This window comes from Chitinophaga sp. ARDCPP14, assembly GCF_051362515.1.
Taxonomy (GTDB): Bacteria; Bacteroidota; Bacteroidia; order Chitinophagales; family Chitinophagaceae; genus Chitinophaga.
This window is the reverse complement of record NZ_JBKIXB010000003.1, coordinates 288,358-346,028: the sequence shown is the minus strand read 5'-3', so window position 1 is coordinate 346,028 and position 57,671 is coordinate 288,358. Positions and strand designations below refer to the sequence as shown.

At 47.9% G+C, this 57,671-nt stretch carries 44 protein-coding genes (1 of these 44 running past the window's edge); 34 read left to right on the top strand and 10 right to left on the bottom strand.

Annotation, left to right across the window (positions count from 1 at the left end):
* The 3 genes in view from ACLHR0_RS10510 to ACLHR0_RS10500 are tightly spaced (at most 14 nt apart) and all read left to right on the top strand, a layout consistent with a single transcriptional unit that may run on beyond the window.
* A protein-coding gene (locus tag ACLHR0_RS10510) for a GDSL-type esterase/lipase family protein (protein ID WP_429048245.1) crosses the window boundary here: on the top strand, nt 1–638 show its 3' portion. 136 nt of this gene lie to the left of the window's left edge; 638 of the gene's 774 nt are visible here — the last part of the coding sequence; its start codon lies off the left edge, out of view; it ends in the stop codon at nt 636–638.
* An 11-nt stretch (nt 639–649) separates the two neighbouring features.
* Nucleotides 650–1,549: a DUF6929 family protein gene (locus ACLHR0_RS10505; protein ID WP_436486386.1), complete on the top strand. Its 900-nt coding sequence runs from the start codon at nt 650–652 to the stop codon at nt 1,547–1,549.
* Nucleotides 1,550–1,563: 14 nt separating this feature from the next.
* Nucleotides 1,564–1,866 (top strand): hypothetical protein, encoded by a 303-nt coding sequence (locus ACLHR0_RS10500; RefSeq protein ID WP_370910820.1) that lies wholly within the window; start codon nt 1,564–1,566, stop codon nt 1,864–1,866.
* A gap of 43 nt (nt 1,867–1,909) precedes the next feature.
* On the opposite strand, the gene ACLHR0_RS10495 is transcribed toward ACLHR0_RS10500, so the two are convergent.
* Nucleotides 1,910–4,318 carry an FtsX-like permease family protein gene (locus ACLHR0_RS10495; RefSeq protein WP_436486383.1) on the bottom strand — a complete coding sequence of 803 codons (2,409 nt, stop codon included), beginning with the start codon at nt 4,316–4,318 and terminating at the stop codon, nt 1,910–1,912.
* Nucleotides 4,319–4,742: 424 nt separating this feature from the next.
* On the opposite strand from ACLHR0_RS10495, the gene ACLHR0_RS10490 reads away from it, so the two are divergent.
* Genes ACLHR0_RS10490 through ACLHR0_RS10480 form a run of 3 tightly spaced genes read left to right on the top strand, consistent with a single transcriptional unit; the run spans nt 4,743 to nt 11,405 of the window.
* Nucleotides 4,743–8,003: a SusC/RagA family TonB-linked outer membrane protein gene (locus ACLHR0_RS10490; RefSeq protein WP_436486381.1), complete on the top strand. Its 3,261-nt coding sequence runs from the start codon at nt 4,743–4,745 to the stop codon at nt 8,001–8,003.
* Nucleotides 8,004–8,015: 12 nt separating this feature from the next.
* Nucleotides 8,016–9,488, top strand: a complete 1,473-nt coding sequence (locus ACLHR0_RS10485) for a RagB/SusD family nutrient uptake outer membrane protein (protein WP_436486379.1) — start codon at nt 8,016–8,018, stop codon at nt 9,486–9,488.
* Between the two features lie 30 nt (nt 9,489–9,518).
* The gene (locus tag ACLHR0_RS10480) at nt 9,519–11,405 is read left to right on the top strand and encodes a CocE/NonD family hydrolase (RefSeq protein WP_436486377.1); all 1,887 of its coding nucleotides are present in this window, start codon (nt 9,519–9,521) and stop codon (nt 11,403–11,405) included.
* Here ACLHR0_RS10480 and ACLHR0_RS10475 read toward each other — a convergent pair whose 3' ends face one another.
* Nucleotides 11,406–11,822, bottom strand: coding sequence for a hypothetical protein (locus ACLHR0_RS10475; RefSeq protein WP_429048236.1), 417 nt, complete (start codon nt 11,820–11,822; stop codon nt 11,406–11,408).
* Nucleotides 11,823–12,100: 278 nt separating this feature from the next.
* Between ACLHR0_RS10475 and ACLHR0_RS10470 the strand changes: the two genes are divergently transcribed.
* Nucleotides 12,101–12,712 carry a hypothetical protein gene (locus ACLHR0_RS10470; RefSeq protein ID WP_370910826.1) on the top strand — a complete coding sequence of 204 codons (612 nt, stop codon included), beginning with the start codon at nt 12,101–12,103 and terminating at the stop codon, nt 12,710–12,712.
* Nucleotides 12,713–12,715: 3 nt separating this feature from the next.
* On the opposite strand, the gene ACLHR0_RS10465 is transcribed toward ACLHR0_RS10470, so the two are convergent.
* A complete protein-coding gene (locus tag ACLHR0_RS10465; protein WP_429048234.1) occupies nt 12,716–13,186 on the bottom strand; it encodes a MarR family winged helix-turn-helix transcriptional regulator in 471 nt (156 codons plus the stop codon).
* Nucleotides 13,183–13,689, bottom strand: coding sequence for a GNAT family N-acetyltransferase (locus ACLHR0_RS10460; RefSeq protein ID WP_436486375.1), 507 nt, complete (start codon nt 13,687–13,689; stop codon nt 13,183–13,185). The genes ACLHR0_RS10465 and ACLHR0_RS10460 overlap by 4 nt, the downstream gene beginning before the upstream one ends.
* Before the next feature lie 218 nt (nt 13,690–13,907).
* On the opposite strand from ACLHR0_RS10460, the gene ACLHR0_RS10455 reads away from it, so the two are divergent.
* Entirely contained in the window at nt 13,908–14,738 is an 831-nt protein-coding gene (locus tag ACLHR0_RS10455) for an SDR family NAD(P)-dependent oxidoreductase (protein WP_436486373.1), read from the top strand.
* A 58-nt stretch (nt 14,739–14,796) separates the two neighbouring features.
* On the top strand, nt 14,797–15,717 hold the full coding sequence (locus tag ACLHR0_RS10450) for a helix-turn-helix domain-containing protein (protein WP_436486371.1): 921 nt from the start codon (nt 14,797–14,799) through the stop codon (nt 15,715–15,717).
* 330 nt (nt 15,718–16,047) lie between these two features.
* Here the strand turns inward: ACLHR0_RS10450 and ACLHR0_RS10445 are convergent, their stop codons facing one another.
* Nucleotides 16,048–17,913, bottom strand: coding sequence for a helix-turn-helix transcriptional regulator (locus tag ACLHR0_RS10445; RefSeq protein ID WP_436486369.1), 1,866 nt, complete (start codon nt 17,911–17,913; stop codon nt 16,048–16,050).
* A 229-nt stretch (nt 17,914–18,142) separates the two neighbouring features.
* Between ACLHR0_RS10445 and ACLHR0_RS10440 the strand changes: the two genes are divergently transcribed.
* The 5 genes from ACLHR0_RS10440 (at nt 18,143) to ACLHR0_RS10420 (ending at nt 21,254) form a co-directional block, all read left to right on the top strand.
* Nucleotides 18,143–18,466 (top strand): DUF4870 domain-containing protein, encoded by a 324-nt coding sequence (locus ACLHR0_RS10440; RefSeq protein WP_429048224.1) that lies wholly within the window; start codon nt 18,143–18,145, stop codon nt 18,464–18,466.
* A 154-nt stretch (nt 18,467–18,620) separates the two neighbouring features.
* On the top strand, nt 18,621–19,574 hold the full coding sequence (locus ACLHR0_RS10435; RefSeq protein ID WP_436486367.1) for an SPFH domain-containing protein: 954 nt from the start codon (nt 18,621–18,623) through the stop codon (nt 19,572–19,574).
* Nucleotides 19,575–19,593: 19 nt separating this feature from the next.
* On the top strand, nt 19,594–19,839 hold the full coding sequence (locus tag ACLHR0_RS10430; RefSeq protein WP_436486365.1) for a hypothetical protein: 246 nt from the start codon (nt 19,594–19,596) through the stop codon (nt 19,837–19,839).
* Between the two features lie 3 nt (nt 19,840–19,842).
* A complete protein-coding gene (locus tag ACLHR0_RS10425) occupies nt 19,843–20,673 on the top strand; it encodes a hypothetical protein (protein ID WP_436486363.1) in 831 nt (276 codons plus the stop codon).
* Nucleotides 20,674–20,684: 11 nt separating this feature from the next.
* Complete coding sequence (locus ACLHR0_RS10420) at nt 20,685–21,254, top strand: DUF6620 family protein (protein ID WP_429048218.1); 570 nt, start codon at nt 20,685–20,687, stop codon at nt 21,252–21,254.
* A 103-nt stretch (nt 21,255–21,357) separates the two neighbouring features.
* On the opposite strand, the gene ACLHR0_RS10415 is transcribed toward ACLHR0_RS10420, so the two are convergent.
* Nucleotides 21,358–22,659: a vanadium-dependent haloperoxidase gene (locus ACLHR0_RS10415; protein WP_436486361.1), complete on the bottom strand. Its 1,302-nt coding sequence runs from the start codon at nt 22,657–22,659 to the stop codon at nt 21,358–21,360.
* Nucleotides 22,660–22,939: 280 nt separating this feature from the next.
* Between ACLHR0_RS10415 and ACLHR0_RS10410 the strand changes: the two genes are divergently transcribed.
* Entirely contained in the window at nt 22,940–23,536 is a 597-nt protein-coding gene (locus tag ACLHR0_RS10410; protein WP_436486359.1) for a DedA family protein, read from the top strand.
* On the opposite strand, the gene ACLHR0_RS10405 is transcribed toward ACLHR0_RS10410, so the two are convergent.
* A complete protein-coding gene (locus ACLHR0_RS10405; RefSeq protein ID WP_436486357.1) occupies nt 23,533–25,329 on the bottom strand; it encodes an AMP-dependent synthetase/ligase in 1,797 nt (598 codons plus the stop codon). The two genes, ACLHR0_RS10410 and ACLHR0_RS10405, sit on opposite strands and share 4 nt — an antisense overlap.
* Before the next feature lie 239 nt (nt 25,330–25,568).
* On the opposite strand from ACLHR0_RS10405, the gene ACLHR0_RS10400 reads away from it, so the two are divergent.
* From ACLHR0_RS10400 to ACLHR0_RS10360, 9 genes are all read left to right on the top strand, one after another.
* Nucleotides 25,569–26,180 (top strand): RNA polymerase sigma factor, encoded by a 612-nt coding sequence (locus ACLHR0_RS10400; RefSeq protein WP_429064515.1) that lies wholly within the window; start codon nt 25,569–25,571, stop codon nt 26,178–26,180.
* 130 nt (nt 26,181–26,310) lie between these two features.
* On the top strand, nt 26,311–27,390 hold the full coding sequence (locus ACLHR0_RS10395) for a FecR domain-containing protein (RefSeq protein WP_436486354.1): 1,080 nt from the start codon (nt 26,311–26,313) through the stop codon (nt 27,388–27,390).
* Nucleotides 27,391–27,574: 184 nt separating this feature from the next.
* Entirely contained in the window at nt 27,575–31,300 is a 3,726-nt protein-coding gene (locus tag ACLHR0_RS10390; protein WP_436486352.1) for a SusC/RagA family TonB-linked outer membrane protein, read from the top strand.
* 37 nt (nt 31,301–31,337) lie between these two features.
* A complete protein-coding gene (locus tag ACLHR0_RS10385) occupies nt 31,338–32,939 on the top strand; it encodes a SusD/RagB family nutrient-binding outer membrane lipoprotein (protein ID WP_429048206.1) in 1,602 nt (533 codons plus the stop codon).
* Nucleotides 32,940–33,068: 129 nt separating this feature from the next.
* Nucleotides 33,069–33,665, top strand: a complete 597-nt coding sequence (locus ACLHR0_RS10380) for an RNA polymerase sigma factor (RefSeq protein ID WP_429048204.1) — start codon at nt 33,069–33,071, stop codon at nt 33,663–33,665.
* Nucleotides 33,666–33,777: 112 nt separating this feature from the next.
* Nucleotides 33,778–34,998 carry a FecR family protein gene (locus ACLHR0_RS10375; RefSeq protein WP_436486349.1) on the top strand — a complete coding sequence of 407 codons (1,221 nt, stop codon included), beginning with the start codon at nt 33,778–33,780 and terminating at the stop codon, nt 34,996–34,998.
* Nucleotides 34,999–35,264: 266 nt separating this feature from the next.
* Nucleotides 35,265–38,537, top strand: a complete 3,273-nt coding sequence (locus ACLHR0_RS10370) for a TonB-dependent receptor (protein WP_436486347.1) — start codon at nt 35,265–35,267, stop codon at nt 38,535–38,537.
* A 30-nt stretch (nt 38,538–38,567) separates the two neighbouring features.
* The gene (locus ACLHR0_RS10365) at nt 38,568–40,016 is read left to right on the top strand and encodes a RagB/SusD family nutrient uptake outer membrane protein (RefSeq protein ID WP_429064525.1); all 1,449 of its coding nucleotides are present in this window, start codon (nt 38,568–38,570) and stop codon (nt 40,014–40,016) included.
* Nucleotides 40,017–40,047: 31 nt separating this feature from the next.
* The gene (locus ACLHR0_RS10360) at nt 40,048–43,491 is read left to right on the top strand and encodes a carbohydrate-binding protein (protein WP_436486345.1); all 3,444 of its coding nucleotides are present in this window, start codon (nt 40,048–40,050) and stop codon (nt 43,489–43,491) included.
* A 13-nt stretch (nt 43,492–43,504) separates the two neighbouring features.
* On the opposite strand, the gene ACLHR0_RS10355 is transcribed toward ACLHR0_RS10360, so the two are convergent.
* The gene (locus tag ACLHR0_RS10355; RefSeq protein WP_436486343.1) at nt 43,505–43,996 is read right to left on the bottom strand and encodes an anthrone oxygenase family protein; all 492 of its coding nucleotides are present in this window, start codon (nt 43,994–43,996) and stop codon (nt 43,505–43,507) included.
* Between the two features lie 11 nt (nt 43,997–44,007).
* Nucleotides 44,008–44,490, bottom strand: coding sequence for a hypothetical protein (locus ACLHR0_RS10350; protein WP_436486341.1), 483 nt, complete (start codon nt 44,488–44,490; stop codon nt 44,008–44,010).
* A 105-nt stretch (nt 44,491–44,595) separates the two neighbouring features.
* Between ACLHR0_RS10350 and ACLHR0_RS10345 the strand changes: the two genes are divergently transcribed.
* On the top strand, nt 44,596–45,228 hold the full coding sequence (locus ACLHR0_RS10345; protein WP_436486339.1) for a MarR family winged helix-turn-helix transcriptional regulator: 633 nt from the start codon (nt 44,596–44,598) through the stop codon (nt 45,226–45,228).
* 1 nt (nt 45,229) lies between these two features.
* Here ACLHR0_RS10345 and ACLHR0_RS10340 read toward each other — a convergent pair whose 3' ends face one another.
* Nucleotides 45,230–45,964 carry a hypothetical protein gene (locus ACLHR0_RS10340; protein ID WP_436486337.1) on the bottom strand — a complete coding sequence of 245 codons (735 nt, stop codon included), beginning with the start codon at nt 45,962–45,964 and terminating at the stop codon, nt 45,230–45,232.
* 206 nt (nt 45,965–46,170) lie between these two features.
* Here ACLHR0_RS10340 and ACLHR0_RS10335 point away from each other — a divergent pair, with 206 nt between their 5' ends.
* From ACLHR0_RS10335 to ACLHR0_RS10295, 9 genes are all read left to right on the top strand, one after another.
* Nucleotides 46,171–46,578, top strand: a complete 408-nt coding sequence (locus ACLHR0_RS10335) for an L-rhamnose mutarotase (protein ID WP_436486335.1) — start codon at nt 46,171–46,173, stop codon at nt 46,576–46,578.
* Between the two features lie 71 nt (nt 46,579–46,649).
* On the top strand, nt 46,650–47,243 hold the full coding sequence (locus ACLHR0_RS10330) for an RNA polymerase sigma factor (protein WP_370910852.1): 594 nt from the start codon (nt 46,650–46,652) through the stop codon (nt 47,241–47,243).
* Between the two features lie 56 nt (nt 47,244–47,299).
* The gene (locus ACLHR0_RS10325) at nt 47,300–48,499 is read left to right on the top strand and encodes a FecR family protein (protein WP_436486332.1); all 1,200 of its coding nucleotides are present in this window, start codon (nt 47,300–47,302) and stop codon (nt 48,497–48,499) included.
* 199 nt (nt 48,500–48,698) lie between these two features.
* Entirely contained in the window at nt 48,699–52,007 is a 3,309-nt protein-coding gene (locus ACLHR0_RS10320; protein ID WP_436486330.1) for a TonB-dependent receptor, read from the top strand.
* A gap of 11 nt (nt 52,008–52,018) precedes the next feature.
* On the top strand, nt 52,019–53,557 hold the full coding sequence (locus tag ACLHR0_RS10315) for a RagB/SusD family nutrient uptake outer membrane protein (protein ID WP_436486329.1): 1,539 nt from the start codon (nt 52,019–52,021) through the stop codon (nt 53,555–53,557).
* Between the two features lie 11 nt (nt 53,558–53,568).
* Nucleotides 53,569–55,416 carry an alpha-1,3-galactosidase-related protein gene (locus ACLHR0_RS10310; RefSeq protein ID WP_436486327.1) on the top strand — a complete coding sequence of 616 codons (1,848 nt, stop codon included), beginning with the start codon at nt 53,569–53,571 and terminating at the stop codon, nt 55,414–55,416.
* Nucleotides 55,392–56,843: a sialate O-acetylesterase gene (locus ACLHR0_RS10305; protein WP_436486326.1), complete on the top strand. Its 1,452-nt coding sequence runs from the start codon at nt 55,392–55,394 to the stop codon at nt 56,841–56,843. Before ACLHR0_RS10310 ends, ACLHR0_RS10305 begins: the two co-directional genes overlap by 25 nt.
* A gap of 69 nt (nt 56,844–56,912) precedes the next feature.
* Nucleotides 56,913–57,098, top strand: coding sequence for a hypothetical protein (locus ACLHR0_RS10300; RefSeq protein WP_370910858.1), 186 nt, complete (start codon nt 56,913–56,915; stop codon nt 57,096–57,098).
* Between the two features lie 135 nt (nt 57,099–57,233).
* The gene (locus tag ACLHR0_RS10295; protein ID WP_370910859.1) at nt 57,234–57,614 is read left to right on the top strand and encodes a PH domain-containing protein; all 381 of its coding nucleotides are present in this window, start codon (nt 57,234–57,236) and stop codon (nt 57,612–57,614) included.
* Nucleotides 57,615–57,671: the final 57 nt, after the last annotated feature.

The window sequence follows — 57,671 nt, the reverse complement described above, 5'->3', positions numbered from 1 at the left end:
AGGAAGCGCCCCCGGTAAAGGCCTGGGAATGGCTGAAACATGCGATGCCGGACCGGGAGATCCAATACAGCAACCAGGGCGTAAGCGGTTCTACTACGGTCGACTTCCTACCAGCTACCGGTCGTTTATTCAATAACGTGGTAGCCGCGGCAGATGCATTTAAAAACGATCAGCACGCGATCCTCCTGTTCTCTATGGTGCTAGGTACCAACGACAGCGCCATAGAAGGCCCCAACGGGTCACCGGTGTCGCCGGAGCAGTACCGGTTAAATGTAAAAGCCATACTGGACCAGCTGTTCACCAACTATCCCGGCTGTATCATCATTTTGCATCATCCCACCTGGTATAGTGCCAACACACAAAACAGTTCCCGTTACCTCGCAGAAGGACAGGCCCGTTTGCAGTCTTATTTCCCGGTGCTGGACGCTATTGTTGCCAGCTACCGCACCAGCCATCCACACCAGGTATTCACCGGTTATCGCGACGGGTTTAACTATTTTAAGAAGCACCCGGAACTGTTTATCCAGGAGCAGGGAAAAGCAGGCGTTTTCCAGCTGCATCCCAATGCAAAAGGCGCGGAAGTGCTGGGAACCTTCTGGGCACAGGCTATTAAGAAAGTAGTGAGCAGTTTAAAGTAATCACATATAGCATGAAAGGGGTCATCACACTCATCTGCACATTGCTGCTGCCCGATTTTCCTTCTGCCTCCGCAGTGGAATTTCATGACGGCAGGTTGTATCTCATAGGAGATGATGCCACCTGTATCCAGGTGCTGGATAAGGAGTACCAGGTCGTTAAAAGTATTCCCATTCCCGGCATCAGCGGCAAGCGCATTGCAAAAGCGGAAAAGGCCGACTATGAAGCTTCCGCACTGATTAACCTGCATGGTAAAACCTACCTCATGGCCTCCGGCTCCCTGGCAACGGAAAAGCGCCGTCAGCTGATGCTGCTGCCGCTGCCGGATGACGACTCCGCTGCTATGCAGTTTATTCCCTATCCGCCGGATTTTACCACGCAACTGCTCAACAGCGGGATCAATGAACTGAATATAGAAGGGGCCGCCGTGGTAAACAATATGTTGCTGCTGAGTAACCGCGGTAACGACACCTGGCCGCAGAACCAGCTGGTGCTAACGGTCCCCGGCTTCTGGGAACAGGCATCACCGGCGGTTAACGTAGTACCGTTTACGTTACTAACGCCAACGCCTGTATTTACCGGCATATCGGAACTTTGTTACGTGGCGGAAAAGGACCTGTTACTGTGTACCTTTTCTTCCGAAGCCACTGCCAATGCTTACGACGATGGCGCCATCGGCGACAGCTATATTGGCTGGATCAGTAATATCTCCCGGAAATTATCACAAACTACCCTTACGCCGGATGGCATGCTCAATTTAACAGCAGCAGATCCCGCTTTCAAAGGAGAGAAGATAGAAGGTATTTGCCTGGAAAGCATACAGGATAACATCCTCACGCTTCACCTGGTATCCGATAATGATGCCGGCGCCAGCCGGTTGTTTAAAGTAAGTTTTACCATTACTGCAAACTAAATAATCTTACCACTATGGATATACAATTTGATGAACGGACACTTTATGTGAAATATGATGAAGATATTGATAACACTATCTTCTGGGATGATGTAACCTATATTGCCGGATACAAAGTATATGCGTACCCGGGAGAAGCAGCCTTCCTGGTGTTTAAAACAATGGAGGGCGAAACCCTGGAAGTGTCCGATGAAATGAGCGGCTGGCTGGAACTGCTGGGCGGCTTACATACCATCTTTAAATTGCCCGCAGGCTGGGAAGAACAGCTGGCAGACAGTGAACCGGATGGAGACGATATCGTGTTTTATACAAAATAGACAGCAAAGGCCCGTACTTAGACAGTACAGGCCTTTGCCGCAATTATTCTGCCTGCAGGCTGTTCACTGGATTGGCCAGCGCTGCTTTTACCGCCTGGAAACTAACCGTGATCAAGGCAATCAGCAAGGCGCCTCCGCCGGCGACGATAAATACCCACGCATTCAGCGGCACGCGATAAGCGAAGTGCTGTAACCAGCTGCTCATGGCCCACCACGCCACCGGAAATGCAATAACGGCGGCCATTACCACCAATGCCAGGAAATCTTTCGACAACAGTTTTACAATGCCCGTTACGCTGGCCCCCAACACTTTCCGGATACCAATTTCTTTGGTCCGCTGCGCAGCCGTGAAAGAAGCAAGGCCAAATAGCCCAAGACATGCAATGGCAATAGCAAACAAAGCAAAGACCATAAACAGTGATCCCAGTCGTTGTTCCGCCAGGTATTGCCGGTTAAATGCTTCATCCTGGAAAAAGTAATTGAAAGAAAGCGAAGGAACCACCGACTGCCACGTCTTTTCCAGTCTCCCTACAGTAGCAGCCGCATTACGGGTATTCATCTTCACACTGATATAATTCAGCCAGTAAGGATCATAAAAAATGGCCAGCGGCGTTACCCCGCGTTGAAGCGAAGTAAAATGAAAATCTTTATATACGCCGCATACAGTACCCCATCCGTAATCAAATTCATGCCCCAGTGCATCTTCGGGTTTCTTCCAGCCAAAGAAGGGGAGGGCCGCTTCATTGATCATGATATCGCCGCTTTTCTGGCTGGTGTCCGGCGTCATGTTAACTAACCTGCCTGCCAGCAACCGGATATTATATGTACGGAAAAATTCATTGTCGGCCGACAGCAGCCTGGTGTCGGTTTGCTTTGTCTGGTCGCCTTTCAGCCGGAAAAGGTTATTGCCAAACTCCTGGCCGGGCACATTACCGGAGGCGCTTACTGAAATCACGTCTGCCTGTCCCCGGAATTTTTCGAGGAGCGTTTTAATATTGGCAGTGGCATCTTTCCCGGTAACGGGAATCACCAGTACCTGCGACTGGTCAATGCCCAGATCGAAGCTCTTCATAAATTGCAGCTGCCGGTGCACCACGATGGTGGCCACAATGAGCAGGATGGAAATAGCAAACTGGGTTACCACCAGCACATTGCGCAGCGAATGCGTTTTCTTTTGCGCACCATACCGTTGTATAATACGCATGGGGTTAAATCCTGAAAGTATAATAGCCGGATAGATGCCGGCCAGTATGCCGATGCCCACACTGATGCCAAGACCCGCGCCAATGAGCGATGGCCGGAACAACTGTGACACCGTAAAAGTTTTATCTGCAATATGATTGAAAGAAGGCAGCAGCACGACTATTAAAACAGCCGTAAGCACAAATGCCATTACGCTCATCATCAGCGCTTCAATCATAAACTGCAGCATCAGCTGGGAGCGGTTGGCGCCAATCACCTTTCTTACGCCCACTTCCTTAGCCCTGCTGCTGGCGGTGGCAGTAGCCAGGTTAATGAAATTGATGCCGGCGATCAGCAGGATGAATAACGCTACGAAAGACAATACCCGCACATATAATACATCGCTGTTTTTACTGAGCTCATACCGGAGGTTTGAATGCAGGTGAATAGTAGTAAGCGGCTGGATGAAATGCGTATATACCTGGTTGTTAGCCTTTATTTCATCGCCCACATACTGGTAGGCGATGTTCCTGATCTGCTTTTCAAAGGCTTCCCATTGCACGCCGGGTCTTAATTTAAAGAAGGTATGCGTCATGGTGCCGTGCCAGTTTTCCATGTTACGCCGGAACCATTGTTCGTTGCGGACACTTACCGTGGAAATAACAAAATCCGGCCGGAAATAAGTATTGGTGGGCACATTTTTTAGCACACCCGTTACCCGGTAGTTCTTTTCGTTGATGGTTAATATTTTATTGAGATAGGTACTGACATTATTTTCTTTCCCGAAATATTTTTCCGCTTTTTCCTCCGTGAGCATAATACCATCCGCATTGTTCATCGCGGTGCGGGCATCACCTGCCAGCAAAGGATAGGGGAGCACTTCCAGCAGGGTACTGTCGGCAAAGTAGATGCCTTTCTCATTGAATTTTTTCTGCGCACCGCTGTTGCTGCTCACCGCTGTATTGCTGCCGTATTCAAAGATCCTTGTGGCGGTTGTTACCTGCGGATATACCAGCAGTGCCTGTCGCAGGAAACCTGATGTTTGGGCAAAGGCAATCACATCATTGGTTTGGGTTTTTACTTCCATGCCGGCGCGGTACACCTGTTCGTGCCCCGGTATCCAGCGGTCGTAGCTGTATTCATCAGTTACATACAACGTAATAAAGAAACAACCGGTAAGCCCCAGCGTGAGACCGGTGAGGTTTAACAGGCCATGTGTGAGATGCTTGCGGAAATTCCGCCACGCGATTTTAAATTGGTTGCCGAACATAGAAGAATGTTGAGGCTATTTCCGCGCTAAGAAAATGCCAATCTTCTGGTTATTGGTTATCAACACGTAATGTAATAACAACTACCATTACGTTGTCCGTTTTTACGGGAGAAGTGTTCATTTCCGGACAGGCAATGTTTTCCCTTTTCCCCGGGTTAAATGAGTTAAATTGATAAGGGCAATCCGCAACACGATAAATTTATCTACCGCAAAATAACTGCAGGGATATTAGTCTATTGATTTGGTAGACTAAAAACTTGTTGTTACTTTTAACGCTGTAAACTGAAAATCTAATATCGCATCACCGGCCAATGAATGGTCCGCTGTTTTATAAACCGGCCCTGGTAAATCAACAGGTATCTGAAACGGTGCCTGTATGGCTGCAGGCATGGCAACAACCTGCACAGGGCCTCAAAAATCACCTATGGACTCTTTTTACTTTCGTTCTTTAAAAGAAAAATGGAGAAGCACACTTCTGCTGCTCACGTTATTAACTCCCTTATACCTGGCTGCACAGGAAAAGCGTACAGGCGTTACCGGTACCGTGCAAAATGAAAAGCACGAAGCGCTGCCGGGCGTATCTGTCACCGCCAAAAATGAAGCCTCAGGTGCTACGGTATCCACGCAAACCAATGCCGGCGGTACCTTTCGTTTTCCTGACCTGGTGGTTGGCGCCCCTTACAGCTTCCGGTTTACCTCTATCGGTTATGAGCCTGCGCAGCTGGGCAGCATTACTTTGCGGGAGAACCAGCCGGTGGCAGTTGTCCTGAAAGAATCCAGTTCCTCGCTTAACCAGGTGGTAGTAGTAGGATACGGCGTGCAACGCCGGAGGGAAATCACGGGCGCCGTAGCCTCTGTGCGGGCTGCCGATCTGAAGGACCAGCCGGTAACCAGCTTTGAACAGGCCATTGCCGGTAAAGTAGCAGGGGTACAGGTATTACAGAATACCGGCGCGCCGGGAGGCAGCATCAGCGTACGTATCCGCGGACTGAACTCCATCTCCGCAGGCATCGACCCGCTGTATGTGATCGATGGTATTCCATTGTCGAACGACCTGAAAAACTTACAGGGAGCTACGGACATGGTAAACATCACCGGGCAGGCATCTTTTCAAAAATCCCCTGATCCGCTCAGCACTTTAAACAGCGATGATATTGCGTCTATAGACATTCTCAAAGATGCCTCCTCCGCCGCCATTTACGGCTCCCGCGCTTCCAACGGCGTAGTGCTCATCACCACCAAAAAAGGAAAAACAAATGGTCCTCCTTCCTTTGGATACAGCATGTACGCCGGTTTTCAACAGGTGAGTAAAAAAATAAAGCTGATGGATGCCTATCAGTGGTCCAGGTTCAGCTTCGATGCCAAGAACAACGCTTACCTGGATTTTAAACCTTCCGGCAGCATCACGGATGATAACGCCACAAGGGGCGGTTCCAATTACCAGATCGCACCGGAAATACTGCCTTACCTCGCAGGTAACCCCGGCCTCACCAACACCGACTGGCAGGATGCCCTGTTCAGAACAGCGCCCATTCAAAACCATACCCTGTCGGCCTCCGGCGGCAACGATAAATTCCAGTATTACATTTCCGGCAACTACCTCGATCAGCAGGGGATCATCCTGGGCTCCGGCTATAAACGGTATGGACTGAGAGCCAATCTCACTGCGGAACTTACTTCCCGTTTAAAGATAGGCGTTACCGTTAACCCTACCTTTGATCATTATGACCTCATCAACAGCGAAGGCCCCTGGACCTTTGACGGTATCCTCAGCAACGCGCTCAAAGCCTCGCCGGTATTCCCCGTGTATAATCCCGATGGATCACTGGCCACCAACCGGCAGAACGTGTGGGCTTATGGCTACTCCGGTGGTGAAAACCCGGTAGCGCTGGCAACAAAGATCAAAGATAAACTGGATCACGTGCGTAACCTGGGCAGCGCCTGGGGAGAATATGAAATCATCAAAGGACTGAAGTTTAAAACCTTCTTCGGAACAGATATCAATCACTTTAGCAGGAATTATTTCCGGCCTTCCGTACTGGGAAGCTACCGGCCTATTCAACAGGCGGCGCCTACCATCCCCAAAGGATCGGCACAAACGGCGTTATCTGTAAACTGGCTCTGGGAAAATACATTGAACTACCAGTTCAATATCAACGGCAAACACCGGTTTGATGTGCTGGCAGGATATACTTCCCAGAAGAATACCACCAAAGCCAACGAAACCTATGGTACCGGCTTTCCTAACGACGCCGTACAAACGTTAAATGCCGCCACCATCACCAGCGGTACCTCCACGGAATCGCAGTGGTCGTTGCTTTCCTACCTGGGAAGGGTTAACTATAACTACGACGATAAATACTTTGTGTCGGCCAGCATCCGCAGCGACGGATCTTCCCGTTTCGGCGCCAACAACAAGTGGGGCTACTTCCCCGCAGTATCAGGCGGTTGGCTCATCAGCAACGAATCTTTCTTTAAAATAAAAGCCATCTCCGAACTGAAGGCCAGGGTAAGCTATGGTACTTCCGGTAACTTCCAGATTGCCAACTACGCAGCATACGATCTGCTGGCTTCCAACGGTTATGTATTAGGCAACGGAAGCGGCACCGCGGTAAATGGCGTGGGACTGGCGCAACCAGCCAACCCCGACCTCACCTGGGAAAAAACGGTGCAGCTCAACGCCGGCCTGGATATCGGTTTGCTTTCCAACAGAATTTACCTGAGCGCCGATTACTATCGCGCCACAACTTCCAACCTGCTGCTGGAAGTACCGGTACCACTGAGTTCCGGATTTGGTAAAGCGTTGAAGAACATTGGTAAGGTGCGCAACTCCGGTGTGGAATTCAGTCTCACTACCCGCAACTTCACCGGTGCTTTTACCTGGAACACCAGCTTTAATATTGCGGCAAATAAAAATGAAGTACTGCAACTCGGCGCTAATAATGCACCCATCATCTCCGACGGTGGTAACGGTACCATCTCACAGTTGTACATCACCAAAGTGGGTGCGCCCATTGGCAGTTTTTATGGTTATGTAAATGGCGGCGTATTCAAAAACCAGGCGGAAATAGACGCTTATCCGCATTATGCAAGCACCAAACCCGGCGATCGCAGGTTTGTTGACGTAACAGACGATAAGAAAATTGATGCGTCCGACAGAACAGATATTGGTAGCTACTTTCCGAAATTTATATGGGGACTCACCAACGAATTCCGCTATAAAGGTTTTGATCTCACCGTATCATTACAGGCTTCACAGGGTAATAAAGTGATGAACCTGCAACGTCGTTTCCTGTATAACAGTGAAGGAAATGCCAACCAGATGATCGAAGAAACCGGTTACTGGGAATCACCCACAGATCCCGGTGATGGCAATTCCATGCGGCCCAACAGGGTTACCACCGGCAACAGCACGCAGCCGAGTTCCTTCTTCGTGGAAGATGGTTCGTATGTGCGTTTACGTAATTTAACGATTGGTTATACGTTCAACCAGCGACTGTTTAATAATAAGATCCAGGGCCTGCGGGTGTACCTGTCGGGGCAAAACATTTATACCTGGACGGACTACACCGGTTATAACCCCGAAGTGAATGCACGGCCCGATGCGCCTTTGTCGCAAGGGGAGGACTACGGTACCTATCCGTTGCCCAGAACATTCACCGCAGGTATTAATCTTTCATTTTAAAAACAGGAACTTATGCAGTTAAATATTATAAAAGCAATAGCAGGCTTGTCGCTGGTAACGGTCATCACTTCCTGCAGTAAAAATTTCATCAACCTGCCGCCGGTATCCAATCAAACCACGGCTACCTTCTTTAAAACCACCGGCGATTTCCAGCAGGGTGTAAACGCTATCTATGATGGATTGCAGAACACGCGCAGCTATGGTAAGTCGGCCTACTACCTGATGGAAGTAAGAAGCGATAACACCGATATCCTTGACCGCGGCGCATTAGGCGGCGTGGCTTCACAGATCGACCTGTTCACCGAAACCACTACCAATCCATTTCTGACCGATGTATACGCAGGCGCCTATCTCACGATATCCCGTGCTAACGCAGTACTGGACCAGATAGATGCTGCCGCTATCCCGGATTCGGCCAAAAAACAATTCAGGGGCGAAGCCCTTTTCCTGCGGGCATTTGTGTACTTCGACCTGGTGCGTTTGTATGGCAAAGTACCGCTCGTAACAAGGGTGGAAACCACTACCGAGTCGCTGAATGATAAGCGGAATGACGTTGCGGAAGTGTATGCGCAAATTGAGAAAGACCTGCAATCCGCCGCCACCCTGCTTCCTGCCGTGTATACTAACGTGAACGACTATGGGAGAGTAACCGCCGGTAGTGCCAATGGTTTGCTGGGGAAAGTATATGTTACGGAGAAGAAATGGAATGATGCCACCACCGTGCTTAAAAACGTGAACGGATATACGCTGTTGCCGGATTACGCAGCCTTGTATAACCCGGCTGCCGGTATCAACGCGGAAGTGTTGTTTACCATCCGTTTTAAAAAAGGATTGAATCCCTCTGAAGGCAACTACTACTTCACCGACATGGTGCCGTTTTCTTTCTATTATAACGGTGTCGCCTATGGGGGATCTAACAACAACCGCCCCACACATGATATTGTGTCGGCTTATGAAGCCGGCGACAAAAGGCTGATCGCCTCACTGGATACCGTTTCATATAAGAATGCCACTACTACGCAACCCGGTAATTATGTAAAGAAATATTTAGATGCTCCCGGTGCTACCGGTGATGGCGGCAGCAGTTTCCCGGTATTGCGATATGCCGATATCCTGTTGCTCCAGGCAGAGGCATTGAACGAACAGGGGTATAGCGCTGCTACCGGCGCCAACAGCGCTTTTGGCTTTCTTAACCAGGTAAGGCGCCGCGCCGGACTGGGCGATAAAACACCCGCAGACCTGCCCAACCAGGCCAGTTTCCGGGATGCGGTTTTTGCTGAGAGAAGGGTAGAACTGGCCTTTGAGAATAACCGCTGGTTTGACCTGGTCCGTTATTCAAAAGGACTGGCCATTATGCAGGCACACCTGAAAAACGAGTATAATCTTACTACGCCGGCGCTTACGCCAGCCAGGCTATTATTTCCTATACCACAAAGCGAAATAGATATACATAACGATCCAGCCAATTTCCCTCAGAATCCTTGACGGTAGATGGTTTGAATTAAAAAGAGCAGGATGAAGCGATTTGTTTTTATGTTGCTGGGAGCATTTGCCGTGCTCCCGGCCGGGGCTCAGCATGCCGGAGACTCCGTATGGGTAAAGGAACATTATTATAAAGAAGAGCGGCAGATCCGCATGCGCGATGGCGTACATCTTTTCACCGCTATTTATATTCCAAAAGACAGCAGTGAAAAGCATCCTGTTTTGATCACGCGTACACCTTATTCTGCCGCGCCTTATGGAGTGGCGTTTACGCCTAATCTCTGGAATACTTACTGGAAAAGCTATGCGGAAGAAAAGTATATCATCGTGATCCAGGATGTACGCGGCCGCTGGATGAGTGAAGGACAGTTTAAAGATATCCGCCCTTTTATCCCGGGGAAGAAGGGGCGCGAAATTGATGAAGCCAGCGATACATACGATACCATCGACTGGCTGCTGGAAAATGTACCGGGCAACAATGGCAAGGTAGGCGCCCTGGGTATTTCGTATCCCGGCTTTTATACTACTATGGCGGCATTGAGCGGGCACCCGGCATTGAAGGCGGTGAGTCCGCAGGCGCCGGTGACCGACTGGTTCCACGGCGATGATTTTCATCACAACGGCGCTTTTTTCCTGATGGATTGCTTTGGTTTTTATACCAAAGGCTTTGGCTATCCGCATCCGTCGCCCGTATCTACAGCGCCTGTGCAGGCGTTGAAGCTGCCCTGCGCTGATAACTACAGCACTTTTCTGAAGATAGGGACCATCAGGAATTTTACCCGGCTAACCGGCGATAGTCTTGCTTTCTGGAAAGAACTCATCGCGCACCCGCAATACGACGGGTGGTGGAAGGAACGCGACCCGCGGAATTATGTAGCGCAGATAAAGCCGGCAGTGCTGGTGGTAGGCGGATTATTTGATGCAGAAGATTGTTATGGCGCCTGGAATTTATATAAGGCGATAGAGCAACAAAACCCGGCCACCCATTTCAATAAGCTGGTGATGGGACCCTGGTATCATGGGCAGTGGGCCGGCAATGATGGTACGCGCCTGGGGCATGTTCAGTTTGGAAGTAATACGGCAACCTGGTACCAGGAGCAGATAGAAGTGCCTTTCTTTAATTATTATCTCAAAGGAAAAGGAAATCTGTCAGATCTCGCAGAAGCGAATATCTTTTTCAGCGGGGAAAACAAATGGCATCAGTTCAGCAAATGGCCGCCGGTGGCAACGGAAAAGGAGATTTTTTTACGGCAGAGTGGTGGGCTGTCGTGGGATAAAGGTGGTACCGGCTTTAGCGAGTATGTGAGTGATCCGGCGCATCCGGTACCCTATACGCAGGACGTGCATTACATCCGTACAAGGGATTATATGACCGATGACCAGCGTTTTGCGTCGCGCCGTGCGGACGTGCTGACTTTTGAAACCGATACGCTTACGGACAACCTGACTATTGGAGGTCCTGTAACCGTTGATCTTCGTGTAAGCATAACCGGTAGTGATGCGGATTTTGTGGTAAAAGTGATAGATGTGTTCCCGGATGATTTCCGCTATGCGGATACGCCGCCGCCAAATAAAACCCGTGATGCCGGCGGGCCTTATCCGCTGGGTGGTTACCAGATGCTGGTACGGGGGGATATATTCCGCGGCCGTTTCCGGGAGAGTTTTGAGAAGCCCGTGCCTTTTATTCCGGGCAAAGTAACGCAGGTGAAGTTCCAGCTGCCGGATGTAGCGCATACTTTTCAGAAAGGCCACCGGCTGATGATCCAGGTGCAAAGCAGCTGGTTTCCTTTAGCCGACCGTAATCCGCAGCAGTTCATCAATATTTATGAAGCAACAGAAAAGGATTTTATAAAGGAAACCATCCGTATTTATCATGATGAGGCGCATCCTTCCGGCATTATATTGCCGGTGCTGAAATGACTATATGCGGCGGAAGTAGATTTCAAGTTTCATCTGCCGTTTTTTATTTTTAAAGATTTCTTCATCTTCCCGGAAGATGACCAGTTCCTCGGGGTTCATGGTCCGGATTTTAAAGGTGATGCCATAGCCGCCGCCTTCCTGGAGCGTGAGTTCTTTGGTGCGACGGTCAAGCGTATAGGCCTCGTATCGCTGGCCGCCGTCTTCCAGCATGCCGTTATCTTTAAAAACCATTACGTCGTTAGGACTGAAACTGGAATCTGTTTTATCAAAAGTTTTTTTGCCGTCTTCTACGCAGCTCATCACCGATTTTACGGGTTGCCAGCGGCCGGTGATTTTCCCGTTTGTTTGGTTGGGCTTTGCATTGCTGCAGGCCATGGAGAGAAAACAGCTCACTATAAGCGAGTATATACTATTCATATTCCGTATCTTTAAATATCAACAAATTGTTCCCCATGCGTATAGATCGCTCTACGGCAATGGCGGTGTTTACAATTACTAAGGTGTTGACAGTTGTGGGATTCGTGCTCTTAATGAAGAGTAAATATGGTCAAAAGAGGCGCTTCTCTGTAGCATCGTTTTGAAGGCCCGAAATGCATTGTCCGTACTTTTACACCTCAAAGGTAGTGTAATATAAAATTGGCACAAGTTTTTTACCCGAATACTTACATTATTATTTTACAGTAAATTTTAAGGTTATGGCAGATAACATTGCGGCGCCATTTATTCCGGCGCAGTATACGGGCGAGGCTACCACAACTGCTGAGGTAAAAACACTGGTTCATGAAGCGGCCGCGCAGGAGTTCTTTAAAACGGCGGTTGCGCGGCTGCTGGATGTAAATCATTGGGCTACACTGAGCGGCAGTATGTCGTCGGGGTTCCAGTTGACGGATCTGGCCGGGAAACCGGCGGAGGGCAGTGCGGAAACAGGGATGTATATACGGATTGATATTCCCGGACCAGGCACCAATGCAGGGAAGGGGTTCGACTGGGTAAAGATTGAGCAGAAGGAGCATGTGGTGCTTAATGAGCACCAGGAAGTGTTTTTTATCAGGGCCCGTCCGTCGGAGCACCCTATCCAGAAAAGTGCGGGCATTGCGCATTTTCTGCGCAAGGAAGCCAGCAGTTCCTTTGTGTTGGTACGTAACGGTGCGGAAATAACTGCCACTGTTTACGGACGTAATGAGGTGCCGAATACACAAACCAATGACCTGGGCGATAAGCTCCGTAATGCAGTGGTAGGCGCCACCGGCGCCATTGGTATATCAAAGTTGCAGTGGAAAGCCCTGGTGAACGGCTTACTGGCGTAAGCTTTACAGTTGCTGTACCCTGTCAAAAAAACTAAACGATTTCATTTGTTGCTCTACCTCCTCAATGGCCTTCATCAGGTTATTTTTTGTATCTGTCAGCGCAGTAAGGGCCACCACCATCTTATTCCATACGGGTTGCATATCAGTAATAAGCGCTTTTCCTTTTTCCGTAAGCAGGATAAGCCGCTTCCGTTCATCTGTTTTGTCTTTTTTTGAGCGGATCAGCTTTTGCTTTTCCAGTTCCTTTAACAGGCTGATAGTAGAAGGGTGGGAGTACCCGATTTCCACGGCTATTTCTACCACGCTGAGCACCGGTTTCAGGTGCAGCGTATAGATAACGGGGAACCACTTGGGCTCAAAGTCGATCCCGTTGGCCTTATAAATCTGTAGCCCGTCTTTCCGCAACTGATCACTGAGTCGCTGTAACCTGGTAGAAATAGCCAGTATCCCTGATTCATCAATTACATTTGTCATGCTGCTCCGTCATTAATGTGTAAGTGATAAAATACATTGTCTGCATTCATCAGGGGAAAATACGATGGTAAATCCGTTTTTTTTATTTCTTTAAAGTGATTGCGTTCATAGAAGCGGCGGGCCGCAGCGAGTTTGTCGACCGTGCCCAGGTACAGATCCGTTATCTGCACGGACTTACTATAGGCAACCAGTTCCTCCAGCAGTTGCTGTGCAATGCCATATTCCTTCCCGCGGAACTCCTTTTTTACAAACATTTTCCGGATGGCCCCTGCGCGGTGCCCGATGCTTATCAGGGCAATAGTGCCGGCCAGTTCTTCCTGTATAAATCCTCCCCAGAATCCGCCGCCGGTGCGGTGGTAGTTCGTGTCAATGTCCTGCAGGTCCGGCTGGTCTTCCAGCGTAACAGGCACATTGAACTCCTTTTGCTGGATAGGCAGGATGATGTCAATTATTTCCTGGCAATATTTGTTGTGAATTGGTCTTATAACAGGTGCTGTACTCATTTGTATTAATTTATAGTACAAAACTACGTAGTTGACTACATAAATAAAAATATTTTTTATCCGGTGTGTAAACGGGACGTGTAGCTGCACCTTAAGGGTAATCATATCAAATCCGCAATTAGACTACAAAAGTCCTCAATTAGGCTACGTACGGCCAGCGGCATCACCTGAACTTTGCTTCATCAAAAATTTAAAGATCAATAAAAATGAGAAACGACATGAATAGTAAAGTTTGGTTCATCACCGGTGCTTCGCGTGGTTTTGGACGCATTTGGGCAGAAGCAGCACTGGAGCGTGGCGATAAAGTGGCTGCAACGGCACGTAACATCGACAGCCTAGCCGGACTCAAAGAAAAATATGGCGAACAGGTATTAACCCTTGCATTGGACGTGACGAAGCCTGGTCAGGCCAAATCAGCCATAGACGAGGCGCATGCATATTTCGGGAGATTGGATATTGTGCTGAATAATGCCGGTTATTCGCTGGTAGGCACTATTGAAGAAGCGAGTGCGGAAGATATCAAGGCGATGTATGAAACCAACGTTTTTGGGGCCGTTGCAGTTATCCAGGCGGCATTACCGCTGCTCCGGCAGCAAGGTGGCGGACATATCCTTGGTACTTCCAGCAACCTGGGGCATGTGGTACTGCCGGTAATCGGATACTACTGCTCAACAAAATGGGCCTTTGAGGCCATCCATGAAAGTCTTGCTGCTGAAGTCAAGGATTTTGGGATCAAAGTGACCATTATTGAACCAGGCGCTTATGCTACAGAATTTGGCAGCCAGGAGTCGCTGAAATTCGCTGCCGGCATGGACATCTATGCGGACTTTAAAAACCAGTTTTTCGGAAAATTAAGAGACCTGGAAAGAGGGGATCCGAATGCCACGCCACAAGCGCTCTTTCAGGTGGTGGATACTGAAAACCCGCCATTGCGGTTCCACCTGGGCAGTCACAACCTGCCGTGGGTACGTTCGGCTTATGAGGAACGCCTGGCGCTTTGGGAAAACTGGGATCCCATTTCCAGTTCAGCCCAGGGAATAGCTAAATAATAACCGGTCATAACCGGTAATCAAAATGGTTACCGGTTATGATTATATTTGTAGGGAGATGAAGAAAGAAGAAAAAAGCGTACATAAATTTGAGACATTGGCAGATGCCCACCGGGCCTTTGGCATGCCTCAGCCAAAGCATCCATTGATCAGTTTGATCAACGGGGCGCCGTCCTGGTCGGAACTGCCGCAGCCAGCGCAGCACCATGTACTGGGATTTTATAAAATTTCCTACAAGCCCAAACTTGCCGGCAAATTAAAATATGGCCAGGGATATTATGATTTCGATGAAGGAGGCTTGCTGTTCGCTTCGCCCGGCCAGGTGTTGGGGGGCGGGGAAAATGACGGACCCGTATGTTCTGAATATACGTTGCTCATCCATCCGGATTTCTTTTTGGGTTATCCAATAGCCAAAAAGATCGGCCAGTATGGGTTCTTCTCTTATACAGCCAACGAAACGCTGCACCTTTCTGAAAGTGAGAAAGACACGATCATTTCCATTTTCGGGATCATGGAAGAAGAACTGAACAGCCGGATAGATGACTTCAGCCAGGATGTGGTGATCTCCCAGATTGAGTTGTTGCTGAATTACGCCAACCGTTTCTATAAGCGCCAGTTTATTACGCGGAAGGCGGTCAGTCATGATCTGCTGCAACGACTGGACGACCTGCTGACAGATTACTTTGGTAATGAGCATTCTTTAAGCAATGGTATCCCCACTGTGCAGTATCTTGCCGATAACCTGCATTTGTCCCCCAGCTATTTAAGCGATATGCTGCGTGCACTCACAGGCCAAAACGCGCAGCAGCGCATCCATGATAAACTGATTGAAAAGGCGAAGGAAAAACTTTCTACGACTACTTTATCGGTGAGTGAAGTTGCTTATGCCCTGGGTTTCGAACATCCGCAGTCGTTCAGTAAGCTGTTTAAAACCAAAACCAAACTGTCGCCGCTTGAATTCAGGCGGTCTTTTAACTGAGTAATAACCGGAAGCTGTCATATTCTGTTTTTTATTTAACTGATGGGATACTTCTCAGTTACTTCTCTGATACTTCTCTGATACTTCTCAGTTACTTAGGAGTAGCGTATGTGTCGTACTCCCCATATACTCCCCATATAGTCCCTATACATTCCCCATACACTTCCCATACACTCATGATACACTTCCCATACACTCATGATACACTCATGATACACTCATGATACACTTCCCATACACTCCCAATACACTATGACTCGTCCTGACATAGGGTCACGTCCTGAAATAGGTTTACACTTTTGTCAGATATCCTGTTTAAAGTTTACAATATTAACTTTCCAACGCCTGCAGAAAAGCATTCAGGTCATCTTCTCTGTCCAGTCCCAGCTTTTGTTTGATCCTGTAGCGGCTCATTCTAACGCTTTTGGCTTCAATATTCATTAGCTGGGCAATTTGCCGGGTATCCATTTTAAGATAAAGGTAGGCGCAAAGTTTCAGATCAAGCAGGGTGAGTTTCTTTTGTGCTTTTTCATTGATCAGGTGAAAGAAATCGGGGTGTATCTGTTGGATCTGGACTTTTGCGTGTTCAAAATCGTTATCGATTACCATTTCTTCCTTGAGGATTTTCTGCATGTTTACGGCATCGCCTTCCGTTAATTTGTCTTTGATGTTCAGTAACGTTTGATGCTTATGTTCGAGGTGCAGCACATTGGCCATTACTTCTTTTTTGAGTTGCTGTTGCCGGGTTGCCAGTAGCTGCTGCTCGGCCCTGAGCCTGGCGTGTTCTTCTTTTTCCAGCTTCACCTGCATTTCCGACTCGTGTTTTTCCAATTGCAGCTGTTTTTCCCGCTGCATGGAGTAACGTAACCTGAAATGATATGAGCGGAACATGAACACCAGTCCAAGCAGGGAGGCGAGCGCAATGCAGGCATACAGATAATTTTGCATGGTGCGGCTCTTCTCCCGTTCTTTCAGGATCTGCATTTCGTTATTCTTCTTTTCCGTTTCATATTGTATTTCCAGCTTTTGGGTATTGAGTGCCTGTTGCTGATTGAACACTTTATTGTTATATAACGTGGCCTCTTTCTGAAACTCCAGGGCTTTGCGGTAGTTGCCCTTTTGTTCATAAAAATCAGACAGCGATTGCACCACATTGATCATGGTATAATAGGAATGGCTGTTAGCCGTTTTCATGACCTGGTAGGCTTCCAGCAGGTAGTTTTCGGCCTGGGCCTCATTGCCTTCCCGCCGGGCATATTCGCTGAGTATGCCCAGGCTGCTGGCGACCACCTCTTCACTGTTGGCGGCATCTTTTAGCACCGTCCGGGCAACGCCCGCATAATGAACGGCTTGTGCTTTGGCCCTCGCATCCTCCACAGGGAAGTATTTCAGGTAGCTGTTGGCAATATTTATACAGGCAATGGCATAGGGATTAGCGGCCACCCTGCCAGGGTATTGTTGGTAGAGCGTTTCCGTTTTACCCAGGTAATACAGCACACTGTCGAGCTCCTGGCGGTTTTTGGTAGTATTGAATTTGTATTCATGGGCTACCGAAAGGGCAGTATAGCAATTGCTCAGCAGGTTGAAATCATTTGCTTTGAGCGCATTATCAGTAGCCAGGCGGGCATAGGTACTTACCTTTTCTTCGTTGTTCCAGCCTGAATTAACCACGTAAAGCTGGTAATATATTTTGGCGGCCATATAAGGGTCAGGCGTCTTATCCAATTGCCGGAGGCCCAGCTGGCAATACTTCACCACCTCGTCTGATTTATCCAATGTTTTATACAACAGCGCACGGATATAAAAGGCATACGCCATCGCCACCGGGTGGTTGGCCTGTTGCGCGCTGGTGAATACAGAATCAACGGTTTGTTTCAGATCACCATACTGTTGTGTATTGAACTTAATATTTGCCAGCATCGCGTAAGCTTTGGTGGCCTCAAGATAATTTTGATGCCGGAGTGAAAGAACAACGCTTTGCCTGGCTGTAGCCATGGCCAGGGAATAGTTTTTATTGGCCCGGTATATCTCAGCCAGCTGGTTAAGTGAAGGGGGCTTTTCCTTTTCATTGAATGTGGGATCAGCGGTTAGAGCTTGTAAACTATCCGGCAACGGCGCCTGTGCAGATACAAAAGATGACCATCCGCAAATACAGATCAACACGCAAACAAATGGCAGATATGGTAATAACTTCATGGGGTTAAATTACTATAAATCGGTAATAGTCATTATGAAAAGATCATTAAAGTTATGAATATCTGTATTTGTAAGATGTTCAGAGTAAATGATTTGAAAATGTTGTAGACATATTGTAGACGCCCTTTTTACATGGGTAGTCGTTTTGTAGGATACCGGGATGCCTGATTAATAAACATTCACCACACATTTGCACAGGCAATAACGCCAACAAAAAAACCTTGAACCCATGAACAGCAAAACATTATCTATTTTATCATATGTAACCCTGATCGGTTGGCTGATTGCTTACTTCTCCGGTAAAGAGAAAACCGACAGCCTGCTCAGGTACCACCTGAAGCAGTCGTTAGGACTCGCCATTGTGAGCATCCTGCTCAATATCACGTTGACCATTGTGGCGCACCTGGTGCCGGCTTTATCTTTCCTCGGCCTGATCGGGTATGTGATCCTTATATTCTGGGTATTGGGAATTATCAATGCAGCCAACCAGGCAGAAAAACCTGTTCCGGTAATTGGTAAAGTATTCGAGAACAAATTTTCTTTTATCAATTAGCCTGCATTAACATTTTCTATTGTTTGTTGGCCCCTTTATTGTTTTGGTTGATCGCATTAATTTTGTACGGTAACTCAATCAAAGAGAGTCACCGGTTGAGGAATTGAAACCATGTTATTTACGGCCCTGGCGCCTATATTAAAAACCTTTCAGGATGGGATTACCTTTTATTGAAATCATTGAGTCTGTAACGCCGGATCCTAATGCATTAATGTGGAAGTTTGCAGATGCCGATAAGGAAATTAAGGATGGTGCAGTACTCACCGTAAGGGAAAGTCAACATGCCCTTTTCCTGAATGAAGGACAACTGGCAGATGTATTTCCTGCCGGAAAGCACATCCTGAAAACCGAAAATATCCCTATACTTACAAGGCTCCGGGGCTGGAAATACGGTTTTGAAAGTCCCATTAAAGCAGACATTTATTTTTTTAACACCCATCAGTTTGTTAACCTCAAATGGGGTACCCCTGCACCTGTATTGATGAAGGATGCCACCTTTGGCCAGGTGCGTGTAAGAGCTTTTGGTACGTACAATATTCGTATTACAGATGTATCCAGGTTCTTTAAAGAATACGCCGGTACCTGGCCGCGACTGGGCATCACAGAGCTGGAGTTGCAGCTGCGTGATTTTATTGCCCCCAAATTTGCCGAGGTACTTGCGCTGGCACAAATTTCAGTGGTAGATGCTGCAGGTAATATCTCCGGTTTAAATGAAAAAATTCAGCCCCTCATTCAGCCGTATTTTACGGACTTCGGCCTGGAAATTACCCGCTTCACCATTACCAGTATCACATTGCCGGAAGAAGTCCTTAAACAATACGACAAAGTTACCGGTATGAATATGGTAACGGACATGAACAAATTTTCACAGTATAGCATCGCCAATGCGATGGACAAAGATCATTCGGATATAGGAGATGGCGCCAGGCAGGCGGTAACCATGGGCATGATCACCAATATGATTACCCAGGGAGCGATGCAGCCTAAGCCCGCCCCGGCAACAGATATTACCGAAAGACTTAAACAACTGAAAACGCTCTTCGATGCACAGCTGATTACCGAACAGGAATATGCTGCTAAAAAAGAAGAACTCCTGAAATTACTCTAACCTTCAACTTACAGGTATTATGGGAGAGGAAAAGAAACGGATACAAGCCTACCTGGAACAGCTCAAAAAGAAGGTAGAGACCCAGGAAAATTATGGCGGGGAAATAACAAACGAAGCAGCTAAACTGGATATTCGTGATTGCCCGGAATGCGGGGCCGGTCGCGCGTATCAGAAGGGACTCACTGCCTGCGCTTATTGTGGTTTTATATTCATGGATACCAAACTAACGGATGGCGTGAATATCAGGAAGGAAAATAATTCATAAATCATGTTCAATTTATTCAATAAGAAATATGAGAACGCTGCCCTGCTCGATGAAATAAAGACCCGGCAGGAGAGATGGTTTGTTTTCCTGGATAAACTGGAAGCCCGCATGGTGGAGATGAACAACGCCGCAGTGCCGGAACTCCGGAAAGTTTTCCAACAGGATACCGATCCTTATAAGCGTGCGCATATTCATATGCTTTCCGGGCTGATCGGACAAATTAACCAGATGCGGAATAAGGCGAATGAGATCCGGGAAGATAATATTGTTGCTTTTGTATATGAAGCGGAAGCATCGCTGCCTTCCATTATTTCCAGGGCCGGGAGTGAATACCGTGCTAAGCTGCATACTTTCAGAATGGCTTGCCTGAACCGGCATTTTGTTTTTGAAGAGAAAATAAATTATGCTATTAGCCTGCTGCAGGGCGCTGCCGGAGAACAGGACCTGGAATCAGCTTACCAGGAAGAACTGGCAGCATTTGAACGGATACGTGATAAGTTCAGCTGCAGGCAATGTGGTGGCAATATCACTATTCCCAGGATGTTCTTTATCGATACTTATATCACCTGCCCGTTTTGCCAGTCGCAGAATACCTTTAGCCCATCCACCGGGGCTCGTATGGTATTGCATCAGGCCCGCAGCCTGGCAGAACAGCGAACAGCCCATTTGCTCCGGAGCTATGAGGCAGCTACGCCAAAGAATCCAGATCTGTACCGTCGCTACCTGCGTGCCATGTTTGATGAATGGAATAAGATAGTACCCGATATGGTGACAGAGAATGAGAAATTTTACGAGCGTTTAATGAATGAATACACGATTAATCATCATCTTTAAATAGAAACATTATGTCTGGCAATCCATTATTAGAACCCATTCACGGAATTACTTTAGAAGATTACGGCGCTGCCTGCGCAAGACTCGGCAGCGGGCTAAGTGAAGACGATGTAGCAAAGGCTTTAGGGGTGGAGTTACCCGTTTGGCAGGAAGCTAACCTGCTTTGGCCCGAGCGGATGAAACAGGACGCCACCTTTCACATTGTTACCCTCTTCGGCCAATACTTTGGCCAGGCTGATCAGCATCCGAAATTCAGCGGCGTAAAGGCGGCTCCTTCACCGCAGGGTGCAGGCAATATCGAAAAAATCAAGCAGGATAAAGACTTCTACCAGGAACTGGAAGTTGCCAGGCAGGTAGCGTATGATTATGGCCTGGATGGCGCCCAATGGATCGTTGACAATTACGGTATTCCCATCGGGGATTTCCAGATTGCCGCGTCCTTATGGAATGACCAGATCCACCGCGATATCCAGGCTGATTATGCCGGGTATAATCAACGGCAGGCGGCTTACCAGGCAAAGTACCAGCAATTGTTTGCTGAAAAGCAGGGAGGCAACGTAGCGGATGATATTGAGTTTTAAAGATATTTTTTTGTAACACTCCAAAGAAAAGAAAGGCTGTATCATATTTTGATACAGCCTTTTCTCATCTGGCACCTGATCGGAACATACAATCATTTTTTCTTTAATAATTCAGCAACAGGATCCGCTGGGCCAGGCCCTTTCCGTTGAGACTGCCGGTTTCACTGTCGAAATCGTAGTGAATACCACCATACACTCTTGAAATGGAGGCCTCATTGATCATAGCGGTGAAGCTGCTGAAAGAACGTGGCGAAAAACCTTCCGGCACTTTTTGTTTATCCGTAAACGTGAAGCTGTTGCCGAAACGGGCAGCCAGGATGTTGCCTGCTGCACTGGTAAAGGTAGCATGCCCGGACGTGTACGACGGGAAAGGCGGGGTGCCTATCAGCGGCGACCAGGTGCTGTCGATATGCGAACGGATATACGTAATAGGGCGAAGCACGTTATACTTGTATTTATATTTCCAGCAAAGGATACCTGCATCATTCAATCCTATTCCTACCTGCGCAAAAAGTGTAGCTGCCTGGCCGAGGCTCAGGTGTTGTTCAGTGACCAGTTGCATGGTGAGTGCAATCAGGTGACCGGGAGGAGTGAAGGTGCCGCCGCCATCTGCCCAGTACCGGGCAATGAGGTTTTCTTCCGGGGTAAGTGTTTTTCCTTTCAGGTAAACAAAGCGCGCGGCTTTGTAGAAGGTGCTGAGCGTGTCTGTAGCATAAGCAGGCGGCTGGATCACTGCCGAATCAGCTGCTGTAGGCTTCACCATAGGACGGTTCTTTCCCCAGTAAGGCAACATGGCCCGTTGCAGCTGCGGTGGTGTTGGTACCCAGTAGCCTGGTCCAACCGGTGGCGTATAGTCGGTGGGAAAGTTGTTCAGGTAGCCATCCTTTCCGCCGTCTGAAGCAGACCACTGGTAAATGGCAGTGGCGATGGCTCTGCCAAAACTGATGGAGCGGTTGATCACTTCCTGTGAACAGGTATCCGAATGTGCCTGCAGGTTATCACTTTCCATCTGGTTGATCAGGTTGAGGTTCTCCACGCTGGCATTGCCGAAAAGGTTTTTAATAATCTGCGCCATGGCACTGTTGGCCGCTATGGTCCAGTTATAACGTTTCCATCTTTCCGGCGCAGGAAGACGGCCAAGCCCATTCAGCTGTCCGCCCAGTGAAGGCGCTCCATACATGCCCCCCAGTACTGCCTCGCGGAGCGTAACGCCGGTGTAGGCAATAGCCCTGGCTGCCACAGGAGGACTAAACCCCGGCGTTTCTTTTATCAGCTTCAACTCCAGCGTATACCAGGAAACAGGGACCGCCACATCGCCTGTGGTTACCAATGTACCGGCTACCATCTCTTTGGCTGCATCGGGAACCGGCTGAATAAGCGCGTCATTCTTTTTACACGCTATCATACTGACAAGGAAAAAAAGTCCCGCACAACGGGATAACAAACAATTAGACTTCATTTTTTCTTTCTTTTTAAGGTTAACATAAAAGTGGTTAGATACAAACAATTACCCGACTAAATTAATCAAGGACCACGCAGCCAATTAGCGTAGTGTATGCTTTTTAAAATGAATAAAAGTTTAAATTGTAAATTGAGTAGCAGTGATGCGCAGGATCTGCTCACAGCAACTATCTTAATAAAAGAAATTTTATCAGCGAATACCAATCCTTAAAACTAACTATAACATGGATGCTGAATCATTAATCAGCTATGGAGGGTTACTCATCGTATTCCTTTCTGTATTCGGGCAAACAGGATTGTTTTTCTGCTTCTTCCTGCCCAGCGGCGGCCTGATGTTTACCGCCGGCGTACTAACCGCCAACGGGAATTTTAATTACAATATACTGGTGGTTTGCGCGCTGTGCGCCATTGCCGCTATTGCAGGAAATGTAACCGGGTATTGGATTGGCCGGAAAACAGGACATTTATTAAAGAACAAAGAAGACTCCGGCATCTTTCGCCGGCAGTACCTCGTATCAGCAGAAGCATTTTATAAAAAGTACGGCGCTACCACACTAACAGCAGGTATCTTTCTTCCGCTCATCCGCACATTTGCGCCTATTGTTGCCGGGATGATCGGGCTCGATTTCCGCCGTTTCCTTTTGTTTGCTGCCATTGGCTCCATAGCCTATGGCTTCAGCTTTGTACTGGCCGGATATCTCATTGGCAGCATGCCTTTCCTGAAACCTTATCTCAAATATTTTATCGTTGTTATTGTGGTTACGGTTACCATTCCCGTGGTGATACGGATCGTGAAGGAGTTCCGGAAATCATCTTCCTAACTATATATTTTTGCTATCGCATCTTTATATTTCTCCGTTACCACCTTTCTTTTCAGGCTGAGTTTTGGCGTCATTTCCCCGCCGGAAATACTCCATTCGTCGGTGAGCAGTTCAAACTTTTTAATTTGCTCCACGTGATTAAAATGCTGGTTGTAGTTGTTCACTACCTCCTGGTACATTTCCAATACCTTCGGTATTTTAACGGCGGCTTCATTGGTGGTATAAGGAATATTCTGCTGGTTCATCCAGTACTTCAGGTAGGTAAAGGCAGGAACAATTAAAGCCCCCGTGAATTTCTCACCGGCGCCTACTACCATGATCTGTTCAATAAAAGGACTTTCCTTAAATTTATTTTCAATGGGCTGGGGAGCCACATATTTTCCGCCACTGGTTTTAAACAACTCTTTCTTACGGTCTGTTATTTTCAGAAATTTATCATCTACCCATAATCCTACATCACCGGTGTGCAGCCAGCCATCAATAACTGTTTCGGCAGTGAGGTCAGGTCTTTTATAATATCCCATCATCACAGACGGACCCTTTACACAAATTTCACTGTCCTCTGCCAGCCTAACTTCAATACCGTTGATAGGAGGGCCTACAGTACCAAACTTCGTATCGCCGCGCGTTTTCCGGTTCACACAAATTACCGGGCTGTTTTCGGTAGGCCCGTATCCTTCATAAACCGGGATCTGCGCGGCGTTAAAAATGCGCAGCAACTTTTCCTGGCAGGCAGCGCCACCGGTTACGATAAACCGGATCTTACCACCCAGTGCTGCCCGCCATTTACTGAACACCAGTTTATTGGCAATAGCCAGTTGGAAATTGTACCACGCGCCTCCACTGATATTATTATCGTATTTACCGGCAAGCGATACGGCCCAGAAAAACAGTTTACGTTTGATGCCTGTTAACCCGCTGCCTGTGGCCATTATTTTTTCAAATACTTTTTCCAGCAGACGTGGAACAGTAGTAAAGCCATCGGGGCTAATCTCTTTCAGGTTGGCACTGAGGGTATCCATGCTTTCTGCATAATAAATACTGATGCCGCTGTACAGGTAGATATAGGTAACGCACTTTTCAAAAATGTGATTCAGCGGTAAAAAACTCAATACCTTACTGGGCTGCGGTGAGTCTTCAAAAGGAAAACTTTCTTTGGACAATAAAACATTCGAAACAATATTGTTGTGCGAAAGCATCACGCCTTTGGGCGTGCCGGTAGTACCGGACGTATAAATAATGGTGGCCAGGTGATGCGGGTCGATGCCCGCTTTAATACTTTCCACCTGCTCCAGCAAACCGGGAGTAGCCTGTGTTGAAATAGTGGACCAGTGCGTAGCGCCGGGTATCTCGTCAAAGGTGTAAATGTGTTGTAAAGAAGGAACCCCTTCCCGGATACTGTTTACTTTATCCAGCAATTCCGGGCTGCTCACAAACATATATTTTACGGCAGCATCTTTCAGAATGAACTGTAATTCGGCGGGGTTGGTAGTAGGGTAGATGGGCACCAGCACCGCGCCTGTTTGCTGTACCGCCAGATCGGTGAATATCCATTCCGGGCGGTTATTGCTGATAATGGCAATTTTATCGGCGCCTTCAGGCGTAAAGTCGTTTCCCCCAACACCCAGTTGTAACAACCCTGCACTGAAACGGTTTACAATTTCGCTGACGGTAGCGGTGTCATATGTTTTCCATTGTCCGTTGATTTTAGCCGCCAGCATATCAGGTTTAGGGAATTGGGCCAGCTGCCAGGCGACAGCATCAAAAAGTCGTCTCTTCGAAAGATTGTTCATACGTGAAAATTAAGGTGTGTATACCGTTAAGATAAATATACTAAAAAATCTGTATGATTTTAAGGGCTGACTGAATGAGGGAGATACAGGGTTACTGATATTTTTATGTTTTTCCTTTGTGGTATTTGAATGATATTTGACCGATTGACAAAAAATATTTACATTTCGGTTACATCCAAAATTTTAGCCAGCCAATAATACCAGAATCAGTAATCAGTTTTGCTGTAAAAGAGCCACGCATGCCTGCAAGAAAAGACGTTTGTTTTGAGGAAGCTGCTTTATGGAAGCGATTTAAAGCCGGTGATAAAACCGCTTTTACGCTGATTTACCGCGAATATACCAGGCACTTGTTTCAATATGGTTTCCGATTTTGTACCGACCGGGAGAAGTTGAAAGACATGATCCAGGATCTTTTTATAGAGATATGGAACAGCAGGGAGACTATCAGTGACGACGTGGCCATCCGGTTTTATTTATGCCGCAGCCTGAAGTACAAACTGATCAGGGCCAATTACCAATACCGGTCTGCCTCCGATAAACAGGATAAATTCCTTCACCAGCATAACCCAATAGAATCTACCGTAGAAGAAAGGATCATTGACGCAGAAATCAGTGATTCCCGCAGTATATTGCTCGACAATGCGATCCGGAAATTATCGCGGCGGCAACAGGAAATTATCACCCTCCGTTTTTATATGGGCTTCACCAATGCCCAGATTGCAGAATTGATGCACATGAAGTACCAGTCTGTCAGCAACCTCCTTTACAACGCCCTGGGGCGCATTAAAGAAACACTGGAAACCACTCCGTTTGCCAGGCGCCTGCTGGAAACCTTTTACTTCTTTATCTGATTATTTTATCTCCGCCATGGCAGGGCATTTCAGCCTTTGTTAAAAAAACTTTAATTTTTTTGAGTATAAAATCGGCGTCTTTGTCATTTGTGATAAAGGGGCAGTTAATTGTCTCAGAAAAAACAGCTGCATGAAGCATTTTGGAGAGGATACCTGGGAGTTTATCCGGGACGATAGCTTTGTTCAATGGGTGTTACGCCCGGATGCGGCCAATACCGCCCGGTGGGAGCAGTGGGTGGCAGCGCACCCTGAACGGGCCGCGGATCTCGAAAAGGCCAGGAGTATGGTGCTGACATTGGGAAACGTACCGCAACCCGCAGTAGAGGAATCGCTGCTGCAGGAAGTGTACGCCGCCCTGGAAGAACATATTGCAGAAGAACGTCCTGCTACGGAATGGGCGCCAACCCGCGTGAGAACGATTTCCCGCTACAGATGGTGGGGGGCAGCGGCCGCAGTACTGGCAGGGATTACATTGGTATCCATCTACCTGAAAAAAGACAACAAAACACCGGTAGCCGCTAAGCTGAAAAGCCATATGGAAGATGAGCAGCTCACCCGCATTAATACCACCGATGCCAACCAGGTAGCCTGGTTAACAGATGGTTCCACCGTAGTACTAAAAGCAGGCGCCTCTATCCGGCACGATGCCTTTTTATTACAGTCCAAAAGAGAAGTATTCCTGAAAGGCGATGCGTTTTTTGATATCGCCAAAGATGCCGGCAGGCCATTCTTTGTATACACGCCTGAAGTGGGCATCAAGGTGTTGGGAACGAGTTTCCGGGTATCCGCAGAAAACGGAAGTTTAACAGTAACCGTTAAAACCGGTAAAATAGCCGTGTACAACCTGGCCGATAAAGAACAGCGCAGTTACGTGGTAACGCCTAATCACAAAATCCGTTTTAATATCCGCACGGCGGCATTTGTAGCCGATTCGCTGAATACCAGCGATGTGGCAGCGCTATTGCCTGCCGTGGAACCGCCGCCTTTCGTATTTGATAATACCGCCGTAACCGACATATTCCACGCAATGGAAACGGCCTACAGTATAAAAATTAACGCGAGCGAGGAAGTATTTGGTAAGTGCATGATCACCACTACCATTACCAATGAATCATTTGAAAACAAACTGAAAATTATTTGTGCTGCTATCAATGCCAGCTATAAAATCAGCGGGGGCCAGGTATATATCACCGGGAAGCCGTGTAGTTAAAAGTATTGTTCACTTGTAATTCCGCTAAAATGATCCCTGAATTCACTTGATTATCAACCAAAAAAAGGGGCGATGCACTAACACCGCCACCCTGTAATTTTTTCCTGTAACGTCTGGACAACTGCCGCAGGAAAGGATTTGTCGTATTAACGTTTTCATTAATCACAACAAAACACTTGAAGTTATGCACAAATTTGCAAACTCCAACCGGACTGTCATATTTTTTATGAGGGTTACACTATTACAAATAGGCTTATTGTTCTGCCTGATCACTTGTACATTCGCCCGGGATGTGCATGCCCAGGAGGTGCTCACAAAGAAGGTGTCATTAAACATGCCGCCCACCGACCTGCGTAATATCCTCAAAGCTATCACAGAAAAAACAGCTGTAAACTTTACCTACAACAACAGCACATTACCAGCCAAACAGCGTGTTGCCGTGAAGGCCAGCGATGAGCAGCTGGGCGAAGTGTTGCAGCGTTTACTCACTCCTTTGCACATCACTTTTGAAGTGATCAATGAGCAGATTGTGCTGAAGAAGGAAGCCTCCATGAATATAGAGGGCTTCAATGTGCTTTTTCAGAAGATCAATGGAGTCGTGAAATCCAGCGACGGCAGCCCGTTGCCAGGTGTGAATGTAATGGTGGCAGGTACCAACAGGGGTACCGTTACCAATGTGGACGGGCACTTTGAAGTAGAGGCAAAGGAAGGCGATGTGCTCGTTTTTTCCTCTATTGGTTTTGCCCAGCAACGTGTAACCGTGGGCGCCAACCCCGTGCTGAATATTGTAATGGCTACTTCCGCCACCTCGCTGGATGCGGTAGCCGTAACAGCATTGGGTATTAAAAGAAGCGTAAGAACATTGGGCTATTCACAGGAAGAAGTAAAAGGCGGAGAAGTGGCCAAATCCAATGCGCCCAATATTGTGAATGCACTGGCCGGAAAAATGGCAGGCGTGAATGTTACCAGTCCCAATGGTGTGGACGGTGGTACCACCCGCATCGTGATTGGCGGTAACAACACCATCCAGGGCGATAACCAGCCGCTGATCATTGTAGATGGTATGCCGATGGCCAACGACCTCGCGCAGCCTTACGATGTGCGTAATGCACCTACCGGTAGCGCCATGTACGCCGGAAACAACGCAAACGCTGCCAGCACCAGTTCCCCGAAAGATTTCGGCAGCCCTATCAACATGATCAATCCCGAAGATATTGAAACGATCAGTGTACTGAAAGGCCCCACCGCTGCTGCTTTGTATGGCGGTAAAGGCGCTAACGGCGTAATCCTGATCACCACAAAAAAAGGCGCTAAACGCAACGGTCTTGGTGTAGACTATACCTACGGTTATAAAAATATTGATCCATACCGTTTCCTCGAACTGCAGAACCAATATGGCGCAGGCGGTATGGTGTCGTTAGATCCACCGCAATATTTAACGGATGCCAACGGCAACCCTAAGTTAACAGAAGGCTGGACAGGCATGTACGTGGATCCTAAAACAGGGTCAGGCCCGTATGGCGTGAATACCTACAACCAGGTGGGATGGGCCGGTTCCGGTCTTTCCTGGGGTCCAAAAATGGAAGGCAAATCAATTACCTGGTGGGATGGTTCCCAACAGGCAGATGTGCCCCAACCCGATAATATTAAACTGCTGTTCCGCAACGGTACACAGTCCACACATAATGTATCCCTTTCCGGTGGTAACGAATGGGGCTCTATCCGGGCATCCTATTCCCGCCTGGATAACGAGGCGGTATTGCCTAACAGTGATTATTACCGCAATACCTTCAACCTGGGCGCCAACATGAAGCTCACGAAAAGGGTAAGCGTGCAGGTAACTTCTTCCTATATCGTTAACCAGTATCATAACCCTCCGCAACTGGGTAACGACGATGCCAATTCCTGGATGAAGCGCCTGGTATACAATGCAGGCCGGAACTACCGGGGAGAAGATATTGGTATCTATAAAAATGAAGATGGTTCACAAAATACCCTCTCCGGTTTTCCATGGGTGGGTAACGGCGGCGCTACCGTATGGAACATCATGGAAAATAATACCGTTCAGAACAGGCGTAAATTGCTGGCCGGCGTACAGCTGAATTATGAAGCCACCGATTTCCTGGACTTTGTTTTCAGGGGAGGATTGGATAATAATACCAACGAGCTGACCATCAAGAACAGACCGACGGATGTAATAGGCATCACCAAAGGGTATTATGGTCATGGTACAGAACAGGACAACGCTTCCAACATGGATTTCATCGGAACGCTGCATAAGGAAAACCTGCTGAATGGTGTGCTTAATGCAAAGTTCTCACTGGGTGGAACTATTTACCAGCGCGACATGTACGGCATGTTTAACTACAACGACAACTGGGCGATCCCCAATGTATATTCACTGAACACCGGTACTTATCTCGGTAACCCGCACCCGGTAACAGAAAGCCAGTTGCGCAAGCGCATGAATTCTGTTTACAGTTTCATTAACCTGTCATACAAGAATTTTCTCTACCTGGATGTAACCGGTCGTAACGACTGGTCATCTGCCCTGCCCAAAGGCCAGTGGTCTTATTTCTTCCCTTCTTTTGCAGGTAGCTTTGTATTTTCTGATCTGCTGAAGACAGATCCGGCTTTCCTGAGCTTTGGTAAAATAAGGGTAGCGTGGGCGCAGGCAGCAGTAGATCCTGCACCTTACCAGATCAACTATAATTATTCCAGCTTAACATTCGCAGGCCAGGCGGCTAACCTGTTGCCAAGCTCCCTGCCGGCGAAGGACTTCAAGCCGGCTATTAACACCACTGCCGACTTCGGCGTAGTGTTAGGCTTTCTGCATAACCGTTTGAATGCCGACTTCAGGTATTACAAAGGAAAATCCAGGAACCAGATTCTCAGCTCTCCATTGCCAATGAGCTCCGGGGTGAACACCATTGTGGTGAACACCGGTGTGCTTGAAAATTCAGGCATGGAACTGATCCTGCGCGCTAAAGTAATTGACCGCAAAGAATTTGGATGGGATGTAGCGCTGAACCTGGCGCACAGCAATAACAAGCTGTTGTCATTGTCTGATGGTACGGATCGTGTGGATATGGCCAGTGCCTGGAATGATGGCGGCTCACACGGCCCGGTTATTTCTGCAAGGGTAGGCGACCAGTTCGGCACCATTTACGGTCATGATTTTATCTACGACCCCAAAACCGGTTTGCCGCTGATGGTGCAGAATCCCTTCGGAAATGCAGCCATGAACGGTACCATGTACCAGGCAACCGACGGCCTGGTGCCTTTGGGTAATGCTACACCTAAATTAACCGGCGGTATCACCAATACCTTTACATTCAAAGGGGGGATTTCTGTAAGCGCACTCATTGATGCAAAAATCGGTGGAGACATCTGGTCCGGTACCTATGCTACCATTATGCAACAGGGCCAGGCGCCGGAAACACTGAAAGAAAGGAATGGCGGCGGGCTGCCATATACCACACCTAATGGCACACAAACCAACTGGGGCGTGGTATTGCCAGGTGTGTTCCCCGATGGAAAGGTGAACGATAACGTAGTGCATTACTATTATAAATACATGCCTTACGGCGTATGGAGCAGTACCGATCTCGGCTCCGGTGTGAAAGGAAGCGACTGGATCAACAAAAGCGCTGTGCTGGAAAATACCTGGGTGAAGATGAGAGAGATTTCTGTTAACTACCAGGTACCACAAAGCTTTGTCAGGAAAACAAAAGTATTCCAGGCAGCTTCCCTGTCGCTCGTAGGAAGGGATCTTTTTTACCTCTACACTTCATTGCCCGATCATATCAACCCGGAAGGTGTAAACGGTGCAGGCAATGCGCAGGGACTGGAATTTATGTCTATGCCGAGCTTCCGCTCCTTAGGTTTCCAGGTAAGGGTTTCCTTCTAAAGGAACAGATCTACTCACCGATTAAAATGTGCAAAACATGAAGAACACAAAGAAAATATTCCTTTATATAGCCGGTGTTTCCATGACGCTTGGCGCTTGTACCAAAGATTTCCAGGAGATCAACACCACGCCGGGATTGCCAACCAGTACTACCATACCGCCAATGATAAACGGTGTGATCAGCACCCTGTTCCTGAAAGGACAGGAACAGGCAGCCATTCATAACGAATACTACTACCCGGTTACCCAACTGGCTACTATCAGCGGCAGTTCCGGTTACCTGGTGCAAAACGGTGCGCTGGATATCTGGAATGATTATTATGGCGCGCTGCAGAACCTGAACCAGATACAGGATAAGATAAATGCGTATGCCGGGGATAAAGCAGAAATGGATAATGTGCAGGCCATCACTTACATTTTGCGTGCCTATAAAACGCTGCGCATCACTGATCAGTTTGGGGATATTCCTTACTCAGAAGCAGGGCTTGCATATACTTATAATACCGCCAATTACCGTCCGAAGTACGATTCACAGGAAAGCATTTACAAAAGCCTGCTGGAGCAGTTGAAGTGGGCGTCACAGCACCTAACTACCGCTGCCAACACGCCGGGAGGAAAGCCTTACCAGTCGCTGGGCGCTTCAGAAACTTTATTTGCCAATAACATCAGCATGTGGCAGAAGTTTGGTAATTCGTTACTGCTGCGTTATGCTATGCAAATAGTGGAAAAAGATGCAGCTACCGCCACGCCTTACCTCCAATATGCGCTGGGTGGTATTCCGCTGATCGGGGAGGGTGAAGACGCTGGTATGTGGCCCGGCAAGCTGGGTGGCTATGTGCTCAACGACAGCCGCTTCTGGTCTTTCACCTCACATAAATTTGTGCGTTTAAGCACTACCTGCTGGAACATGATGGCAGATGGCACAAACACCGCACAGATCTTTGATCCGCGCGCAGTACTATTCTTTGAAACCAACCAGGCCGGCAACTGGGCGCCACTTCAGCCGGGCAGCACGGTAGGTGATAATAACAATCCTTACCAGGATACCAGGGATGCCAATTTCGCCAACAAAGACAACTGCAAATTTTCTCCCTTTAATTATTATATCGTAAGAGATATTTATTATCAGCCGGAATTATTCCTCACTGCTGCCGAAGTACATTTCCTGAAAGCAGAGGCATACGCCCGTGGCCTTGGTGTAGCCAAGAACATGGTAACCGCAGGTACGGAATATACTGCTGGGATTACTTCTGCAGTGAATTTCTGGTACTTTATTGCGCATAATACCAATGTAACCAATGATGCCTGGTCGAGTGTAGCGCCTGCGAGTCCTACGCCTGTGCAGATGGCCGCATTCCTGGCCAATCCGAAAGTAGCCTTTACCGGTACCGACGCTCAGAAGCTGGATAAGATTTATGCACAGGAGTGGTTATCTTTTTTCCGCCAGCCCTGGCTTGCTTATAATTTATGGAGAAGGACCGGCCGCACACCACGTGACGGTAACCCGGCTACCTACGTGAATTTTAACAGGCTGCAATATCCTGAACAGGAAGCGATCAACAATACTGTAAATAATAAAACACAATCCGACCAGATGGGCGGTAACTCCAATACCGTAAAAGTTTGGTGGATGAAATAAGATTGTGAATTTAGATGAATGATAACAGCCCCGGAGAATTCATTTCCCCGGGGCTTCTTCGTATTGCCGCTTCCAGGAAAATATTAATTCGCAATTAAATTTTCCTACATTAGCGAGGGGGCAGTCTATATGCATGCGCAGCTATATAACGATAAAGAACTATTCCGGCTGATTTCGGAAGGCGATGAAACCGCTTTCCGCATGCTCTTTCGCAGGTATGTTCCGGAGCTGCGTCCGCTGATACTGCATTTGACCAAAACCGAAGCGGTGACCGATGATATTGTCCAGGAAACATTTTTGCGGTTATGGATCAGCCGCGATAAGCTCCCCGAAATAGAGAATCCCCGGTCCTGGCTGTTGCGGATTGTTTTTCACCTGTCGTTTTCTTATCTCCGTAAACAGGTGGTACATCATAAGGCCATCGATATTATTACATCAGCCTATAGTGCAGATGCGTCTGCCAGCTCCACGGAAGAAACCATGGTATACAATGCCATGATGAAACAGGTAAGCGCCGCCGTGGCACAGTTGCCTCCGCAGGCAAAGCGGATCTATCTTTTAAGCCGCGAAAAAGGGCTTAAAATACCGGAGATCGCAGACGAGCTATCCCTTTCCCCTAATACCGTCAAGAACTCCCTGGTCAGGTCCCTGCAGTTTATCCGGAAGCAACTGGAGCTATCCGGGCACCTCTTTCCCGCCGTGGTGGTATGGCTGCTGACCCGTTAAATTTTTTTTCTTTTCCATAGGTCCTAAACATTTACCTGCGCGTCTGTATGCATAGTACACGTTTTAATGAAGCAACCACGTTCACTGAATAACAATCAAAACAGATCATAAATTGTCGATACAAGACCGTTTAGCATACCTCCTGCAACAGGCTGTGAGCCATACTGCTACTGCTGCCGAACTCCAGGAACTATCAGACCTGATCCAGGCTGATCAAACCGGGCATACCGCTCAACTGGCGGAAATGCTGCTGCGAAAGGACCTTTCCGGCGAAGCCGTGGATTACGATGAAACTTACTGGAACCAGGTAGCCAGCAATATACTGGCCGCCGACCGTTCGCCGGAAATGCTGGCGCCTGTGCGTACGCCATACCGGCGCGCATGGCTGGCAGCAGCCATTGTTTCCGGACTGTTGCTGTTATCTGGCGCCGCGTACTGGTTATGGCAAAAGCCGGCTCCCGTACCAATGGCAACGGTTACTCCTGCGCCGGCCAACGATGTGGCTCCCGGTACCAACAAAGCAGTGCTCACACTGGCAGATGGTACACAGGTACCGCTGGACAGCGCCATACACGGCGCATTGGCGCAACAAGGCAATACAAAAATTTCCCGCCAGGGCGCAGGAAAACTCACCTACACTTATAATGCAGCATCACATGATGCCTTGACGATGCAATATAATACGCTGCGCACCCCGCGTGGCGGACAGTTTGAGGTAACGCTGCCGGATGGTACCCACGTATGGCTCAATGCAGAGAGCACATTAAAATATCCTGTTTCCTTTACCGGCCGCAACAGGCAGGTAGAACTGAACGGGGAAGCCTATTTTGAAGTAGCTGCCAACGCGCAGCAACCTTTCCGGGTAATGGTGCCCACGCATGCCAATAATGGAAAGGACAGCCTGGAAATCGCCGTGCTGGGCACTCATTTCAACGTGATGGCATATAATGATGAACAGCAGATTAAAACCACGCTGCTGGAAGGGGCCGTGCGCGTAAGCAGCCATGGCAGCAGTAAACGCCTGGAGCCGGGCGAAGGTGTGAATCTTAATAAAAACAACAACACGTTATCTGCCCCGGCAAATGTAAATACAGAAGAAGCAGTGGCCTGGAAAAATGGATTTATCCAGCTGGAAGGTAACGACATCGCTTCTGCCATGCGTTTGATTTCACGCTGGTATGATGTGGAAATAATATACAAAGCGCCTGTATCCGCCCACTTCCGGGGAATTATACCCAGGAATGTGCCGGTGTCGCAGGTGTTGAAAATGATGGAACTAACCGGTGAAGTACACTTTGAAATAAAGGGAAAACAACTGATCGTATCGCCCTGAATTCTTTTTCCACGTTAAAAAAACATTGACGTCATGAGTCCTTAATGTTTATTCCGTTACCAGTTATGAAGTGCCCAAAAAAACCGGGAGCGTTCGCTGCGCCCCCGGTAACATCCGGGCTTGTAATTAAAATCGCTTTCGACAATTATCATTATCAACCCAAACTACACAAATGTATGCTATTGACGCTTTTTTCCCAAAGCGGGCAACCAAGCCCTGCGTGGGTCAAAAAATTTCCACGATTATCAGTAAAAACGTTCCTGATTATGAAATTAACGGTGCTTTTGATGACCATTACCCTACTGGAGGTACACGCAGCCGGGTATTCACAAACAGTTACCCTATCGCAACGTAACATATCCCTGGACAAAGCCTTTAAAGAGATCAGGAAGCAAACGGGGTATACTTTTTTGTATACCGATGAACAACTGCTTCACATCAGTAAAGTGAGCCTGCAACTGAAAGATGCTTCCCTGAAAGAAGCACTGGATGCCTGTTTTATGGATCAGCCGCTTGCTTACACCATCAGCGGTAAGGTGATTGTTATTAAACGGAAAGACGCGCCGGTGACACCCACAAACGCGCCGCCGGATAAGGAAATAAAGGGACGTATCACCAACGCGAAAGGAGAACCCCTGCCCGGCGTAACAGTGCAGGTGAAAGGGACCAACAAAGGTGTGGTAACAAATGAAAACGGCGAGTACGCCATTACCGTATCCACCGAAAACGCCATATTAATCGTTTCATCCATTGGTTATATTAAAGAGGAGGTACCGGTGGGCGCTAAAAGCGAACTGCCGGTTATACTCCAATCCAGCGCTTCCAGCATGAATGAGCTGGTAGTAGTGGGTTATGGCGTACAAAGGCGGGTGGAGCTTACCAATGCAATTACCACGGTTACCGCGGAATCGTTTAAAGACCAGCCAGTGAATCGCCTGGACCAGGTATTACAGGGCAGGGCTGCCGGCGTACAGGTAACCAATGCGGCTGGTTCTCCCGGCGGTGCTGTCAGGATCCGTATCCGCGGCGCCAACTCCATTACCAGCAACAATGGCCCCATATACGTAGTGGACGGTTTTGTAGGAGCTGAATTTTTTTCGATCAACCCGGATGATATTGAATCCATCCAGGTGTTGAAAGACGCATCTGCTACCGCTATTTACGGTAGCCGCGGTTCTAATGGCGTTATTATTGTGACCACGAAGAAAGGCAGCAAAGGCGCATTAAAAGTGAATCTCACCAGCCGTTTTTCTTCTTCTACCGTTATTAAAAAACTGGACCTCCTGAATGCCGGTGATTTTGCGGAAACAGCCAACGCACACGCTACGGCGGTAGGCACCACGAAGCCATTTACAGATGAGCAGGTGGCAGGTTACCGCACCAATGGCGGCACCAACTGGCAGGACGAAATTTTCAGGGCGGCGCCCAGCCAGGAATATTTATTGAGCCTCGCCGGCGGCAACGACAAATCCGGTTATTTTATTTCCGGCAACTACCTGAACCAGGATGGCGTGATCAATAACTCTTCTTACAAACGTTATACGGTAAGATCCAACATCAATTCGCGTCTTTCAGAAAGGGTATCTGCCACGCTTAACATCACCGGCTCCTACAGTACCGCGCAGAATGTAGATATCCCCGCCGATGGCCCCAGCAGCCCACTGGCGCAGGCCATCACCTGGTCGCCTACCGTGCCGGTAAGAAAAGCCGACGGTACCTACACACCCAACGACCCGGTGGGTTCCCTCTTTTTCAACCCGGTGGCATTAACTGTCGACCGGCTCGCAGTAACGGAAAGGATGCTGGCTAACCTGATAGGAGGTTTCCGCTTTGAGATCCTGCCAGGGCTGAGCTATCACCTGCAATATGGCGCAAACTACCTGGGATACGAGAACAAAAGTTTCGGCGGAAAGATCACCAACTCAGGCTCAGCAACCAGCAGTATCCGGTCCAACAAAGAGATCACACTCCAGAATACCAACACATTAAACTACCGGAAGTTATTTAATGAGGTGCATAGTCTTGATGTAACCGCGGTAATGGAATACCAGCAGTCTACTTATAATTATGTATCTGCCGGCGCCTCCAATCTTACTTACGAAAACTTCCAGTGGAATAATCTTACGCAGGGTACTCCGGGAAATCCTGGTTCCGGCTATTCCAAATGGGCCTTGTTTTCCCTCGTAGGCCGTGTTAACTATGGTTATAAAGATAAATACCTTGTTTCGGCCGCGCTGCGTCGTGATGGTTCTTCCAAGTTCCGTGGTGATAACAGGTTCGCTTATTTCCCTTCCGTGTCTGCAGGTTGGGTGATTTCGAATGAACCATTTATGAAGGAGATGCCAGCGCTCAGTAACCTGAAGCTGCGTGGCAGCTGGGGACTTACAGGTAACCAGGGCGTAGCTCCTTACGTTACTTATTCGGCTTATTCCAACAGGGTGGCCTCATTTACCAACTCCACTTTCCTGACCGGTATCGTCATGGGTAATATTGGAAACCCTGATCTGAAGTGGGAAACTACAGAGCAAAAAAATGTGGGCCTGGATGTTGGATTCTTAAACAACAGGATTAGCCTGACGGCAGACTACTTTATAAAAGATACCCGCGACCTGTTGCTAAATGAAACGTTACCGCTTTACCTGGGTAATAACACCATTACCCGGAACGTTGGTACCGTACAGAATAAAGGTTGGGAGTTATCTGTAGAAGCCGTTGTAATTGACAAAGGCGCCGTAAACTGGACCAGCTCAGCGAATGTTTCTTTTATCAAAAATAAGGTAATCTATATCGGCGCTGGTAAAACGATGATCTTTGATCCGAACACCCGCAAAATTGGGGGTGGTATGTCACAGCAACCCGAATTCGTTGTAATGCCGGGACAGCCGCTGGGTGCTATCTGGGGCCTCACTTACCTGGGCACCTGGAAACCAGGCGATGCAAAGGCCGCGGATTTTGGCGCTAAACCAGGCGATTCAAAATACCTCGATATTAACAGCGACGGAAAGATAGATGCCAATGACTATGGCGTGATTGGTACAGGGATTCCAAAAACTTCCATCGGCTGGAATAATACGGTTACCTACAAAGCATTTACATTAAACCTGTTTTTCCAGGGACTCTTTGGATTTGATAAATTGAACTATAATAACGCTGCAGCCATGTACTATGGCGGAGATGCCAGGGAAGCCACACTGGCTCAAATTAAAGACAGGTATATTCCGGGCGTGAATGAAACATCAGATATTCCTGCCTTCAGTACCACGAACAGGAACTTCACACAAAGTACCCGCTTCCTGGAAAAAGCAGATTTCCTGCGTCTTAAAAATGTAGGCCTGTCTTACGACATACCAAAATCAAAACTGAAAAATGCCCTCGGTATCAAGGTGTTTGTGAATGCTACCAACCTGTTCACCATCACTGATTACAGCGGTATAGATCCGGAAGCCAATTCCGCCGATGGTGATATCCGCCAGGGGATAGATTTCGGTTCTTATCCCAATGTTAAAACTTTTACCGGAGGCGTTACGCTCAGTTTTTAAAAAATAACGTACATGACTAAACGATTCCACATGAAAAAGATATTTCTCGCAGCCACGCTGTTATTCGCAGCGGGTTGCAGCAAAGAGCTCACAGAAGATCCGAGGGGTTTGGTAGGAGGAGCGGAGGCATTGAGCAGCCAGGCAGGACTTGAATCTGCGCTTACCGGTGCATATGGCAGCTTAATGGTGCCATGGACCAGCGGATTCACCAGCGTGTCCCAGATCGCTATGACGATGGGCGCCGATGATCTCACCACACATCCCGGTTCCAATAAAGAAGAGTTCCGCGAATTTGACCGTTTCAATGTTACCTCGCTGAACGGCCGGATGACACCCATCTGGCTGGGCTGTTATAAAACCATCCAGTCTACCACCAACATCATCAACAACTACTCACGGGTAACGGATGGCGATGCAACAAAAACGCAAACCATTGTGGGAGAAGCCAGCTTCCTGCGGGCCCTGTGTTACTACTGGCTTACCCGCTTCTGGGGAGAAGTTCCGATCATCCCGTCTGAAATTTATTCTCCTGAATTTCTTACCCTCAAAAAAAGTAAACCTGCCGATGTATATAAGTTGATTGAAGAAGACCTGGCGAGAGCAGAACAATGGGTGCCCAACAAAAAACGCGATCCGGGAAGACCCAACAAAGGTTCTGTGAAAGCGCTGCTGGCAGATGTATACCTTACAGAAGCCGGATGGCCGCTGAAGGATCAGTCGAAATATGCTCTGGCAGCGGCCAAAGCAAAAGAAGTAATAGACAATAAAGCAGCCTATGGCTTCGATCTTTTCCAGGATGGTTTTTTAAAGATCTTCGTGGGCGGTACAAAGGAAGACGTGTTCACGCTTTTCACCCGCGGGCAATGGTCTACCTACAATTCCTTTTACGGTCTTTCTACTATGCCGGAAAATGAAGGTGGCTGGAGTGATTTCTTTCCTGAGCTGAAGTTCTTCAATAACTTCCCTGCTGGTAAACGGAAAGACGCTACTTTTTCCACGGAGTTTGTAGTAGGCGGCAATACCATCCCCTGGCAGCAAACCACCACCAAACATCCTTACTATAAAAAATTCACAATCCAGCAGGACGGGGATAAGGCAGTGTACATGTCGAACAACCCCGTGATCATGATCCGTTATGCGCATGTGTTGCTCATCTATGCAGAGGCGCAGGCACGCGCAACAGGCACGCCCAACAGCGAAGCTTATGCAGCCATCAATGCGGTACGTGACAGGGCTGGATTGGCGCCGCTGGCGGCAAACCTGTCGGGCGCCGACTTTGCTGCTGCGGTTGTAAATGAAAGGGCCTGGGAATTTGCAGGTGAGTGGAGCCGCTGGTTCGACCTTGTGCGGCTGGACCAGGTAGCTGCTGCCAACGCCGGTAAAGATCCCGGTGACCTGCAGCCTGCTGCGGCCATCACCCAGGCAGATTACTGGCTGCCTATACCAGGTGTAGATGCATTGGTAAACCCGAATTTATAAATCCACGGTTACTCATCCTAAATGAAGCGTTATGAAAAACATCTCAACACTTTTAGTGTTGCTGCTTGGCGTGTTCCTGTGTGGCCCGCTCCAGGCGCAATACCTGCTTTTAGATAACATGGAAGGTAGTGGCCCCTGCTCTGGCAGGTGGACCTACTACGCCGGCAATACCACTACGGGGAAAGTGCAGTTCGGCGTGCCTAACCCGAGTGTATCCGGGCTGAATACCAGTCCGCTGGTAGCCAAGTTCATAAAGGATACTTCTTGCTTTGAATACATGAGTGCAGGGAGCAGTCTTACTGATTCATTCGATCTCTCCACCAACAGCACCTTTAAGATGCTGGTGTATGCCAGTACGAAAGATGAGATCATGTTTAAGCTGCAACCTGGCGACAACTATTCCAAAGCGGTGTACTTTACTTACAAGGTAACCCAGATCAATCAATGGGAAGAAGCAACATTTAATTTCCAGAGCGTAAAACAACGGACAGATTTTAACCGCATCGAAGTACATTATATCGATGGCAAGAAAGCCAATGGTATCCTGTACTTCGACCTGGTACAAGGTCCTAATCCCACTGGCATCACCGTAAAAGATACCAGTATTTTAATGGGGCAGGAAAATGGTGCAGTACTCACCGCCACCCTGCGGGGAGGGGTATTCGATTCTGTACTCACTGCCGCCAACTGGACCGCCACCAACCTGCCTCCCGGCGTTACTATCGGTAATGTGCAACGGGTAAATGATTCCATTGCACGGGTTACGCTCAGCGGCAATTCAGCAGCTAATTATTCCCGGGCTATTTTAAAACTGACCGTTTCCGGGCAGGAACTGGTAAACGCCAATACCACTGCGTACAATGTAAAAGGCAATGTAGTATTTGAAGGAAACCCTAACTGGACGGTGATCTTCAACGATGAATTTAATGTTGATGGCGTACCGGATGTTACCAAATGGAAAGTAGATCCGCAGCCCAAAGGCTGGATTAACGGCGAACAGCAGGTGTATACAGATACCACACACGACAATGCGCGTGTGAAAAACGGTAAGTTGATCATCAAAGGGAAAAAGGATTTCCCCAACGGAAACACTACTGAACCCTGGTCATCTGCCCGTCTTATTACACAAGGCAAAATGGATTTCCTTTATGGCAGGGTGGATGTACGCGCCCGGTTGCCCCGTGCACGCGGCTCCTGGCCGGCTATCTGGCTGATGCCCACCAGCAGCGTTTATGGCGGCTGGCCCAAAAGCGGCGAGCTGGATGTAATGGAACATGTAGGTAATAATTTTGGCACGGTACTGTCTACCGTACATACACAAAACCATAACTGGACGAACGGCGGCCAGGTATCTGCTACCAAAATTTTACCCGATGCAGATACTACGTATCATGTGTATAGTATGGAATGGGGCGCGGATTCCATCCGGTTTCTGTACGACAGCGTTAAAGTGTTGACATACCCGAATCCGCATACCGACTGGAAAGACTGGCCCTTTGATCAGAAATTTTTCCTGATACTGAACGTTGCCGTCGGCGGCGGTATGGGTGGTAATATAGTGGATGCAGATTGGCCGGATAGTATGATGGTGGATTATGTGCGTATTTCCCAGAAAGGATTAGGCACACCCATACTGGACTCCGTGGTGGTAACACCCGCCACGCTGACATTCCTTCCCGGCAAAACGCAGCAATACGTTGCCAAAGCGCTGGACCAGAACGGGCGTGTGATGTCGGTTACGCCGGTGTGGAGTGTTACCGGCAGCGGTAACAGCATTACAACAGGCGGGCTTGCCACACTAAACGATACGGCTAAAATTACCGCTACCATAACAGTAGACAGCGTCACCAAAACGGGCGTGGCTATTGCTAACCGGCGATCCGCCAACTATACACCGATACCCGCAAAAATAGAGGCAGAGAATTTTGGCAACAGCAATGTATGCTGCACCGAGTCCACATCAGATACCGGTGGCGGGCTGAATGTAAGCTACATTGGAGCCAGTAGCTGGCTGGAATATGATATCAGTGTACCGGACAGCAGCGAATACCGGATCCAGTTCCGCGTGGCTGTTAATTCGCTTTCCAGCCTGAAGGTGATGCTGGACACAGCGACCCTGCAAACGGTAAGCCTGCCTCCAAGCGGCGGCTGGCAAAAATGGATAACAGTAACGTCGGCGCCTATACGTTTACTACCCGGCCAGAAAACGATCAGGATCCAGGCCGGTAAAGATGGCTGGAACTTCAACTGGCTGCGTTTCATACGGGCTGATTCCATTTCATTGGCACGGCTCACTGTTAAACCGGATACGGCAACAATGATTACCGGCACCACAAAGCAGTATACTGTTTCAGGCTACGGACAAGACAGCAGCGTATTTGCCATAAACCCGGTTTGGTCTGTTTCCGGCACCGGCAACAGCATCAGTGCATCCGGCTTGTTCCAGGCAAACGTGGTGGGCGATTATACGATTACGGCTACTGCAGGAACCATCAGCGATACCGCCAGCGCGCATGTAATTGCTGCGCCCCGGTTAACGCGTATTACACTTACACCGGATACGGCTGCTGTACCGTTTGGCGCATCACAACAGTTTACTGCTAAAGGCTATGATCAGCGCGACAGCCTCTTTGCCTTTACGCCTGTGTGGACCACTACCGGCGCCGGCAATACGATCAGCGCAACGGGCGTTTTCACGGCTGGTAATACAACAGGTACTTTCACCGTTACTGCATCCCGTGATTCTATCAGCGCGACAGCCGTAGCGAGTGTCGGCGATTTCTGTTCAGTTAATAATAAGTACGAGGCAGAAAGTGCTTCCAACCGTACTACCAGGCCAATTCTGCAGACCTGCACTGATATTGGCGGCGGACAGAATTTTGCCTATATGTATGTAGGCGACTGGTTCACTTACAACACACTGATTGTACCGTCGGCCGGAAAGTATACCATCAGCTTCCGGATCTCCTCTACGGTGCCGTCGGTGATATGGATTGGGCACAGCGGCTATAATTTCGGCAGCATTAACCTGCCATCAACCGGAGGAGTCTGGAAAACCATCAGCGATACCATCACGTTGCCGGCACTGAGCTATACTGGTATTCATATCACATCCGGTACCTTTAAGTTCAACTGGTTCAGCATTGATAACTGCCCGGTGGCATCCGCCGATTCTTCTTCTGCACGTATGGCTTACAGCGATGTAAAATACACGCCGGAACCGGCAGCAGCAGATGCCCAAAAGGTGATCTTCTATCCCAATCCAACAACGGGGCAGCTGACCCTGGAATTGAAGGAACCGGTGTATACCATGCTTTCTGTGCTTGACATGCACGGTGCTGTGGTTAAATACTGGCGTATCAGCAAAGGACAAACACGCATCAGTCAGAACATCAGTTCACTGCCGGCAGGGACTTACCTGCTTAAACTTGAAAATCAATTTAAGGCGATCACGTTCAAGGTGATTAAGCTCTGATAAATGAATTAATTTATGATGAAGAAGAGACGCTGCCGGTCAGCGTCTCTTCTTTTTTTAAGTGGGAGGCAGCAATAAAGGCTATAAAACATCCCAATGCGGTAAAAGTACGCCACGCGTTATAGATGTCCCACGTATGCAGTAAAGCTTTCCAGCCAACGGGCGGATGTTGCGGCGGCCATAATTTGATGATGCCGTTAATTGGTACGTTGCCCAATCTTGTTATCAGTAATGTAGTGAGTGCTAAAACAGCAGAAAGAATAGCGAGGTTCCTTACCGGGGTTAAACGCCTGCGTAAACGTGCATACCATAACGGCGTTATAATGGAAAGGGCCATCAACGACTGCATGGTAATGCCATTGTGTGTCATTAATTGTGTACGGTAAACGAGATGTACATTTACAGGTACTTCATAGAAAGCAGGAACCACATTCAGAAAACCAGACATAAATGCACCGGAAAGCAATCCGGTTGCCAATAGTGCTATAACCTTAGCTGTGCTCATTTTCCGGTGTATTAATGGCAGTCAAATTTAACCGCGCTTATAAGAATAATAATAAAGAAGATTCCCAGTTGAATAAGATAAAAGCGATGAAGCGTGATTCTTACATCTGCAGTTTGCTGCATGAAACCACTGGTGTTGTCTGATACGATTTGCCTGAATTTCGTCCCCTGTTTATTGCCTATGAGCATGCCGTTCAGCACCAGTAAAATAACGAGCGCCATTTTTATTTTGAACCATAACTGTCCCCACCATGCGCCTTTTACAAGTATCAGCATGGTGATGCCCGTTATCACCAACATAGCGGCGCCTGTTCTGACCAACGCCCCATATCTGGCCATTAAAGGGAGCAGCCCCAGCGACCGGTTGTCGCCTTCGTCTGCAAATTTCCAGAAGGTATTGAAGGTGATATAATCCACTATCGTGGTGCCTGCCATGGTTACCAACCCGGTAATATGCAGGGCCAACAGTATGCGGAGAATGAGATATAGTTTCATTACTATTATTTGGTTGTTTTATTGTGTAAAATAATGCCATTTGGTTGTAAAATACAATTATTTGGGATTAAATATTTATTTTTGCTTCCAAAAGGAAGTAATTCTATGAATAAAACCGTTGAATTGGTAAGACTATGGGGAGAATATGAGCAGCGGCATCCCGATGCTTCTATTGAAGATTTTTGTCGTAGTCAGTTGGCAACAGCTATCAAAAAGAAGAAAACGGTTGTGTTCAAAGGGCAGCTGCAGCCGGATTTAAACGGAGCGCTGGTGAAGCTGATCAGCAGGATCGGGAAATTTCATATGGTGTATACCAATAAGGCACTGGAAGGAACCGGCCTTGATCAGATCGAGGAATTTGGCATGCTGGTCACTATTTTCAACCAGAAGAACCCTATCAAATCGGAAGTGATTTTCAGCAATATCCTGGATTTGTCCAGTGGCACCAATATCCTCGGCAGGCTAAAGGAACGTGGATTGATCAATGAGTATACAGATAAGGAAGACAAACGGGTAAAGCGACTTAAGCTCACCGCATCCGGTGATGAAACGCTGAAAAAGGCAAAGCAGCAGATATTGAAAGTAGTGGCTATGCTTACGCAGGATTTAACGGAAGATGATAAGCAGTTGTGTTTGCAGTTGCTTCGTCCTGTAGACGCGAGGTTTTCCGCAGTTATTCAAAAACAGAAGAATAAGAGTTTTAAGGAGATATTTGAGGAGAATAAGAGTGCTCTTTGAGCTACCTTTTAGTTGTTTTAGCTTTTACGGAATCAATTTGAAAGTTCTCCTTAATTAATTGTGGTTTGGATGGTCTTACCTGGCTATTATCAACACCCGGTAATTTTGTTGTGGTGGTGCTGCTTTGGTGTGTTTTATTGGAATCTTTTGCCATGTATTGAGTTTTGTTAAAGGTACTGAAATTATTCACAATTTTTACTTTTTGCACCTTGTCCTCCTTAATAGCAATCTGAAAACCAATGCATAACAAATATGGAACACTTGCTAAAATTGCAAAAGTAAAAGCTCTGTAGTAAAATAATCCCTTTCGCTTAAATATCTCATTATTCACTCTTACAGCTTCTTCAAGCTCATTTATATAGGAAGCTTTTATTAACGTATCTACCTCAATTCTCTCCCTGTTTTCTTCCTCGTAACCTATCCGGTATTCCTCATAGTAGAGTTTAGGTTCTTGTAAATAGGCCACTTCAACAGGTATTAGCAGGCGAACAGTGTTTGCCAGTGAAATGGAGAATAGGGATATGAAAATATAAAAAGAAGCATGATGTAGCCACAGGCATTTTGTTTCTGTAAAGAAAAGGGATTGTACGATAGGAATAAGAAAGATAGCAAACGCGGAATATATAACCAGAATATTAGTAAACTTGTCTATGTTTTTTTGATAAGCGTTTGAATACTGTTCCAGTCTTTTTTCATTTATTTCAATTATGTAATCCAAATCGTAGAAAGAACCCATAAAATAACTACTGTTTTAATAAAGGCTTGATACAAACCAGTAATGATACCGCAAGTAAATACTAAAAGAAGACTCATTTCCCTCATTCCTCAGCATCACATCAGCTTAACGAATTAATAACAATAGTCAATATCGTGCTGAAATAAGTCAAAGAAACCACCTTATCATTCCCCGATGCCCGCTATCTTCGTAACCAAACCACGATTATGAAAATTCATCACTTGCTGCTGTTGGCGTCACTATCCTTATTTTCCTGTAAAGACGCTCCCCGTCACAACAGCCGTTATGGAATGGTTACCGGTCTCCGGCCGGAGAAAATAGCCGAATACAAATCACTGCACGCCAAAGTATGGCCGGATGTGCTGAAGATGATTGAAGCATGTCATCTCCACAACTATTCCATCTACCTGAAAAATATAAATGACCACTGGTTTTTGTTCAGCTATTTTGAATATACCGGTACAGATTTTAAAGGAGATATGGAGAAAATGAAACAGGACAGTACAACACAACAATGGTGGAAAGTAACGGCTCCCTGTCAGCTTCCTTTACCGGATGCAGCCGCTAAAGGAGAAACCTGGTCGGGTATGGAAGAAGTATTTCATGTGGAATAACGAAACCTAAAATTAATACATCCCGTACCGGTTTTTCATTAAATTTATGCTCTGTAATCAAACCGGTACGTTTGTCATTCGTTCAGTTATACAATGAAAAAGAGCTCCTTGCCAGCGTTTCCCTGGGGGATGAAAAGGCATTTCATGCCCTTTATTATCATTACAGTCCACGTATTTACGGCAATTTATTGAAACTGGTCAAATCGGCTGACCTTGCGCAGGAGCTGTTGCAACAGGTGTTTGTAAACATCTGGCTCCGGCACGATACCATTGATCCCGAAAAATCTTTCCGTTCCTACCTGTTTACCACCGCCAACAACCTGGTGATCGACTTCTACCGGAAAGTGAAGCGGGACAAGCTGCTCATGGATAAGTTGCTGGCAGCTGCGCAGGAGTATTACCTGCACACAGAAGAATGGCTGCACGAAAAGGAAACCATGCACCTCATACAGGCTGCTATAAACGATCTTCCTCCCCAGCGTAAAATCATCTTTACGCTTTGCAAACTGGAAAACAGAACCTATAAAGAAGTAAGCGAGTTGCTGGGCATTTCCCCCGCCACGGTCAACAGCCAGATCGTAAAGGCTACCAGCACCATACAAAAGAAGTTGATGGCCAACCGCGATGTTGCCGGCATACTGCTGGCGTACCTGATCCTGCGCTGATAAATTTTTTTTCCTTCCGGGTAAATGTAAATCTTCGCCCGTTCGTATTAGCTGATATGAACCAAGATCCTGATGAATCTTTTGTAAAAGAATTATTTGCCAGATTTCTGGAAAACCGCTGCAGTGAAGATGAAATCATCCTGTTGATGGACTATGTGGAGAAGGATGCATACAGGGAAATATTTTCGGAGATGATCAACCAGGTGGCCACCGATGACCACCCGGAGGAAGAAGGGCTGTATGCTATGCACAAGGACGTGATCGATGCGGTAAGTACCCGCATCACGCCACCGCTGCCAATGCACAAAGTAAAAGCATGGAGATGGCTGCCTTACCAGGTGGCTGCCGCAGTAGTTTTCCTGTTATTGGCAGGAGGCGTCTGGCGCTGGTATTCCCGTTCTCCTGTCACAAGGCCGGTGGCGCACAACGCTGTTGCGCATCCCCCCCGGAATGATGCCGCACCGGGAAAGAAAAAAGCCATCCTCATCCTGGCAAATGGTGCGTCTGTTACATTAGACAGCGTTTCCAGCGGCTTGCTTACCCACCAGGGGCAAACACAAATCATCCAGTCTGCCGGTGGAAGCCTTGTGTACAGTTCTGCAGCAGGGGCGTCTGCTGAACCACTGTATAATTCCATCATCACGCCGCGCGGCGGGCAATACAAAGTAACCTTGTCGGATGGTACCAAGGTATGGCTGAATGCCGCGTCTACCTTACGTTTCCCGGCAGCCTTCACAGGGGCGCAACGGCAGGTAACACTAACCGGGGAAGCCTACTTTGAGGTAGCGAAAAACGCAGACAAACCTTTTTTAGTCACCGTGAATAACCTGCAGGTAACGGTGCTTGGAACTCATTTCAATATCATGGCGTATGAAGATGAAGCAGTTATCAATACCACCCTGCTGGAAGGCGCTGTAAAGGTAAGCGGAGGCAATTCCACCGCATTGCTGCAACCCGGGGAACAGGCGCAGCTGCGCCGCCAGGGGAATATCCGCGTGATGAAAAACGCCGACCTGAATGCAGTGATGGCCTGGAAAAACCGCCTCTTCTGGTTTGAACAGGATGATATCCATACCGTAATGCGGCAATTGTCAAGAGAATATAATATAGCTGTGGAGATCAGAGGTAATATCCAACGTCATTTTACCGGCTCCATCCCACGCGACGTGAATGTATCAACCGTTTTGGAAGTACTCGAGAAAACAGGCGGAGTACACTTTACAATGAACAATGGAAAAATAATCGTCACACCTTAAAACACTAGTTATGAACAGCTGACTGTAACAACAGCCAAAAAAACCGGAAGCGGCCTAATGCTCCCGGTCTGTAAGGCAAAAGAAAACAATTCTTTCTGGTAACCGTAATCTTTTATCCCAAATCAAATGTATGTATTTGAATGCTCATTTCAAAGGCTGGGGAATCCTGTGCCTTCTCAATTCCTTAACTGCAAAGGTTATGCAACTCACAGCTATTGTATTGCTCGCTGCATGTCTGCAGGTATGTGCTACCGCCCGCGCTCAAAAGGTAACCATATCCGGCAGGAACATCTCTTTAAAGGAAATCTTTACTGAAATCCGGAGTCAGACCGGCTACAATTTTATTTATACCAGCGAAGACCTGCAACAGGTGGTGCCTGTAACGCTCGATGTAAAGAACGCGGCACTCCGCGATGTACTGGATATCTGCTTCGCACATCAGCCGCTCGATTATGCCATACAGGAGAAAATCATTATCGTAAAGCCAAAGGCGCCGGTATTGCCCGTTGCAGCCAATGTTACCGGAACAGTTACCGACGCCGTCACCGGGAAACCGCTACCGGGTGTTACCATCCAGGTAAAAGGGACTTCCACAGGCATTGCTACGGATGAAAAAGGGCACTACAGCCTGAGCGCACCGGACAATGCCGTGCTGGTATTTTCATACCTGGGTTATATAAAGAAAGAAGTACCGCTGGCCGGGCAAACAACGGTGAATATTGTGCTTTCACCTTCCAATACCGGCCTCAGTGAAGTAGTAGTGGTAGGCTATGGTACACAACGTAAAGAAGATCTGTCCGGTTCTGTATCTTCCATTAACTACGATCAGCAGCTGCAAAACCGCGCCATTACAGATGTGTCACAGGCATTGTCCGGACTTGCTGCCGGTATCTCTGTGTCGCAAACTTCAGGTCAGCCGGGCCGCGATGGCGCCGTGCTGCGCATCCGTGGCGTAGGTACGCTCAATAATTCAGATCCCCTGGTACTCATTGATGGTATCGTAGGTTCGCTGAATAACCTGAACCCCAACGATGTGGCCAGCATCTCCATCCTGAAGGATGCGGCCTCCGCTGCCATCTACGGCTCGCGCGCGGCAAACGGGGTTATCCTCGTTACCACAAAAAGAGGCAAAAAAGGGAAAACGGTGATCAACTACAACGGATCTGCCGGCGTACAAAAAGCCACGCATCTCTTTGAACCGGTTACCGACTACGTTACCTACATGCGGCTCATGAACCGCATCCAGAAAGCGGATAACCCGGATAATACGGACCTGTTCAAACCCGCTACTATCGACGCCTGGAAAAATGCCACCGATCCGGTATTGTTTCCCAATACCAACTGGATGGATGTGATCTTCGGCCAGGGCATTATCACCCGGCATAACCTGTCTGTGAGCGGCGGAAACGAGAAAACAGACTATTATCTCTCCATGGGATATCTCTATAACAAAGGGATCATGGAGTCCACAGACGCTACCAAGTATACCCTGCGCCTGAACCTGGACCACAAAATAAGTGATAAGATAAAAATTGGCGCCAACCTGAATTCTTACTGGAATAAGGTGAACGAACCCTTTGATGTGACCACCTTGTTATACTACAGCGCCAACTCCGTACCGGGTGTAACGCCCACCATGACGAAAGACGGTGTAACAAGATATGGCGGCAGGAACACAGATGATGAAAGTCCCAATGCCATTAACCCGCAGCAGTACATGGATACCTGGTTTTATCCGCAGGTGGGCCAATACTCTTTCGCCAAGTTATACGGCGAATGGGAAATTATGAAAGACCTGAAATGGCAGGTAAACGGCAGCGCGGAAATATATAACAAGGAAAGCAAGCAATACAAATATTCCGGCGCTGTGCAGAATCTATGGAACTTCCAGAAGGATGAAGTAACCGTAAGCAATGCCTCTGTTCCTTCTACATTGTATCAAAGAAATGATAACAGCCTGGCACTTACTTTTTATACAACGCTCAACTACGATAAAACATTTGCAGAAGATCATCACCTGTCCGTGTTGCTGGGCGCCAGCAGGGAAACCAGCCGGAATGCCTGGTTCTCGGGTAGTGTACAGGGCTTCCCTTCCAATGATACCTGGGAGCTGAGCGCGGGCCTGTCGCAACCCATTGTCGGAGGTACCTCGTCTTCTTATGCGTTGTCTTCTTACTTCGGACGCGTGAACTACAACTACAAAGAAAAATACCTGCTGGAAGCAAACCTGCGCTACGACGGATCTTCACGATTTGCCGCCGGTAACCGCTGGGGAATATTCCCGTCGTTTTCAGGCGCATGGCGGCTGAGCAGGGAAAACTTTTTCCGTAACGCAGACCTGTCTTTTGTAGATGATATCAAGATCAGGGGATCATGGGGAAAACTGGGTAACCAGAACATCGGGCTGTATCAGTACATGGGCTTGTATGCCGCCGGACAGAACTATATTTTCGGCAATAGCCTGTCGGCAGGTTTAGCGCCAAAGGCATTACCTAACCCGGATATCACCTGGGAAAGTACCGCTACTACAGACATCGGGGCAGACATCAGCCTGTTCAGGGAGCATTTTGATATTACGTTCGACTGGTACAACCGCCGCACCAGCAACATCCTGGTACAGTTGCCACTGTCGTCTTTATACGGCGCGCTTACCCCACCTTACCAGAACGTGGCAGTAGTGCAGAACAGGGGATGGGAAGCGGCACTCGGATATAAAAATACTGTAGGGTCTTTCCAATACGCCGTTAGCGGTAACTTCAGCCATAACTCCAATAAGGTGCTGCGTTTCCAGGGTAATCCCGATGTAATACAAAGTATCGGCAATAACTCTATCATTAAACAAGGACTGCCTATTGGCGCATTGTACGGCTACCAGGCGCAGGGCACTTTCAAAAATCAACATGATATTGATAACTGGGCCAAACAAAAACTATCGGGTAGCAATAAACCTGGCGATCTTAAATACGCGGACGTAAAACAGGATGGCGTTATCAATGGCAGCGACCGGACCTACCTGGGAAGCGTAATTCCTGAATACACGTATGGTCTCACCCTCCAGGCTGGATACAAAGGTGTTTCCTTTTCTGTTTTATTCCAGGGCATCGCCGGCGTGAAAAGGTATTACCAGAACCTGTGGTACACCAGCGCGGTACGTTATGGCCGGGAAATCAATTCCTATTTCCTTAACGCATGGTCAACAGATAACCCCAACAGCGATATCCCGCGGCTGACAACAGACAGCAACAGCGACAATACGCAGGCATCTTCCTTCTGGGTACAAAACGGTTCTTTCCTGAGAGTAAAAAATATGCAGCTCTCCTATAATTTCCCGGCTGGCTGGCTGAAGAAATCATTTATTTCAGGGATACAGGTGTACGCGGATGCGCAGAACCCTTTTACCTGGACAAAATATAATGGACTGGACCCGGAAACAGGTAATTACACCGATTACCAGATTGAGAATCCAAATGTGCGCACGTTCTCTTTGGGAATAAATGCCTCATTCTAAACTAGTGTACCATGAAAAAATTAGCACTTGCGCTTTATATAATCCTGCTGGCAGGATGCACAAAAGATTTCCTGAATTCAAAGCCCTCGGATCAGCTTTCAGATACTAACTTCTGGCAGTCGGATGCAGACGCGCTTTCCGGCATCACCGCTATCTATGAGCAGATGCAGCACAACTACCAGATTTATGGCTACAACCCCATGACGGATGGAATGACACCCAACGCCTGGATCTGGAGCGACTACCTCGAAGGATATGGCGGTATCTCCAAAGGCAACCTGCTGCCTACACTCATTACACCGGTAAATGATAAGTGGGTGCAGCTGTACAATGGCATCTATAAATCGAACCTGGCACTGGAAAAAATACCGGGTATAAAAATGGATGAAGCCCTGAAGGGACGACTGCTGGCAGAGGCGCAGTTTTTACGCGCACTGTTTTATTACAACCTGGCCGACTATTACGGAGGCGTGCCTTTGATTGAACATACCCTTCAACTAGGTGCAGCGCTTCCCGGCAGAAATACCCGCGAAGAAGTGCTGACCTTTGTAGAAGCACAATGCGATGAAGCCGTGAAATCGCTGCCGGCCGTTTATGATAAAGCCAATACCGGCCGGGCCACACAGGGCGCTGCGCTGATGCTCAAAGCCAAAGCGCTGTTGCTGGCAAAACAATATCAACAGGTAGCTGCAGTAGCCAAGCAGATCATCGACAAAGGTCAGTACCGCCTGTATGATAACTACGAAGCCATGTTTACCGATGTGGCGGCGGAAAACAATGCGGAAGTAATATTTGATGTGCAGTATGCTGCGCCGGGGTTAGGAGAAGGCAGTCCGCTCGATGGATTTATGGCACCACAGAGCTCTTTCGGAAAAGGCTGGGACCAGGCATATCCCACACAGGATCTTGTAAACAGTTATGAGATGAAGAACGGGAAGATGATCACTGATCCTGCTTCGGGATTTGATCCTGCCAATCCGTTTAAAGACAGGGACCCGCGGCTGGATTATACTATTATCCGTCCAGGCTCCGTATGGAAAGGGATTGCCTATGATAATATCAAAGTGGGCGGCGCAAAATCAACCTTCATCGGCTACCTGCCAAGGAAACATGTATTAACGGTAGATGGCTACAATTGGGGCGATTCCCCGTTGAACTATATCGTGTTCCGGTATGCCGATTTGCTGCTGCTGTATGCAGAGGCAGAGAATGAAACAAACGGTCCGGATGCCGCTGTGTATGATGCCATCAACCAGGCGAGGGCAAGAAAAGGTGTAGACATGCCTGCCATCCCCGCCGGTAAAACAAAGGAACAAATGCGTGATATTATCCGACACGAAAGAAGGATAGAACTGGCCTTTGAAGGTATTTACTATTCTGATATCCGCCGCTGGGGTATTGCCAAAGAGCTGATGGATGGCGCCGTAATTAAAACGATGACGGGGCAGCAACTGGATGTCCGTCATTTCGTGGATGCCCTTTATCTCTGGCCGGTTCCACAGGGAGAAATTGATCTGAATCCGAAACTGAAACAAAATCCCGGCTACTAATATTCCGCATCATGCATAGCTATTTAAACAGGATATATCTTTTACTGGCCGTGATATTGTTGTCTCAATACACGTATGGCGCTGCTGCCTATGACACCGTGTACGTAACCAGCTTCGGCGCACGGCCGGGCAGTCGCGCCGACGCCGTAACCGCAGTGCAGGCCGCGCTGGAAGCCTGCCGGCAAAAAGAAAACCCGCTGCTTTTTTTCCCGGCAGGCCGTTACGATTTCTGGCCGCAGCACGCGGTAAAGAAAGTATACTATGAATCCAATACATCGGATATCAACCCGAAATATAACGCTATCATGATAGCGGGATTTAAGAAGCTGGTGATAGAAGGCGCCGGATCGGAATTTGTGTATCATGGCCGCATTCAGCCGTTCACCATTGAACGGAGCAGCCATATTACGCTCCGTCATTTTTCCATCGACTGGGAGTTTCCCTTAACAGCGCAGGCGGTTGTAACAGATACTACCGCTGCGTATATCAATGTACGTATAGATACGGCGCAATATCCCTACACCATTGTAAACGGGCAGCTGCTGTTTGCCGCCGAAGGCTGGAGTGGTAAAATCACCGGCATCATGGAGTACGAAAAGGACACGCATCTTATTGCTTACAGAACCGGCGATGATCCCAGCGCCCTGGGGCCGGGCTGGCGGGGATATAAAGCCACCGTAATGGACAACGGCGTGGTGCGGTTGCATTATCCCTTCCGGCGGAAGCCTTCACCCGGAAACATCCTGGTATTACGGCATAACAGCCGCGATCATGCCATGATTTTTGTAACGCACAGCGATAACATCTTAATGGAAAAGGTGACCGGTTACCATTGTGCAGGGTTAGGGATACTATCGCAGTACACAGCGGATCTTACTTTTAAAAACATCTCCATTGTTCCAAATATAGCAAAGGGAAGATATTTCAGCGGTCATGATGATGGACTGCACTTTTCCAATTGCCGTGGTAATATCAATGTTGACAGCTGTCGCTTTGGCGGCCTGATGGATGATCCCATTAACGTGCATGGCACCTATGTGCGCATTATCAGCAAGCTGGCCGGAAATAAGCTGCTATGCCGCTTTATGGAGCCGATGAGCGTAGGGATGGAGTGGTCGGAAGCAGGCGATAATATTGCATTCATAGATCATCATTCACTGGCTACCATCGGCAAAGGAAAGGTAACAGCGTTCAGGAAGAAAAGTACCACTGATTTTGAACTCACCCTGGCGGGCGAAGTACCTGCACATGTGAATGAAGGAGATGGCCTCGAAAATATGAGCTGGACGCCGGCGGTAACGGTAAGGAATACTTCTTTTGAAAGCTGCCGTGCAAGAGGGCTGCTGGTAACCACTCCTAAAAAGGTGATCATTGAAAACAACAGCTTTGCCTCCAGCGGTTCGGCCATCCTGATAGCCGGCGATGTAAATTCCTGGTACGAATCCGGCGCTATCACCGATTTGCTGATAAAAGGAAATAAATTTCTCGCGCCGTGTAACACCTCCGACTACCAGTTTACAGAAGCCGTGATCAGTATTTACCCGGAAATTCCGGTGATGAACGATAGCACACCGCTTTACCATAAAAATATACAGATAGAAGGAAATAGTTTTTATGCGTTTGACTATCCTATACTATTTGCACAATCGGTAAATGGGTTGCAGTTTGTTAACAATGATCTCATCAGGAGCTACGATTATAAGCCTTATCATGCCCGCAAGGCGGCCTTTTTCCTATCAGGGTGCAGGAACGTCCGCATCAAGGATAATAAGGTAGCTGCTGATTTACTGGGAAAGAATGTGGAGTTTAAATTTATGAAGAAGAAAGAAATACAATGTCAGGAAGAACTGGTCTTTTAAACATTTTAGCACTGCTCATTTTTCCGTTGAGAACCTTGCCGCAGTCGCATGCCGGTCACTTATCACTGCCTGCAGTGATAAGTGACCATATGGTATTACAACAACGCTCAAAGGCCGTGCTATGGGGATGGGCGGACAAGGGCAGCCAGGTGAACATCGCACCCGGCTGGACTTCCAGGAAATATACCGCTGTTGCAGACAGCACCAGGAAATGGAAACTGCATATTCCTACACCACGTGCCGGCGGACCGTACACCGTTGAATTTAACAGCGAAGCAACACATATCAGCGTGAAAGATGTATTGATCGGGGAAGTATGGGTATGCTCAGGGCAATCCAATATGGAGATGCCGTTGAAAGGATACAATAAACAACCGGTTTTAAACGCAGCGGCTATTATTGCTGATGCGGCCAATCATCCGGATATACATGTTTTCCGGGTACCCAAAGTAGTATCACCAGTACCTTTATCCGATTGCAACGGCAGCTGGAAGGCCACAGATACCGCTACCGCGAAGGATTTCAGCGCAGTTGCGTATCAGTATGCAAAAATACTGCATGACAAGCTGCACGTACCCATAGGCATTATTGCCACTTATTGGGGAGGAACCGCCATACAATCCTGGATGAGTGAAAAAACACTGTCGGTTTTCCCGGAGGCATGGTCTACCAGCCGGCCGGATACGATCAAAGATCCGGAGAAAGATCCTGAGCGCGCACCATCTGTTCTTTTCAATTCAATGATCCTGCCGGTTTCAGATTATACCGTAAAAGGATTTATCTGGTACCAGGGAGAATCAAACAGGGAGCATCCGTTGCTTTACCGCAGACTGTTGCCGGCGATGGTGAAGGAATGGAGAGCGCTGTGGGGAGGGAGCCGTTTGCCGTTTTATTATGTGCAGATAGCACCCTACGGATATGCTGATCCGCGTCATGAGCAACTGCCGGCCGTATTGCGGGAATCACAATTGCTGGCGCTGAACGATATTCTCAACGCAGGTATGGCCGTGATACTTGATGCAGGTGAAGAAAGATACATCCATCCGCCGGATAAAACCGTGGTGAGTCAACGCCTTTCGTACTGGGCGCTGGCAAAAACATATCATCAGAAAAGCATTGCCTGTGCTTCGCCGGTTTTTAGAAAGATGAAGATCAAAGGAAGCCAGGCTTATCTTTATTTCAATTTCGCCAAACACGGATTAACCGCTAACAATAAGCCGCTGGAACATTTTGAAATAGCGGGCAATGATCATATTTTTTATCCGGCTAAAGCGGTGATCGTTCACAGCAACCAGGTGAAAGTTCAGTGTGACGCAGTAGCAGCGCCGGTGGCTGTGAGATACGCATTTAAGAATTGGGTGAAGGGAGATCTTTATAACGCAGAGGGGTTGCCTGCTTCTTCGTTCCGGACAGATGTGGGGCAATAACCCCAAACGGCTGACATAGCTTCGTGCACGGCATAGATATTGTTGATTAACAGTCAAATATCATAAGCCATGAATGTAAAACGACTCTTCGGAACCATCCTGACTATCCTGGGAATAGTGGGTATCATTTATGCCGGTTATGGTTTTATCCAGCAAAGTATGCAATGGCGACAGCTGCTGGTGGCTGCTGTTATAGGAATTGTCTTCTTCATATCGGGTATTGGCCTTGTGAGAAATACCAAGGATGAAGCGTAGATGAAGCGCACTTAAAGCATGGTTAAAGCGTACTTAAAGGGTGGTGGCAATTGCTGAATTTATCGCCATTGTGCTCTGTTATTTACAATATTTGTAATATCTTGTAACCCATCACCACAACAAACGTCATTGAATATGGGATTTTTTTCGGGCCTTATTGGCAATGCAGCCACCGTTAGCCAGGAGCAGTTAACGAAAGATTACGGCAAACTGCTGCTCGATTCAGAGCGGGTAGAACTGGGGTTTAAACTGATCAGGGATACTTTTATATTTACCAACAAACGCCTCATCCTGATCGATAAGCAGGGACTTACCGGCAGCAAAACAGAATACCGCAGTATCTCTTACAGAAGCATTTCCAGGTTCAGCGTGGAAACAGCCGGTACTTTTGAACTGGATGCAGAACTGAAGATCTGGATCTCCGGTGAAGAGCTGCCCAGCATCAAAAAGCAATTCAGCAAATCGGTGGATGTGTACGAGGTACAGAAAGTACTGGCGCATTACGTGCTGAACTAATTTTTTATTGAAGTGTTTAATACATCGAAGCCACCATTGGTGGCTTTTTTATTGTTT

Coding starts and splice junctions, on each gene's coding strand:
- ACLHR0_RS10505 (WP_436486386.1), top strand. CDS start 650: ATGAAAGGGGTCATCACACTCATCTGCACATTGCTGCTGCCCGATTTT.
- ACLHR0_RS10500 (WP_370910820.1), top strand. CDS start 1,564: ATGGATATACAATTTGATGAACGGACACTTTATGTGAAATATGATGAA.
- ACLHR0_RS10495 (WP_436486383.1), bottom strand. CDS start 4,318: ATGTTCGGCAACCAATTTAAAATCGCGTGGCGGAATTTCCGCAAGCAT.
- ACLHR0_RS10490 (WP_436486381.1), top strand. CDS start 4,743: ATGGACTCTTTTTACTTTCGTTCTTTAAAAGAAAAATGGAGAAGCACA.
- ACLHR0_RS10485 (WP_436486379.1), top strand. CDS start 8,016: ATGCAGTTAAATATTATAAAAGCAATAGCAGGCTTGTCGCTGGTAACG.
- ACLHR0_RS10480 (WP_436486377.1), top strand. CDS start 9,519: ATGAAGCGATTTGTTTTTATGTTGCTGGGAGCATTTGCCGTGCTCCCG.
- ACLHR0_RS10475 (WP_429048236.1), bottom strand. CDS start 11,822: ATGAATAGTATATACTCGCTTATAGTGAGCTGTTTTCTCTCCATGGCC.
- ACLHR0_RS10470 (WP_370910826.1), top strand. CDS start 12,101: ATGGCAGATAACATTGCGGCGCCATTTATTCCGGCGCAGTATACGGGC.
- ACLHR0_RS10465 (WP_429048234.1), bottom strand. CDS start 13,186: ATGACAAATGTAATTGATGAATCAGGGATACTGGCTATTTCTACCAGG.
- ACLHR0_RS10460 (WP_436486375.1), bottom strand. CDS start 13,689: ATGAGTACAGCACCTGTTATAAGACCAATTCACAACAAATATTGCCAG.
- ACLHR0_RS10455 (WP_436486373.1), top strand. CDS start 13,908: ATGAATAGTAAAGTTTGGTTCATCACCGGTGCTTCGCGTGGTTTTGGA.
- ACLHR0_RS10450 (WP_436486371.1), top strand. CDS start 14,797: ATGAAGAAAGAAGAAAAAAGCGTACATAAATTTGAGACATTGGCAGAT.
- ACLHR0_RS10445 (WP_436486369.1), bottom strand. CDS start 17,913: ATGAAGTTATTACCATATCTGCCATTTGTTTGCGTGTTGATCTGTATT.
- ACLHR0_RS10440 (WP_429048224.1), top strand. CDS start 18,143: ATGAACAGCAAAACATTATCTATTTTATCATATGTAACCCTGATCGGT.
- ACLHR0_RS10435 (WP_436486367.1), top strand. CDS start 18,621: ATGGGATTACCTTTTATTGAAATCATTGAGTCTGTAACGCCGGATCCT.
- ACLHR0_RS10430 (WP_436486365.1), top strand. CDS start 19,594: ATGGGAGAGGAAAAGAAACGGATACAAGCCTACCTGGAACAGCTCAAA.
- ACLHR0_RS10425 (WP_436486363.1), top strand. CDS start 19,843: ATGTTCAATTTATTCAATAAGAAATATGAGAACGCTGCCCTGCTCGAT.
- ACLHR0_RS10420 (WP_429048218.1), top strand. CDS start 20,685: ATGTCTGGCAATCCATTATTAGAACCCATTCACGGAATTACTTTAGAA.
- ACLHR0_RS10415 (WP_436486361.1), bottom strand. CDS start 22,659: ATGATAGCGTGTAAAAAGAATGACGCGCTTATTCAGCCGGTTCCCGAT.
- ACLHR0_RS10410 (WP_436486359.1), top strand. CDS start 22,940: ATGGATGCTGAATCATTAATCAGCTATGGAGGGTTACTCATCGTATTC.
- ACLHR0_RS10405 (WP_436486357.1), bottom strand. CDS start 25,329: ATGAACAATCTTTCGAAGAGACGACTTTTTGATGCTGTCGCCTGGCAG.
- ACLHR0_RS10400 (WP_429064515.1), top strand. CDS start 25,569: ATGCCTGCAAGAAAAGACGTTTGTTTTGAGGAAGCTGCTTTATGGAAG.
- ACLHR0_RS10395 (WP_436486354.1), top strand. CDS start 26,311: ATGAAGCATTTTGGAGAGGATACCTGGGAGTTTATCCGGGACGATAGC.
- ACLHR0_RS10390 (WP_436486352.1), top strand. CDS start 27,575: ATGCACAAATTTGCAAACTCCAACCGGACTGTCATATTTTTTATGAGG.
- ACLHR0_RS10385 (WP_429048206.1), top strand. CDS start 31,338: ATGAAGAACACAAAGAAAATATTCCTTTATATAGCCGGTGTTTCCATG.
- ACLHR0_RS10380 (WP_429048204.1), top strand. CDS start 33,069: ATGCATGCGCAGCTATATAACGATAAAGAACTATTCCGGCTGATTTCG.
- ACLHR0_RS10370 (WP_436486347.1), top strand. CDS start 35,265: ATGAAATTAACGGTGCTTTTGATGACCATTACCCTACTGGAGGTACAC.
- ACLHR0_RS10365 (WP_429064525.1), top strand. CDS start 38,568: ATGAAAAAGATATTTCTCGCAGCCACGCTGTTATTCGCAGCGGGTTGC.
- ACLHR0_RS10360 (WP_436486345.1), top strand. CDS start 40,048: ATGAAAAACATCTCAACACTTTTAGTGTTGCTGCTTGGCGTGTTCCTG.
- ACLHR0_RS10355 (WP_436486343.1), bottom strand. CDS start 43,996: ATGAGCACAGCTAAGGTTATAGCACTATTGGCAACCGGATTGCTTTCC.
- ACLHR0_RS10350 (WP_436486341.1), bottom strand. CDS start 44,490: ATGAAACTATATCTCATTCTCCGCATACTGTTGGCCCTGCATATTACC.
- ACLHR0_RS10345 (WP_436486339.1), top strand. CDS start 44,596: ATGAATAAAACCGTTGAATTGGTAAGACTATGGGGAGAATATGAGCAG.
- ACLHR0_RS10340 (WP_436486337.1), bottom strand. CDS start 45,964: ATGGGTTCTTTCTACGATTTGGATTACATAATTGAAATAAATGAAAAA.
- ACLHR0_RS10335 (WP_436486335.1), top strand. CDS start 46,171: ATGAAAATTCATCACTTGCTGCTGTTGGCGTCACTATCCTTATTTTCC.
- ACLHR0_RS10325 (WP_436486332.1), top strand. CDS start 47,300: ATGAACCAAGATCCTGATGAATCTTTTGTAAAAGAATTATTTGCCAGA.
- ACLHR0_RS10320 (WP_436486330.1), top strand. CDS start 48,699: ATGCAACTCACAGCTATTGTATTGCTCGCTGCATGTCTGCAGGTATGT.
- ACLHR0_RS10315 (WP_436486329.1), top strand. CDS start 52,019: ATGAAAAAATTAGCACTTGCGCTTTATATAATCCTGCTGGCAGGATGC.
- ACLHR0_RS10310 (WP_436486327.1), top strand. CDS start 53,569: ATGCATAGCTATTTAAACAGGATATATCTTTTACTGGCCGTGATATTG.
- ACLHR0_RS10305 (WP_436486326.1), top strand. CDS start 55,392: ATGTCAGGAAGAACTGGTCTTTTAAACATTTTAGCACTGCTCATTTTT.
- ACLHR0_RS10300 (WP_370910858.1), top strand. CDS start 56,913: ATGAATGTAAAACGACTCTTCGGAACCATCCTGACTATCCTGGGAATA.
- ACLHR0_RS10295 (WP_370910859.1), top strand. CDS start 57,234: ATGGGATTTTTTTCGGGCCTTATTGGCAATGCAGCCACCGTTAGCCAG.